The 57,671-nt window shown below is 54.1% G+C and carries 54 protein-coding genes, 5 tRNA genes, 5 other RNA genes and 1 pseudogene (2 of these 65 cut by a window edge); 49 read left to right on the top strand and 16 right to left on the bottom strand.

Features of this window, described 5'->3' with window-relative positions; genetic code table 11:
• On the top strand, positions 1-304 hold the final stretch of the coding sequence (gene pgm, locus ACX1CU_RS16995) for a phosphoglucomutase (alpha-D-glucose-1,6-bisphosphate-dependent) (protein ID WP_459399436.1). 1,340 nt of this gene lie to the left of the window's left edge; only the last 304 of its 1,644 coding nucleotides appear in the window; its start codon lies off the left edge, out of view; it ends in the stop codon at positions 302-304.
• A gap of 539 nt (positions 305-843) precedes the next feature.
• Here pgm and kdpE read toward each other — a convergent pair.
• From kdpE to ACX1CU_RS16965, 6 genes are read right to left on the bottom strand one after another with little or no spacing between them, the layout of a single operon-like run.
• A complete protein-coding gene (gene kdpE / locus ACX1CU_RS16990) occupies positions 844-1,533 on the bottom strand; it encodes a two-component system response regulator KdpE (protein WP_459399435.1) in 690 nt (229 codons plus the stop codon).
• Between the two features lie 21 nt (positions 1,534-1,554).
• On the bottom strand, positions 1,555-4,248 hold the full coding sequence (gene kdpD, locus ACX1CU_RS16985; RefSeq protein WP_459399434.1) for a two-component system sensor histidine kinase KdpD: 2,694 nt from the start codon (positions 4,246-4,248) through the stop codon (positions 1,555-1,557).
• A gap of 30 nt (positions 4,249-4,278) precedes the next feature.
• Positions 4,279-4,848: a potassium-transporting ATPase subunit KdpC gene (gene kdpC / locus ACX1CU_RS16980; protein ID WP_459402843.1), complete on the bottom strand. Its 570-nt coding sequence runs from the start codon at positions 4,846-4,848 to the stop codon at positions 4,279-4,281.
• Positions 4,849-4,866: 18 nt separating this feature from the next.
• On the bottom strand, positions 4,867-6,936 hold the full coding sequence (kdpB, locus tag ACX1CU_RS16975) for a potassium-transporting ATPase subunit KdpB (RefSeq protein WP_459399433.1): 2,070 nt from the start codon (positions 6,934-6,936) through the stop codon (positions 4,867-4,869).
• Between the two features lie 22 nt (positions 6,937-6,958).
• Positions 6,959-8,647 carry a potassium-transporting ATPase subunit KdpA gene (gene kdpA, locus ACX1CU_RS16970; protein WP_459399432.1) on the bottom strand — a complete coding sequence of 563 codons (1,689 nt, stop codon included), beginning with the start codon at positions 8,645-8,647 and terminating at the stop codon, positions 6,959-6,961.
• A complete protein-coding gene (locus tag ACX1CU_RS16965; protein ID WP_459399431.1) occupies positions 8,647-8,736 on the bottom strand; it encodes a K(+)-transporting ATPase subunit F in 90 nt (29 codons plus the stop codon). The genes kdpA and ACX1CU_RS16965 overlap by 1 nt, the downstream gene beginning before the upstream one ends.
• A gap of 430 nt (positions 8,737-9,166) precedes the next feature.
• Between ACX1CU_RS16965 and ACX1CU_RS16960 the strand changes: the two genes are divergently transcribed.
• From ACX1CU_RS16960 to nei, 12 genes are all read left to right on the top strand, one after another.
• Positions 9,167-9,373, top strand: coding sequence for a YbfA family protein (locus ACX1CU_RS16960; RefSeq protein WP_459399430.1), 207 nt, complete (start codon positions 9,167-9,169; stop codon positions 9,371-9,373).
• Positions 9,374-9,505: 132 nt separating this feature from the next.
• Complete coding sequence (locus ACX1CU_RS16955) at positions 9,506-10,459, top strand: YbgA family protein (protein ID WP_459399429.1); 954 nt, start codon at positions 9,506-9,508, stop codon at positions 10,457-10,459.
• Positions 10,460-10,474: 15 nt separating this feature from the next.
• Positions 10,475-11,899 (top strand): deoxyribodipyrimidine photo-lyase, encoded by a 1,425-nt coding sequence (gene phrB, locus ACX1CU_RS16950; RefSeq protein WP_459399428.1) that lies wholly within the window; start codon positions 10,475-10,477, stop codon positions 11,897-11,899.
• A 22-nt stretch (positions 11,900-11,921) separates the two neighbouring features.
• Complete coding sequence (locus ACX1CU_RS16945; protein WP_459399427.1) at positions 11,922-12,902, top strand: MBL fold metallo-hydrolase; 981 nt, start codon at positions 11,922-11,924, stop codon at positions 12,900-12,902.
• Positions 12,903-12,919: 17 nt separating this feature from the next.
• Positions 12,920-13,663 (top strand): type 2 GTP cyclohydrolase I, encoded by a 744-nt coding sequence (locus ACX1CU_RS16940; RefSeq protein WP_459402842.1) that lies wholly within the window; start codon positions 12,920-12,922, stop codon positions 13,661-13,663.
• 133 nt (positions 13,664-13,796) lie between these two features.
• Positions 13,797-14,453 (top strand): 5-oxoprolinase subunit PxpB, encoded by a 657-nt coding sequence (pxpB, locus tag ACX1CU_RS16935; protein WP_459399426.1) that lies wholly within the window; start codon positions 13,797-13,799, stop codon positions 14,451-14,453.
• Entirely contained in the window at positions 14,447-15,379 is a 933-nt protein-coding gene (gene pxpC, locus ACX1CU_RS16930; protein WP_459399425.1) for a 5-oxoprolinase subunit PxpC, read from the top strand. The genes pxpB and pxpC overlap by 7 nt, the downstream gene beginning before the upstream one ends.
• Positions 15,369-16,106, top strand: a complete 738-nt coding sequence (gene pxpA, locus ACX1CU_RS16925; protein WP_459399424.1) for a 5-oxoprolinase subunit PxpA — start codon at positions 15,369-15,371, stop codon at positions 16,104-16,106. The genes pxpC and pxpA overlap by 11 nt, the downstream gene beginning before the upstream one ends.
• 53 nt (positions 16,107-16,159) lie before the next feature.
• On the top strand, positions 16,160-16,891 hold the full coding sequence (locus ACX1CU_RS16920; protein ID WP_459399423.1) for a DUF969 domain-containing protein: 732 nt from the start codon (positions 16,160-16,162) through the stop codon (positions 16,889-16,891).
• Positions 16,888-17,895: a DUF979 domain-containing protein gene (locus ACX1CU_RS16915; RefSeq protein WP_459399422.1), complete on the top strand. Its 1,008-nt coding sequence runs from the start codon at positions 16,888-16,890 to the stop codon at positions 17,893-17,895. The genes ACX1CU_RS16920 and ACX1CU_RS16915 overlap by 4 nt, the downstream gene beginning before the upstream one ends.
• 9 nt (positions 17,896-17,904) lie before the next feature.
• Positions 17,905-18,549 (top strand): pyroglutamyl-peptidase I, encoded by a 645-nt coding sequence (gene pcp, locus ACX1CU_RS16910; protein WP_459399421.1) that lies wholly within the window; start codon positions 17,905-17,907, stop codon positions 18,547-18,549.
• A 67-nt stretch (positions 18,550-18,616) separates the two neighbouring features.
• Positions 18,617-19,408 (top strand): endonuclease VIII, encoded by a 792-nt coding sequence (nei, locus tag ACX1CU_RS16905; protein ID WP_459399420.1) that lies wholly within the window; start codon positions 18,617-18,619, stop codon positions 19,406-19,408.
• A gap of 59 nt (positions 19,409-19,467) precedes the next feature.
• On the opposite strand, the gene ACX1CU_RS16900 is transcribed toward nei, so the two are convergent.
• A complete protein-coding gene (locus tag ACX1CU_RS16900; RefSeq protein ID WP_459399419.1) occupies positions 19,468-20,757 on the bottom strand; it encodes a citrate synthase in 1,290 nt (429 codons plus the stop codon).
• 635 nt (positions 20,758-21,392) lie between these two features.
• Between ACX1CU_RS16900 and sdhC the strand changes: the two genes are divergently transcribed.
• From sdhC to aroG, 32 genes are all read left to right on the top strand, one after another.
• On the top strand, positions 21,393-21,782 hold the full coding sequence (sdhC, locus tag ACX1CU_RS16895) for a succinate dehydrogenase cytochrome b556 subunit (protein ID WP_459399418.1): 390 nt from the start codon (positions 21,393-21,395) through the stop codon (positions 21,780-21,782).
• On the top strand, positions 21,776-22,123 hold the full coding sequence (gene sdhD / locus ACX1CU_RS16890) for a succinate dehydrogenase membrane anchor subunit (protein ID WP_459399417.1): 348 nt from the start codon (positions 21,776-21,778) through the stop codon (positions 22,121-22,123). The genes sdhC and sdhD overlap by 7 nt, the downstream gene beginning before the upstream one ends.
• Positions 22,124-23,890, top strand: coding sequence for a succinate dehydrogenase flavoprotein subunit (gene sdhA, locus ACX1CU_RS16885; RefSeq protein ID WP_459399416.1), 1,767 nt, complete (start codon positions 22,124-22,126; stop codon positions 23,888-23,890).
• Between the two features lie 16 nt (positions 23,891-23,906).
• Positions 23,907-24,623 (top strand): succinate dehydrogenase iron-sulfur subunit, encoded by a 717-nt coding sequence (locus ACX1CU_RS16880; RefSeq protein WP_459399415.1) that lies wholly within the window; start codon positions 23,907-23,909, stop codon positions 24,621-24,623.
• Between the two features lie 278 nt (positions 24,624-24,901).
• Positions 24,902-27,709: a 2-oxoglutarate dehydrogenase E1 component gene (gene sucA, locus ACX1CU_RS16875; protein WP_459399414.1), complete on the top strand. Its 2,808-nt coding sequence runs from the start codon at positions 24,902-24,904 to the stop codon at positions 27,707-27,709.
• A gap of 139 nt (positions 27,710-27,848) precedes the next feature.
• Positions 27,849-29,072, top strand: coding sequence for a 2-oxoglutarate dehydrogenase complex dihydrolipoyllysine-residue succinyltransferase (odhB, locus tag ACX1CU_RS16870; protein WP_459399413.1), 1,224 nt, complete (start codon positions 27,849-27,851; stop codon positions 29,070-29,072).
• Between the two features lie 113 nt (positions 29,073-29,185).
• Positions 29,186-30,352, top strand: a complete 1,167-nt coding sequence (gene sucC / locus ACX1CU_RS16865; RefSeq protein WP_459399412.1) for an ADP-forming succinate--CoA ligase subunit beta — start codon at positions 29,186-29,188, stop codon at positions 30,350-30,352.
• Positions 30,352-31,224, top strand: coding sequence for a succinate--CoA ligase subunit alpha (sucD, locus tag ACX1CU_RS16860; protein WP_459399411.1), 873 nt, complete (start codon positions 30,352-30,354; stop codon positions 31,222-31,224). The genes sucC and sucD overlap by 1 nt, the downstream gene beginning before the upstream one ends.
• 778 nt (positions 31,225-32,002) lie before the next feature.
• Positions 32,003-33,571, top strand: coding sequence for a cytochrome ubiquinol oxidase subunit I (gene cydA, locus ACX1CU_RS16855; protein WP_459399410.1), 1,569 nt, complete (start codon positions 32,003-32,005; stop codon positions 33,569-33,571).
• 14 nt (positions 33,572-33,585) lie between these two features.
• Complete coding sequence (gene cydB / locus ACX1CU_RS16850; RefSeq protein WP_459399409.1) at positions 33,586-34,725, top strand: cytochrome d ubiquinol oxidase subunit II; 1,140 nt, start codon at positions 33,586-33,588, stop codon at positions 34,723-34,725.
• A gap of 17 nt (positions 34,726-34,742) precedes the next feature.
• Positions 34,743-34,856, top strand: coding sequence for a cytochrome bd-I oxidase subunit CydX (gene cydX, locus ACX1CU_RS16845; protein WP_459399408.1), 114 nt, complete (start codon positions 34,743-34,745; stop codon positions 34,854-34,856).
• The gene (ybgE, locus tag ACX1CU_RS16840; protein WP_459399407.1) at positions 34,856-35,152 is read left to right on the top strand and encodes a cyd operon protein YbgE; all 297 of its coding nucleotides are present in this window, start codon (positions 34,856-34,858) and stop codon (positions 35,150-35,152) included. The genes cydX and ybgE overlap by 1 nt, the downstream gene beginning before the upstream one ends.
• 131 nt (positions 35,153-35,283) lie before the next feature.
• Entirely contained in the window at positions 35,284-35,688 is a 405-nt protein-coding gene (gene ybgC / locus ACX1CU_RS16835; protein ID WP_076940895.1) for a tol-pal system-associated acyl-CoA thioesterase, read from the top strand.
• Positions 35,685-36,368 (top strand): Tol-Pal system protein TolQ, encoded by a 684-nt coding sequence (gene tolQ / locus ACX1CU_RS16830; RefSeq protein WP_459399406.1) that lies wholly within the window; start codon positions 35,685-35,687, stop codon positions 36,366-36,368. The genes ybgC and tolQ overlap by 4 nt, the downstream gene beginning before the upstream one ends.
• 12 nt (positions 36,369-36,380) lie before the next feature.
• Positions 36,381-36,809, top strand: a complete 429-nt coding sequence (gene tolR, locus ACX1CU_RS16825) for a colicin uptake protein TolR (protein WP_459399405.1) — start codon at positions 36,381-36,383, stop codon at positions 36,807-36,809.
• 77 nt (positions 36,810-36,886) lie between these two features.
• Positions 36,887-38,092 carry a cell envelope integrity protein TolA gene (gene tolA / locus ACX1CU_RS16820; protein ID WP_459399404.1) on the top strand — a complete coding sequence of 402 codons (1,206 nt, stop codon included), beginning with the start codon at positions 36,887-36,889 and terminating at the stop codon, positions 38,090-38,092.
• Between the two features lie 193 nt (positions 38,093-38,285).
• Positions 38,286-39,578 (top strand): Tol-Pal system beta propeller repeat protein TolB, encoded by a 1,293-nt coding sequence (gene tolB / locus ACX1CU_RS16815; protein WP_459399403.1) that lies wholly within the window; start codon positions 38,286-38,288, stop codon positions 39,576-39,578.
• A 44-nt stretch (positions 39,579-39,622) separates the two neighbouring features.
• Positions 39,623-40,135 (top strand): peptidoglycan-associated lipoprotein Pal, encoded by a 513-nt coding sequence (gene pal, locus ACX1CU_RS16810; protein ID WP_459399402.1) that lies wholly within the window; start codon positions 39,623-39,625, stop codon positions 40,133-40,135.
• Positions 40,136-40,144: 9 nt separating this feature from the next.
• On the top strand, positions 40,145-40,933 hold the full coding sequence (gene cpoB, locus ACX1CU_RS16805; protein WP_459399401.1) for a cell division protein CpoB: 789 nt from the start codon (positions 40,145-40,147) through the stop codon (positions 40,931-40,933).
• 370 nt (positions 40,934-41,303) lie between these two features.
• Positions 41,304-41,379, top strand: a tRNA-Lys gene (locus ACX1CU_RS16800).
• Positions 41,380-41,395: 16 nt separating this feature from the next.
• Positions 41,396-41,517: non-coding RNA, RtT sRNA (locus ACX1CU_RS16795), on the top strand.
• Positions 41,518-41,576: 59 nt separating this feature from the next.
• A tRNA-Lys gene (locus ACX1CU_RS16790) sits at positions 41,577-41,652 on the top strand.
• A gap of 16 nt (positions 41,653-41,668) precedes the next feature.
• Positions 41,669-41,790, top strand: a non-coding RNA gene (locus ACX1CU_RS16785) — RtT sRNA.
• A 59-nt stretch (positions 41,791-41,849) separates the two neighbouring features.
• A tRNA-Lys gene (locus ACX1CU_RS16780) sits at positions 41,850-41,925 on the top strand.
• A 16-nt stretch (positions 41,926-41,941) separates the two neighbouring features.
• Positions 41,942-42,063, top strand: a non-coding RNA gene (locus ACX1CU_RS16775) — RtT sRNA.
• Between the two features lie 66 nt (positions 42,064-42,129).
• Positions 42,130-42,205: transfer RNA gene (locus ACX1CU_RS16770), tRNA-Val, on the top strand.
• A gap of 7 nt (positions 42,206-42,212) precedes the next feature.
• Positions 42,213-42,288, top strand: a tRNA-Lys gene (locus tag ACX1CU_RS16765).
• A gap of 16 nt (positions 42,289-42,304) precedes the next feature.
• A non-coding RNA gene (locus tag ACX1CU_RS16760) (RtT sRNA) lies at positions 42,305-42,426 on the top strand.
• 73 nt (positions 42,427-42,499) lie between these two features.
• A non-coding RNA gene (locus ACX1CU_RS16755) (RtT sRNA) lies at positions 42,500-42,624 on the top strand.
• 307 nt (positions 42,625-42,931) lie between these two features.
• Complete coding sequence (nadA, locus tag ACX1CU_RS16750; RefSeq protein WP_459399400.1) at positions 42,932-43,993, top strand: quinolinate synthase NadA; 1,062 nt, start codon at positions 42,932-42,934, stop codon at positions 43,991-43,993.
• 32 nt (positions 43,994-44,025) lie between these two features.
• A complete protein-coding gene (pnuC, locus tag ACX1CU_RS16745; RefSeq protein ID WP_459399399.1) occupies positions 44,026-44,751 on the top strand; it encodes a nicotinamide riboside transporter PnuC in 726 nt (241 codons plus the stop codon).
• A gap of 321 nt (positions 44,752-45,072) precedes the next feature.
• A complete protein-coding gene (gene aroG, locus ACX1CU_RS16740) occupies positions 45,073-46,125 on the top strand; it encodes a 3-deoxy-7-phosphoheptulonate synthase AroG (RefSeq protein ID WP_459399398.1) in 1,053 nt (350 codons plus the stop codon).
• A gap of 68 nt (positions 46,126-46,193) precedes the next feature.
• Here aroG and gpmA read toward each other — a convergent pair whose 3' ends face one another.
• The 9 genes from gpmA to modE form a co-directional block, all read right to left on the bottom strand.
• Complete coding sequence (gpmA, locus tag ACX1CU_RS16735) at positions 46,194-46,946, bottom strand: 2,3-diphosphoglycerate-dependent phosphoglycerate mutase (protein ID WP_459399397.1); 753 nt, start codon at positions 46,944-46,946, stop codon at positions 46,194-46,196.
• Between the two features lie 222 nt (positions 46,947-47,168).
• Positions 47,169-47,507 (bottom strand): PsiF family protein, encoded by a 339-nt coding sequence (locus ACX1CU_RS16730; RefSeq protein ID WP_459399396.1) that lies wholly within the window; start codon positions 47,505-47,507, stop codon positions 47,169-47,171.
• Between the two features lie 187 nt (positions 47,508-47,694).
• Complete coding sequence (galM, locus tag ACX1CU_RS16725; RefSeq protein WP_459399395.1) at positions 47,695-48,738, bottom strand: galactose-1-epimerase; 1,044 nt, start codon at positions 48,736-48,738, stop codon at positions 47,695-47,697.
• Positions 48,732-49,883, bottom strand: coding sequence for a galactokinase (galK, locus tag ACX1CU_RS16720; RefSeq protein ID WP_459399394.1), 1,152 nt, complete (start codon positions 49,881-49,883; stop codon positions 48,732-48,734). Before galK ends, galM begins: the two co-directional genes overlap by 7 nt.
• The gene (galT, locus tag ACX1CU_RS16715; RefSeq protein WP_459399393.1) at positions 49,883-50,932 is read right to left on the bottom strand and encodes a galactose-1-phosphate uridylyltransferase; all 1,050 of its coding nucleotides are present in this window, start codon (positions 50,930-50,932) and stop codon (positions 49,883-49,885) included. Before galT ends, galK begins: the two co-directional genes overlap by 1 nt.
• Before the next feature lie 276 nt (positions 50,933-51,208).
• Positions 51,209-52,030, bottom strand: coding sequence for a CPBP family intramembrane glutamic endopeptidase (locus ACX1CU_RS16710; protein WP_459399392.1), 822 nt, complete (start codon positions 52,028-52,030; stop codon positions 51,209-51,211).
• Between the two features lie 193 nt (positions 52,031-52,223).
• Positions 52,224-52,796: a cysteine hydrolase family protein gene (locus tag ACX1CU_RS16705; protein ID WP_459399391.1), complete on the bottom strand. Its 573-nt coding sequence runs from the start codon at positions 52,794-52,796 to the stop codon at positions 52,224-52,226.
• Between the two features lie 119 nt (positions 52,797-52,915).
• The gene (gene modF / locus ACX1CU_RS16700) at positions 52,916-54,388 is read right to left on the bottom strand and encodes a molybdate ABC transporter ATP-binding protein ModF (protein WP_459402841.1); all 1,473 of its coding nucleotides are present in this window, start codon (positions 54,386-54,388) and stop codon (positions 52,916-52,918) included.
• Between the two features lie 90 nt (positions 54,389-54,478).
• Complete coding sequence (gene modE, locus ACX1CU_RS16695; RefSeq protein WP_459399390.1) at positions 54,479-55,270, bottom strand: molybdenum-dependent transcriptional regulator; 792 nt, start codon at positions 55,268-55,270, stop codon at positions 54,479-54,481.
• Positions 55,271-55,449: 179 nt separating this feature from the next.
• On the opposite strand from modE, the gene ACX1CU_RS16690 reads away from it, so the two are divergent.
• The 4 genes and pseudogenes from ACX1CU_RS16690 to modC form a co-directional block, all read left to right on the top strand.
• Entirely contained in the window at positions 55,450-55,593 is a 144-nt protein-coding gene (locus ACX1CU_RS16690) for an AcrZ family multidrug efflux pump-associated protein (protein WP_459399389.1), read from the top strand.
• 149 nt (positions 55,594-55,742) lie between these two features.
• A pseudogene (gene modA, locus ACX1CU_RS16685) lies at positions 55,743-56,510 on the top strand (molybdate ABC transporter substrate-binding protein); the annotation flags it as partial.
• A 127-nt stretch (positions 56,511-56,637) separates the two neighbouring features.
• The gene (gene modB, locus ACX1CU_RS16680; RefSeq protein WP_459399388.1) at positions 56,638-57,327 is read left to right on the top strand and encodes a molybdate ABC transporter permease subunit; all 690 of its coding nucleotides are present in this window, start codon (positions 56,638-56,640) and stop codon (positions 57,325-57,327) included.
• Positions 57,328-57,671, top strand: partial view of a molybdenum ABC transporter ATP-binding protein ModC gene (gene modC / locus ACX1CU_RS16675; RefSeq protein ID WP_459399387.1) — the start only. The gene runs 724 nt beyond the window's last position; 344 of the gene's 1,068 nt are visible here — the first part of the coding sequence; the start codon lies at positions 57,328-57,330; its stop codon lies off the right edge, out of view.

The following is a 57,671-nucleotide window of genomic DNA, read 5'->3' as shown; positions in this document are numbered from 1 at the left end:
CTTGCAGGCACCGGCCACTTCGGCGCAGAAAGCGGCGCTGTCCAAGCTGTCACCAGAGATGGTCAAGGCAAGCACGTTGGCTGGCGATCCTATTACCGCTCGCCTGACGGCTGCGCCGGGTAACGGTGCTTCGATTGGCGGGCTGAAAGTGATGACCGACAACGGCTGGTTTGCCGCGCGTCCTTCAGGTACTGAAGAAGCTTATAAGATCTATTGCGAAAGCTTCCTGGGTGCTAAGCACCGCGAGAAGATCGAGCATGAAGCGGTTGAGATCGTCAGCGCTGTGTTAGCTTCGGCCAAATAATCTCTGCTTCCACGTTGAAAAGGCGCTGTTTTTACAGCGCTGAGCTTGATGACAAAGTGGTATTAAGCCCGAGATACCCGGGCCTAGCGCACCATAGGTATCTACACAAGTTGCCAATAGACAGCCCCATCATCTCCGACGGACAGAGTATCACGGCTTGCTGCGGTTTTGGTGCTTGAAATGTGCACTGAACGGTCCCCTCTCCCCGCGGGAGAGGGCTAGGGTGAGGGGCTATTTACGGCGAACTTTCATTGATTAAATATCAATTAATTCAATGGTTTTTGTTGTCCATGACAATGAGTTTCCAACGGAGTCGCTGGCAATAGATCGTGATAAAAAGGCCCCTCACCCCCGCCCTCTCCCCGAGGGAGAGGGAGTCCCACCTTCTGTGCAAAGATGTGTCGATACCTATGCCTAGCGCACCGAGGGGCGCTCCGGCGGCTTACGCCGCTACGACCCCTTCGGCACGCTCTCCCTAATAACGGGCTTTGTCAGCAGTCTGAGCGCTGTTTTTACAGCGCTTTTTTATACCTGTAGTTTCAGGGCATAAAGCGATAGCCGACGCCGGTCTCCGTCAGTAAATGTTTGGGGCGTGCTGGATCGGCCTCCAGCTTTTGCCGCAGATGGCCCATATAGATACGCAGATAGTGGTTGTGCTCAACATAATTCGGCCCCCAAACGTGGCTCAACAACTGGCGTTGGGTGATCACCTTGCCGGAATTGGCCAGCAGTTCGGCCAGTAAGCGGAATTCGATGGGGGTCAGATGCAGATCTTCGTCATTGCGCAACACGCGGCGGTTGATCAGATCAACGGTAATTTCAGAAAAGGTCACCAACGGGCTTTCCTGCTGACTATTTGAGTGGCGGCGCAGGGCCACCCGCACGCGGGCCAACAGCTCACCGATCCCAAAAGGCTTGCTGAGATAGTCATCGGCACCGGCATCCAGCGCGGCGATCTTGTCTTCTTCAGCAAGGCGGGCTGAAAGCACGATCACCGGAATAGCGCTCCATTGCCGCAGATCGCGGATATAGTTCAGCCCGTCGCCGTCCGGCAACCCCAAATCGAGGATAATCAGATCCGGCTTGCGCGTGCCGGCTTCGATCAGCCCTCGCTGCAAGGTTTCGCTTTCAAATACCCGTAACCCTTCGCTTTCCAGCGCGGTACGCACGAAACGACGGATCTCTTTCTCATCTTCAACGATCAGAATGTTGGTTGGCGTTGTGGTCACTGTGCCTCTATCTCTCTTTACTTATAGGTCAAAGCCTTCACCTTCCAGCTCGGGCGGGGTTTCCAGCGGCAGCATAAAGTGGAAACTGGCACCGCCATTCTCGCCGTTTTCTGCCCAAATGCGGCCGCCGTGTACTTCAATAATGGCACGGCAAATCGCTAACCCCAAACCGACGCCCGGAATAGCGGATTCTTTATTACCACGAGAGAACTTATCAAAAATAAGCTGCTTCTGCTCTGGCGGGATGCCTGGGCCGTTGTCCCACACTTCCACTTCCAGCCATTCAGGCAGTATACGGGCGCGGATGCCAATAACTGCCTCGGCACCGGCGTATTTGTTGGCGTTTTCCAACAGGTTAGTGAATACCCGCTCCAGCAGGCTGCCATCGCAGTTGATCAGCACCATCTCGGGGGGCAGCTCAACCTTGATCTCGTGTAGGGTCAGCAGCGGTTCCAGCATATGCAGCGATGCCCCGACGATCTCCTCCAACGACTGCCACTCTTTGCGCAGGTTAAAACCACCGGACTGAATGCGCGCCATATCCAGTAGGTTATTCACCAGCCGGGTAGTGCTTAACACCTGTTGGCGGATCTGGCTGGCCTGCGGTGCGTGGCTAGAGCCTTCGGCAGCTAGATCCAGCGTCAGGATTTCCGCCTGGCCGAACAGCACGGTGAGCGGCGTGCGCAGATCGTGCGAGAGGGCAGCCAGCAGGGAGTTTCGCAGTTGCTCGCGTTCGGTATCCAGCTTGGCCGCTTCGGCGCTGCGTGCCAGATGCAGGCGTTCCAATGCGCTGGCGATCAGCACGGCAAAGGTTTGCAGTAAGCGCTGCTGCTCTGGCACCATCAGTTGGCGCAGGTTGGTGGGTTCGATCGCCAGCAGACCGAAGGTTTGCTTTGAGGTTTTAAGCGGTAACAACTGGTAAGGAACGCCGGGCAGCGTATCGGTACCGGCACCTGCTGGCATGCCTTTGTCATAACTCCAACGGGCAATAGCTTCGTCCACCGACAGCAACCCACCTTCTTCCCCCACCATTTGTTTCAAAGAACCGTCTTCTTGTGGCAACAGCAACAGGGTTTTTGCCTGAAAGCTGCTGGAAAGGAAATGGCGGCTGGTTTTGGCGATATCCTCGCTGTTCAGCGCCTGGCTAAGTCCGCGGGACATTTCATACAGATGCCGAGCCCGCTGTTCCCGGTAGCGCGCTACCCGCGCCTGATAGCGTACTCCGGCGGTCAAGTTACCGATGGTGATGCCGACGGTCAGCATCACGGCGAACGTCAGCAGATATTGCACATCGCTGACGGCAAACGACCACTCCGGTTGCACAAAGAACAGATCGAAACTGGCGACGTTGATGACTGCCGCAAACACCGACGGCCAACGGCCAAAGAACAGGGCGACGATGGCGACACCCAATAAATAGACCATCACCAGGTTGGCGGAATCAAAGCCCGGCAAGAGCCATTGCGAGAGCAGCGTAATGATGGCGCAAAGCGCCACGGCAACCCCACAGCCGCGTAGCTGGAAACGCCATTTCTCGCTAAAGGTACGGTTGTCGTGCTCCTTACTTTGCGGTAAGGGGGCATCGTTTTCCAACGCGACGATCACCAGATCGAGATCCGGGCCGAGATGGCCTAGACGATCGGCAAAGCTGCCGCGCATTTTCCAACGCTGTTCGCCCCGACGGCCGATAATGATTTTGCCCAGGTTATGTTCACGGGCGTAGCGCAGCACGGCGCGTTCTTCGGAAGGATCGGACAGGGTCGCGGTTTCTGCTCCGAGTTCCTGCGCCAACCGTAACGCACGCAAAATCGCCCGGCGTTGGTTCTCCGGTAAGCGATGTAACTTGGGGGTTTCCACATAGACCGCGTGCCAGTGGCACCCGAGCCGGGCCGCCAGGCGAGCGGCGATGCGCACCAGCTTTTCGCTGCCGCTGTTGTGGCCGACGCACAGCAGGATGCTGTCGCGGGTATGCCAGACTTTTTCCCGCCCCTGGCTGTCGCGAAAAGCCCGCATCTGATCGTCAACGCGATCGGCGGTGCGGCGCAGCGCCAGCTCGCGCAGGGCGATCAGGTTACCTTTACGGAAAAAGTGCTCAATGGCCCGTTCGGCCTGGCCGGGAATATAGACTTTGCCTTCGTTCAGCCGCTGGCGCAGATCGTCCGGCGGCAAGTCCACCAGCACCACTTCGGTGGCCTCATCAAAGACGTGATCGGGCACCGTTTCTCTGACCCGCACGCCGGTCACGCCACCCACGATGTCATTGAGGCTTTCCAGATGCTGCACGTTAACGGTGGTCAGTACGTCAATCCCGGCATCCAGCAGTTCTTCCACATCCTGCCAGCGTTTCGGGTGGCGCGAACCGTAAGCATTGCTGTGCGCCAGTTCGTCCATCAGGATCAGGGCCGGGTGGCGCGCCAAAGCGGCATCGAGATCGAACTCATGCACTAAGCGCCCCCGGTGCTGGATGCGCTTTTGGGGCAGGACCGACAGCCCTTCCAGCAACGCGGCCGTTTCGCTGCGGCCATGGGTTTCCACCACCCCAATCAGCACATCAAGCCCCTGGGCACGTTGGCGCTGCGCCTCTTGCAGCATCGCATAGGTTTTACCCACCCCGGCACAGGCACCGAAAAAGACTTTCAGCTTGCCGCGCGGTTTTTCATTGGCTAACGCCAGCAGGCTGTCAGGATCGGGGCGTTGCTGTTCTTCATCCACCATCAAGAGTTCCTTTTATACCCAGGCTAACTTTTATTTCAGCGCATCCAGCGCCAGATTCAGCTTCAGCACGTTGACCACCGATTCCCCGATAAAGTTGGGCGTGGCACGCTCGGTGTTTTGCTCAATCAGCTTGGCGATCTGTTCCGTTGGTAACTGACGGGCATTGGCTACCCGCGCCAACTGATACTGCGCTGCCGCCACCGAAATCTGTGGATCCAGCCCGCTGCCGGAGGCGGTCAGCAGATCGGCCGGAATAGGCCCGCTCATCGCTGGGTTGGCCTGGCGCAGCTGTTTCACCCGTTCGGCGATGGCTTTATCCAGCGCCGGGTTGGTGGTGGCCAAATTGCTGCCACCGGATGCCATGGCATTATAGGCCGAATCGGCAGTGGCAGAAGGGCGGCCCCAGAAATACTCTGGTTTGGCGAAGTTCTGGCCGATCAACGCCGAACCGACCGCTTTATCCCCTTGATACAGCAGCGAGCCGTTGGCGGTATTGCTGAACACCAACTGCGACAGCCCGGTGGTCAGCAGCGGATAGGCGATGCCGGTGATCAGCGTCAGCAGGAGCAGCATCACCAGTGAAGGGCGTAAGTAAGACATCATCATTTCCTCATTATCTTAACCGGCCATATTCAGCGCGGTTAGCAGCAGATCGATCAGCTTGATACCGACAAACGGCACCAACAGGCCACCCAAACCGTACAGCCACAGATTGCGCCGCAGCAGTGCCGCCGCGCTCATCGCTTTATAACTCACCCCGCGCAGCGCCAGCGGGATCAGGAACACGATCACCAGCGCGTTGAAGATCACCGCCGACATAATGGCGGATGACGGTGAATGCAAATTCATGATGTTCAGCGCATTCAGTTGCGGGTAGGTGGCGGCAAATGCCGCCGGAATAATGGCAAAGTATTTCGCCACATCGTTGGCAATGCTGAAGGTGGTCAGCGAACCGCGCGTCATCAGCATCTGTTTACCGATATGCACCACTTCGATCAGCTTGGTGGGGTTGGAGTCCAAATCCACCATATTGCCTGCTTCTTTGGCAGCCTGGGTACCGGAGTTCATGGCAACCGCCACGTCGGCCTGTGCCAGAGCTGGGGCATCGTTGGTGCCGTCACCGGTCATCGCAACCAGGCGACCTTCGGCCTGATATTGGCGGATCAGCGCCAGTTTGGCTTCGGGTGTGGCTTCTGACAGAAAATCATCCACCCCGGCTTCGGCAGCGATGGCGGCGGCGGTCAGGCGGTTATCCCCGGTGATCATCACCGTTTTGATGCCCATTTTGCGCAGTTCGGCAAAGCGCTCTTTAATCCCACCTTTCACGATATCTTTCAGCGCCACAACGCCCAGCACGCGCGGCCCTTCGGCCACCACCAGCGGTGTACCGCCGGTGCGTGCCACGCTTTCCACCAGATCGTCGACGGCACGCGGGAAATGGCCGTTATTCGATTCCACGTGGCGGCGAATCGCATCCACGGCCCCTTTACGGATCATCCGATCCTGCACATTAACCCCGCTCATGCGGGTTTGCGCAGAGAAGGGCACAAAGGTGGCATTCAGGGCCTGCAAATCACGTTCACGCAGGTTGAAGTGCTGCTTCGCCAGCACTACAATACTGCGACCTTCTGGGGTTTCATCCGCCAGTGAGGAAAGCTGCGCCGCATCGGCCAGTTCCTGCTCTTTGACGCCCGGAGCAGGCAGAAACTCAGAGGCTTGGCGGTTACCCAGCGTGATGGTGCCGGTTTTATCCAGCAGCAGCACATCAACGTCACCAGCCGCTTCCACCGCTCGGCCGCTGGTAGCGATCACGTTGGCCCCCAGCATGCGGCTCATCCCGGCCACGCCGATGGCAGATAGCAATCCGCCGATGGTGGTGGGGATCAGGCATACCAGCAAGGCTACCAGCACGGTGATGGAGACCACGGTGCCGCTGCCTGCGGCTTCCACGCTGTATTGCGAGTAAGGGAACAGGGTGGCGGTTGCCAGTACGAAGACGATGGTTAAGGCGATCAGCAGAATGGTCAGCGCCACCTCATTGGGCGTTTTACGGCGTTTAGCGCCTTCCACCATGGCGATCATGCGATCGAGGAAGGTTTCACCTGGGTTCACGCTGCACTGCACCACCAGCCAGTCAGACAGCACGCGCGTCCCGCCGGTCACAGACGAAAAGTCGCCGCCGGATTCGCGGATCACCGGTGCGGATTCACCGGTAATAGCGCTTTCATCCACCGAGGCTCCACCTTCCAGCACTTCACCGTCGCACGGGATAGTGTCACCGGCTTCCACCAGTACGATATCCCCTTTGCGCAGGCTTTCGGCCGAGACTCTTTCGCTGGCCGCATCGCGTTTTGCGCTGGCAAGCTTCTTCGCCCAACTGGTTTTTTTGGTACCTTTCAGGCTTTCGGCCTGGGCTTTACTGCGCCCTTCTGCCAAGGCTTCGGCAAAGTTGGCAAACAGCACGGTAAACCACAGCCACAGCGAGATACTGCCAGTGAAAGCGGCGTTACCGTCAGTTTTGCCTGCCAGAATAGCTAACCAGATGGCGCTGGTCAGAATGCTGCCGATGTACACCACGAACATCACCGGGTTGCGCCACTGCACACGCGGATCCAGCTTTTTCGCCGCATCAATCAGCGCGGTACGGAGTAATGCTGGCTCAAACAGCGCACGTTGTTTACGAGTCATCGTTTTGTTCTCTCTATGACTGTTAGTTTGCCAACCAAAGCTGTAAATGCTCGGCTACCGGGCCCAGCGCCAGCGCTGGAACAAAGGTCAATGCGCCTACCAGCAGGATGGTGCCGATCAGCAGGCCGATAAACAGCGGCCCGTAAGTCGGCAACGTACCGTTACCCGCCGGTTGGCGTTTTTTGACGCACAGCGAACCGGCAATCGCCAGCACCGGCAGGATCACCCCAAAGCGGCCGACGAACATGGCGAAGGCCAGCAGTAGGTTATAGAACGGCGTATTGACGCTTAAACCGGCGAAGGCGCTGCCGTTGTTGTTGGCAGCAGAGGACAGGGCATACAGCACTTCGCTGAAACCATGCGCGCCGGGGTTGAGAATACCGGCACGGCCTGCGTCGGTGGCAATCGCCAGCGCGGTTCCCAGCAGTACCAGCGTCGGGGTAACCAGGATCGCCAGCGCGGTCATTTTCATGTCATAAACATCAATTTTCTTACCCAGATATTCCGGGGTGCGGCCAATCATCAGCCCGGCAATAAACACCGTCAGCAGCACGAACAGCAGCATGCCATACAGGCCGGAACCAACGCCGCCGAAGACCACTTCACCAATCTGCATCAACCACATTGGCACCAGGCCGCCCAGCGGGGTAAAGGAGTCATGCATGGCGTTGACGGCACCGCAGGAGGCCGCCGTGGTGACCACCGAGAACATGCTGGAGGCGAGAATACCGAAGCGGGATTCTTTACCTTCCATGTTGATATTGCTGGCGCTGCCCAGCGTGCTCAGATGCGGATTACCCGCCAGTTCGGCGTTCATCACCACGATCACCGCAATCACGAAGATCAGCGCCATCGCCCAGACCAGCGCATGGCCCTGGCGGTTTTCACCGGCGACCTGACCAAAAGCGAAGCACAGTGCGCAAGGGATCAGGAAGATCGCCAGCATCTGCACAAAGTTGGTCAATACCGTTGGGTTCTCGAACGGGTGCGCGGAGTTGGCTCCGAAGAAACCACCGCCGTTGGTGCCGAGCATTTTGATCGCTTCCTGCGAGGCCACTGGCCCCATCGGCAGCGTTTGTTGCGCACCTTCCAACGTGTTCAGATGCAGGTAAGGCAGCAGGTTCTGCAGTGAGCCCTGGCTAACAAAGAACAGCGCGATGATCAGCGACAGCGGCAACAGCACATACAGGGTAATGCGCAGGATATCGATCCAGGCATTACCGATGGTGGCACTGGAGCGGCGGGCAAACGCGCGGATCAGAGCAAAGGCCACGGCAATACCGGTGGCGGCAGACAGGAAGTTCTGTACCGTCAGCCCAACCATCTGGCTGAGATAGCTGAGGGTGTTTTCACCGCTGTAAGCCTGCCAGTTGGTATTGGTGACAAAACTGACGGCGGTATTGAAGGCCAGATCCCAAGACAACCCGGCGAATCCTTGCGGGTTAAGCGGCAATGAACCTTGGGCCATCAGCAGTACAAACAGCAGCACTAGCCCGAGGATATTGAACCACATGATCGCCAAGGCATACTGCCACCAGTTCATTTCTGCGGTGTCACTACCGCAACAGCGCCAGACGGCGCTTTCAAAATGACGCAGCACTGGCAGCGGTTCGCCTTCGATCAGCCGGGCGATAAAGCCACCCAGTGGACGGGCCAGCAACAGAAGCACCAGCATAAAGCTGGCAATCAGTAAGAAGGCTGAAGCTGCCATCAGAAGTCCTCCGCATTAAACAGGGCATAAATCAAATAGCCCAACAGCAGCAGAACCAACAGCGCACCACCAATAACGCTGAAATTCACGGGACACCTCCAGAGGTGTTGTTTTGGATACGCTGAGTGTAGGGAGCAGGGTAGAAAGAAAATGAAAAAATAGCGCTGAGAGGTGTAAAGAAAGTATAAAAATGGCTGAAATTAAAGCAGAAAAGTTCATTTTGTAGCCGTGAAAGTCGACGTGATCGGTGCTGTTACTGTTATTTAAGGGAGAAAAAGCCTGTCATCGGCAAGCAACCATCATGCAACCTGAATTAGGTTTGTTATTAACCTTGGTGTAACAAAATTACGTGATTGCGCTTTTTTTGCGATTTTTTAACCAGTTTGGTGGTCGGATGAGTAGTAAAATTACAACAACTGCGGTAAAATTTTGCTCAGTTTTCAAATCATCTTAATTTTAATTCTTACGCCCGTACGGTTTCCTGATAGTTCCGCCGCAGGTGTTTTCAAGGAGGTTCGCATGTCTAACTATCACGCCTATCCATTGCATCGGATCTTCCTGCGCCGTAGCGCAGTGCTTCTGGCGCTGCTGCTGACTTTACCGGTGATGCTGTTCCGTTCAGATCGCGCGCGTTTTTACAGCTATTTGCACCGTGTCTGGTCAAAAACCAGTGATAAACCGGTCTGGTTGCAGCAGGCAGAGGCCGCGTCTGGCGATTTTTATTGATTGCCGCGAGCGTACCATACTGAAACCCTCGTCAATTTTGGCGGGGGTTTTTTGTTTCTGCTTTACAAGGTCGTACTAACGCGCGAATTCCTCTACACTTTTCCCATCGTCTAACATTGTGGATCGTGAAATATGAATGACAAAATTCCGGTAGGGATTAGCGCTTGCCTGTTGGGCGGGACAGTACGTTTCGATGGTGGTCACAAGCGGTTCGCGTTTGCCGTTGAGCAATTGGCCCCTTATGTGCGCTTCGAACCCATTTGCCCGGAAATGGCGATTGGCTTGCCCGCGCCACGGCCGGCGCTGCGGCTGGTGAAAAAACAGCAAGAGACGGTGCTGTGCAACAGTAACGACAGCACGGTAGATGTCACCGACAAGATGCAGCAGTTCTCTGAGCAGCGTGTTGCCGGTCTACAGGATTTATGCGGTTATATCGTCTGCGCCAAATCGCCCAGTTGTGGTATGGAGCGGGTTAAGGTGTACGGTGAGAATGGCGAAGGGGCGCGCAAAAGCGGCGTTGGGCTGTTCACCGCCGAATTGATGCGCCAGATGCCGTGGCTGCCGGTGGAGGAAGATGGCCGCCTGAACGATCCGGTGCTGCGTGAGAACTTTGTTGAGCGGGTGTTTGCGCTCTATGAACTGAACATGCTGTGGCGTAAAGGCCTGACGCGCGGCGGGCTGATCGCTTTCCACAGCCGTTATAAACTTTCACTGCTGGCACATTCACAACCCGAATACCGCGAACTGGGGCGTTTTGTGGCGGGCATTGAAAAGTGGGCATCGCTGGAGGAGTTTACCGTGGAGTACCGCAGCCGCCTGATGGCGTTGTTGCAGCACAAAGCGACTCGTCGTAACCACACCAACGTGCTGATGCATGTGCAGGGCTACTTCCGCCGCCAGCTCAGTTCCGCTCAGCGTCAGGAACTGGCGCAATTAATCGATCGTTATCGCCAGGGGATGCAACCTTTGCTGGCTCCTATCACCCTGTTGAAACATTACATGGCTGAATATCCTGATAGCTATCTGGCGCAGCAGCGCTATTTCGAACCCTACCCAGAGGCGCTGCGTTTGCGCTATGGCCATTAATCAGCAAGGAATGCTATGACTACCCATCTGGTCTGGTTGCGTAACGATCTGCGCATGATTGACAACAAAGCGCTACATGCTGCCTGTAGCGATCCTGATGCCAAGGTATTGGTGGTGTTCGTTGCTACGCCTGGGCAGTGGCAACAGCATGAGATGGCACCGCGCCAGGCGGCCTTTATCTACGCCAACCTGTTACAGGTTCAGCAGGCGTTGGCGGAGCGCGGTATTGAGCTGGTTTACCATCAATGCCACGATTTTGCTGATTCAGCGCGCTGGCTGGTGGATTTCTGCCAGCAGCGGCAGGTCACCGCGCTGTTTTACAACCGCCAGTATGAAATCAATGAGCGCCAGCGTGATGCGCTGCTTGAACAACAGCTGGCGGGCAAGGTGATTTGCCACAGCTTTGACGATAGCCTGCTGTTACCTCCGGGCAGCGTGCAAACCGGCAGTGGCGAGATGTACAAGGTGTATACGCCGTTTCGACGGGCGTTTATCCAACGCCTGACCGAATCCGATGTCAGTTCATTGCCAGCCCCGCGTTCACGCGGCGAAGTGGTGAAAGTTACCGTGCCGGAGGCCTTCGATTATCCCTTAGCGGATGTAGGGAGTGCTTACCCGGCCGGTGAAGAGGCGGCATTGCAACGCTTGCGGACTTTCTGCCGTGAACAGGTGCAGGATTATGCGAAGCAGCGCGATCTGCCGGCGATTGCCGGTACTAGCAGTTTATCGCCATATCTGGCCATCGGCGTGCTGTCGCCACGTCAGTGCTTTAACCGGCTACGCGCCGAATGCCCGGAAGTGTTGGAAAACCCGGAAAGTGGTGCTTTCTGCTGGCTGAATGAACTGATCTGGCGTGAGTTTTATCGTCACCTGATGGTGGCGCATCCTGCGTTATGCAAGCACCGTCCCTTTATCGAGTGGACCGATAGGGTATGCTGGAAGGCTGATGATCGGGCATTACTGGCCTGGCAACAGGGCTTGACCGGTTACCCGATCGTCGATGCCGCTATGCGTCAGCTCAATCAAACCGGTTGGATGCACAACCGCTTACGCATGATCAGCGCCAGCTTTCTGGTGAAAGATTTGTTGATCGACTGGCGTGCCGGTGAACGTTATTTCATGTCTCAACTGCTGGATGGCGATCTGGCGGCCAATAACGGTGGCTGGCAGTGGGCTGCTTCTACCGGTACCGATGCCGCACCTTATTTCCGTATTTTTAATCCAACCACACAGGGCGAACGTTTTGATCCGCAAGGCACTTTTATCCGTAAATGGTTGCCTGAACTGACTGATGTACCGGACAATGATATTCACCAACCCCATCGCTGGGCAGAAAAACAGCGACGCGTGCTGGATTACCCGCTACCGATTGTCGATCACAAGCAGGCCCGGCTGGATACGCTGGCGGCCTTCGAAGCGGCCAAGCGAGGGGGATCTTAAGGCAACACCAAGGAGCTTCCTGATGATGAAAAAAATGCTGGCTTTGTGCCTGAGCGGGTATTCCGCACTGGCGATGGCCGGCTTTGACGTAGTGGCGCTGGGCGTCGACGGCGGCGTCAGCGATGGCAATCTGACCTCTTACCTGATCCGCAGCGACAAGCAAACGCAATATCTGGCATTGGATGCCGGTTCGCTGCTGCCGGGCATTGCCAAGGGGCTGCAAAAGGGCAGCTTCCCGCAGGTGACGCCTGAACTGGCGGCCCCTTATACTCCGCAGGGCTATGTGTTCCGCCAACTGATCGACAGTTATTTTATCAGCCACGCGCACTTGGACCATGTCGCCGGGTTGATCATTGGCTCACCGCAAGATAACAAGAAAACCATTTATGCGCAGGCGGACACCGTTCTGACACTGCGTAACCACTATTTCAACTGGAAAGCCTGGCCCAACTTTACCGATGCGGGCAATGGCGCGCGGCTGGGGACCTACCGTTTGCAAACGGTACGCCCGCAACAGCGAGTGACCCTGGGGCTGACCGGCTTGAGCGGCGTGATGTATCCGCTCAGCCACGATCGCTACTCTTCTTCAATGCTGCTGATTAGCGACCGCGAAGGCTCATTTGCCTATTTTGGTGATACTGGCCCGGATAAGCTGGAGCAGTCACGCAATCTGGATGCCATCTGGCGTGTGTTAGGGCCGCTGATTGAGCAGAAGAAGCTGAAAGGCATGATTATCGAAACCTCTTACCCTAACGGCGTGGAAGATAAATCGCTCTATGGTCATCTGACCCCAGCCTGGTTGCTGAAAGAGCTGAAAAACTTGCAGCAATACATTGGAGAAGAAGGTTCGCTGAAAGATCTGCCAATCGTGATCAGCCATATCAAACCCAGCCTGAAACAGGGGGAGGATGTGCGAGCCACCATCAAGCAGCAGCTAGAGCAGGGTAATAAGCTGGGGGTGAAGTTTATTTTGATGGAGCAGGGCGACCTGCAACAATTTTGAATAAGAGTGAGATGAGTATGCATAACCTCGATCTGGAAAATCTGATTAACACCGAGCTGAACTGCTCCGCTTTTCAGGACTATGGGCCAAACGGCCTACAGGTGGAAGGGCGCGCTCAGGTGCAGCGTATTGTCACTGGCGTGACGGCGTGCCAGGCGCTGCTTGATGCCGCCGTGGCGCATCAGGCCGATGCCATTGTGGTGCATCACGGTTATTTCTGGAAAAACGAAGCGCCGTCGGTGCGCGGCATGAAGCGTAACCGGCTGAAAACGCTGTTAAGCAATGATATCAATCTGTACGGCTATCACCTGCCGCTGGACGCGCATCCGGTGTTGGGCAATAACGCCCAACTGGCCAAGATGCTAGGGATCCGCGTGCTGGGTGAGGTTGAATCTTTGCTACCGCACGGTGAGTTTGAGCAACCGCTAAGCGGCAGTGAGCTGCAACGGCGTATCGAAAATTGCTTGGGCCGCGCAGTGTTGCACTGTGGTGATAATGCGCCGGAACAGATCCGCAAAGTAGCCTGGTGCACCGGCGGTGGTCAGAGCTTTATCGACAGCGCCGCACGGTTTGGTGTCGATGCCTTTATCAGCGGCGAGGTTTCGGAACAAACTATCCATACGGCGCGGGAAATGGGCCTGCACTTCTTTGCCGCTGGCCACCATGCCACCGAACGTGGTGGGATCAAGGCGCTCGGAGAGTGGTTGGCGCAGCAGCATGGCTTTGATGTGACCTTTATCGATATCCCGAATCCTGCCTGATTTTCCCTTACGGGTTCGCTTGGCCGAACCCGTAACCCATTCTAAGCCCTTACTTTAGCAAAGGTTGTTCTATTGACAGCCGGGCCGCCGTCACGCATAACTGATGCGTTTTGCAATAAATAAGGAGAACAAGGTGCAGCGAGCACAATATTACCTGTTAGGGGAAAGAGCAGTCGTGCTTGAATTGGCACCACCGGTTACGTTGCAGAGTCAGCAACGTATTTGGGCATTGGCGGAAAAGCTCAACCACCATACTGACGTGCGCGAAGTGGTGCCGGGCATGAATAACCTGACGCTGTTGCTGTATACGCCGCAGGCGGATGCCGAAGCCATGTTGGAGCTGCTGCGGCAGGGTTGGGAGGATAATGAAAGCCTGGTACCGGAATCCCGCGATGTGGATATTCCGGTGATCTACGGCGGGGAGGATGGCCCCGATCTGAACGAGGTAGCACAGTACACCGGCATGACGCCGCAGCAGGTGGTGGAATGCCATTCTTCGGTGGCCTATGTGGTGTACTTCCTCGGTTTTCAGCCGGGGTTCACCTATCTGGGTGGCATGCCGGAACGGTTGGCGATGCCGCGTCGGGCAGAGCCGCGCCTGTCGGTTGCTGCCGGTTCGGTGGGTATCGGCGGCGGCCAGACGGGGATCTATCCGTTAGTCACTCCCGGTGGCTGGCAACTGATTGGCCGTACGCCGCTTGCCCTGTTTAATCCCAATGAAATGCCGCCGACGCTGTTACGCCCTGGCGACAACGTGCGCTTTGTGCCGCAGAAGGAGGGGGTATGTTGAAGATCCTGCGTGCGGGTATTTACACCACGGTTCAGGACCTGGGGCGCAACGGTTTTCGCCGCTTGGGTATCAGCCAGGGCGGGGCGTTGGATGTACCTGCGCTGAAAATCGCTAATCTGCTGGTGGGCAACTCAGTGGAGGCCGCCGGGTTGGAGATTACGCTGGGGCAGTTCAGCGCTGAATTTACCCAAAGTGGTTGGATCGCCCTGACCGGAGCCGGTTGCGATGCCCAGTTGGATGGCAACTCGCTGTGGACGGGGTGGCGTTACCCGGTCAAAAAAGGCCAAAAGCTGACGTTGAAAACGCCTAAACGCGGAATGCGCAGTTATCTGGCAGTGTCGGGCGGAATTGCGGTGCCAGAGATGCTGGGGTCGCGCAGTACCGATCTAAAAGCCGGTTTCGGTGGGTTTAGTGGGCGACAGCTGAAAGATGGCGACGTTTTACCCTTGGGTAAAAGCCAGAAATTACCGGTTAATAGCCTAGGCGTGAAGCAGTTGCTGTTCAACAACCGGATCCGGGCTTTGCCGGGGCCGGAATATGAAGAGTTCAGCAAACAAGCGCAGGATGCCTTTTGGCGCACGGCTTGGCAGCTCAGCCCGCAAAGTAACCGGATGGGATATCGTCTGCACGGCAGCACTGCGCTGGCAAGAATCACCGATCGCGAAATGCTCTCTCATGGGCTGTTGCCGGGCGTGGTGCAGGTGCCGCATAACGGCCAACCAATCGTACTGATGGCCGATGCACAGACCACCGGTGGCTATCCGCGTATTGCCTGCGTGATTGAAGCCGATCTCTACCATTTGGCGCAGATTCGGCTAGGTGAGGCGATTCACTTTATCCCCTGCACCTTGGCCGACGCGCAGCGTGCCAAAGCTGAGCAGGATCACTTTATTCAACAGATTGCCTGGGGGTTAAATGATCGTTGATTTGAACGCCGATCTCGGCGAAGGCTGTGCCAATGATGAGGCGTTGCTGCAACTGGTCAGTTCCGCCAACATCGCCTGCGGCTTTCATGCCGGTGATGCGCAAACCATGCGCCAGTCGGTGCGTTGGGCGCTGCAATATGGCGTAGCCATCGGCGCACACCCGAGTTTCCCTGACCGGGAAAACTTTGGCCGTACCCGTATGCAGTTGCCTGCGGAAACGGTTTACGCGCAGGTGGTTTATCAGCTTGGCGCACTGGCGGCAATCGCCCGTGCCGAGGGCGGCGTAATGGTGCATGTGAAACCTCATGGCATGTTATATAACCAGGCCGCCGTGGAGCCCGAGTTGGCGGAAGCTATTGCCCGCGCCGTGCTGGCGGTGGATCCGGCATTACGTTTGGTCGGCTTGGCAGGCAGTGAGTTGATTCGTGCCGGAGAGAAACTGGGGCTGGCGACGCGGCAGGAAGTGTTTGCCGATCGCGGTTATCAGGCCGATGGCACTTTGGTACCGCGCGGTCAGCAGGGCGCGTTGATCGCCAGTGATGAGTTGGCGCTGGAACAAACGCTGGAGATGGTGCGTCACCACCGAGTACGTACGGTGGCAGGAACCTGGGCCGCCGTTCAGGCCGAAACGGTTTGCCTGCATGGCGATGGTGAACATGCGTTGGCCTATGCCCGTAAACTGCGTGAGAGCTTTGCCGCACAGCAGATCCGCGTCAGTGCGGATTAACCTGGTCGTATCGTTATAAAAATAAGAAACACAATCTATGAGGGATGAAAACTATGGAACAAGCAGTAAACCTCTGGCCACTGATCGGCATTGCCGCCATCGTGGTTGGATTCGTTCTACGCTTTAACCCGGTGCTGGTGGTGATCGCCGCCGGGATTATCACCGGGCTGGCGGCACTGATGCCGCTAGACGTGATTCTGGAAAAACTGGGTGAGGGCTTTATCAATACCCGTAACCTGCCGTTGATTCTGCTGTTACCGTTGGCGGTTATCGGTCTGTTGGAACGTCACGGGCTGAAAGAACGCGCGCAAGCGTGGATCGCCAAAATCAAAAGTGCCACCGCCGGGCGTTTGTTGATCGTCTATCTGTTTGTGCGTGAAGCCACCGCAGCGATGGGGTTGACCAGCCTGGGCGGCCATCCACAGATGGTGCGCCCGCTGTTGGCACCGATGGCCGAAGGTGCAACGGAAAACCGCTACGGTGATCTGCCTGAGCATGTGCGCCATCGGCTGCGTGCGATGTCTGCGGCGACCGATAACGTCGGTTTGTTCTTTGGTGAAGATATTTTCGTGGCTTTTGGCGCGATCATCTTTATGCATAACTTTATGCTGGAATCCGGCGGTATTCAGACTGAGCCGCTGCATATTGCGCTATGGGGGATCCCAACGGCGATCTTTGCCTTCCTGATCCACGCGTTCCGTTTGTATCGTATGGACAAGCAGCTGACCGCAGAGCTGAGCAAGCTCAATCAAGCCGCGCTGCAAGCGAAAGGAGCTGGCAAATGAATTTCCAGCAACAATATCTCTACTGGTTGGCCGGTGCGGTATTACTGATCGTCGCGGTGATGTCGTTCCGCGATCGCGCTAACCCACGTCGTGTGACTACGGGCCTATTCTGGATGCTGTACGGCTTGATCTTCCTGGTGGGGGACTGGACCTACGGGCTGTTCGGCAGCGGTGCCGAAGCCAAACGCCAATTGCACATTATCGTGGGGGTGCTGGTGGTGGTGATGGCATTGATCGCCGGTTTCGGTGGCGTTCGTCTGGGCAGTTACCATCAGCGTAGTCCGCAGGAGCGCGAAGCCAGCGCTCAGCGGCTGGGGAACCGCCTGTTTATTCCTGCTCTGGCCATTCCGGTGGTGACGGTGATCGGCGTGCTGCTGTTCAACAACATTCCGGCATTGCAAAATGCGGTGTTTGGCAGCGGCAATCATGCCACGCTGATTACGTTATTCTCGATGACTGTCGGCTGCGCGCTGGGTCTACTGATCGCCGTGAAGATGACCCATGAAAAAGCCCTGCAGCCGGTGCAAGAAGCGCGCCGCCTGCTGGATTCCATCGGTTGGGCGTTTATTCTGCCGCAGATCCTGGCTACGTTGGGCTTGTTGTTCACCACGGCTGGTGTTGGCACTGCGATTTCTCATCTGACGCAGGAATACCTGGCGGTCGATAACCGTTTCATTGCCGTGGCGGTATACGCTATTGGTATGGCAGTGTTAACCATGGTGATGGGTAACGCATTTGCTGCGTTCCCGATTGTTACTGCCGGTATCGGTATCCCCATTCTGGTGCTGCAACACGGCGGTAATCCGGCGGTGATGGCGGCCATCGGCATGTTCTCCGGCTATTGCGGCACCTTGATGACGCCAATGGCGGCTAACTTCAACATTGTGCCAGCAGCATTACTGGAACTGCCAGACAAGAACGCAGTGATCAAGGCGCAGATCCCAACCGGGGTCACTTTGCTGATAGTGAACGTCTTCTTGCTGTATTTCCTGATGTTCCTGTAGGAGAGCCTTATGCAAAAAGTATTAATCACGGGGTTTGAGCCGTTTGGTGGCGAACAGGTGAATCCTTCCTGGGAAGTGGTGAAGCAGCTCGACGAACGGGAAGTTGCTGGTACGCGTATCGTTGCGCGCCAGTTACCCTGCGTGTTTGGTGAAGCGTTAACGGTGCTGAACGCGGCCATTGATGAATTGCAACCGGTGTTGGTGCTGGCGGTGGGGCAGGCAGGTGGGCGCGTCGATATTACCCTGGAACGGGTGGCGATTAACGTTGATGATGCGCGCATTCCCGATAACCAAGGGCAACAGCCGCTCGATCAGGCGATTGTTGAACAAGGGCCAGCGGCTTATTTCAGCACCTTGCCCATCAAAGCGATGGTGAATGGGCTGCGCGAAGCCGGGATCCCTGCTTCGGTTTCGCAGACTGCCGGAACCTATGTGTGCAACCACGTGATGTACGGTTTGCTGCATCGTTTACGTGGGCAACAGGCGGTGAAAGGCGGTTTTATCCATATCCCGTATCTGCCGGAACAGGCCGCGTTCCACCCTGGTGCACCGAGTATGGCGGGCCAGACCGTGTTGCTTGCATTGGAATTGGCTATTTTGCTTGCGTTGCAGGTTGAGCATGATTTGAAAGTGGTGGGTGGAGCAACGCATTAAGGCGTGTTCCATGGGTTAAAATCTGAGGGCTCTGTACGCAGGGCCCTTTTCAGTTAAGGAGTGTGGTATGCCAGAAGGACCGGAGATTCGCCGGGCGGCAGATAAACTGGCGGCGGTGATGATTGGCCAACCGCTGACTGAAGTCTGGTTTGCCTTTCCCCAACTGAAACACTATCAAGCTGATTTGCTTGGAGAATGTATTACCGCTATCGAACCGCGGGGAAAAGCCTTGTTAACCGATTTCTCCAACGGGTTAACGATGTACAGCCATAACCAGCTTTACGGCGTGTGGAAAGTGGTGAAAGCCGGAGAAGTACCGGAAACCAAGCGCGATCTGCGCGTTCGGCTGGAAACGGCCGACTGGGCGATTTTGTTGTATAGCGCTTCCGATATCACTCTCGCACTGCGTGGCGAAATTGAGCAACATCCGTTTTTAAAACGCATCGGCCCTGACGTGCTGGATATGGCATTAACGGCAGGGCAGGTTGAACAGCGGCTGTTGTCTGCTAAGTTCTGCAAGCGGCAATTGGGTGGCATGCTGCTTGATCAAACCTTTTTGGCGGGGTTGGGAAATTACCTGCGAGCTGAAATTTTGTGGCAGGCGCAATTGGCACCCAAACATAAACCGCAGGACTTAACGCCTGAAGAGTTACACCGATTGGCACAGGCGTTGCTGGAAATTCCCCGCTTGTCTTATCAAACTCGAGGTCAGGTGGACGATAATCGCCACCATGGCACTTTGTTCCGCTTTAATGTGTTTCATCGCAGTGGCGAACCTTGCCTACGATGCGGGGCGATGATCGAGAAAACGGTTCTGTCATCACGGCCGTTTTATTGGTGCCCGGAGTGCCAGCAATAGCCGAAAAAAAACCGCCCAGGTTAACGTGGGCGGCCTTGTATCAGCAGAGGCAAATCAGCTTATTTATTGTTCTGCGATTTGAAATCACGTTCGGCATAACCGGTATACAACTGACGTGGGCGGGCAATCTTGATGCCTTCGTCGTGCATTTCGTTCCAGTGTGCGATCCAGCCGATGGTACGGGCAATAGCGAAGATAACGGTGAACATGGAAGACGGAATACCCATGGCTTTCAGGATGATACCAGAGTAGAAGTCGACGTTCGGATACAGTTTCTTCTCAATAAAGTACGGGTCGTTCAGCGCGATGTGTTCCAGCTCCATCGCCACTTCCAGCAGGTTGTCGTCTTTCTTGTTCAGTTCTTTCAGCACTTCATGACAGGTTTCACGCATCACGGTAGCGCGCGGATCGTAGTTTTTATACACGCGGTGACCAAAGCCCATCAGACGGAACGAATCGTTCTTGTCTTTGGCGCGCTTGATAAACTCTGGAATGTGCTCAACCGTTTTGATCTCTTCCAGCATCTTCAGTGCGGCTTCGTTAGCGCCGCCGTGCGCTGGCCCCCACAGGGAGGCGATACCGGCCGCGATGCAGGCAAACGGGTTAGCGCCGGAAGAACCGGCGGTACGCACGGTAGAGGTTGACGCGTTCTGCTCGTGGTCAGCATGCAGGATCAGAATACGATCCATCGCGCGTTCCAGCACCGGGTTCACCACGTACTCTTCGCACGGCGTGGCAAACATCATGCGCAGGAAGTTACCGGCGTAAGAGAGATCGTTACGCGGATAAACGAAAGGTTGGCCGATAGAGTATTTGTAACACATGGCCGCTACGGTCGGCATTTTGGACAGCAGGCGGAAGGCGGTAATTTCACGGTGACGCTCGTTGTTAACGTCCAGCGCATCGTGATAGAACGCCGCCAGTGCGCCAGTTACGCCGCATAATACCGCCATTGGGTGTGAATCACGGCGGAAACCGCGGAACAGATGGGTAATCTGATCGTGGATCATGGTGTGGCGGGTAACGGTGGTTTTGAAGGTCTCAAACTCTTCTTTGGTTGGGGCTTCGCCGTACAGCAGGATGTAGCACACTTCCAGATAAGAAGACTCTTTTGCCAACTGCTCGATTGGGAAGCCGCGGTGCAACAGAATGCCTTTATCACCATCGATAAAGGTGATCTTGGATTCGCAGGATGCGGTAGAAGTAAAGCCGGGATCAAATGTGAAATAACCCTTGGAACCCAAGGTGCGCACGTCAAGGACATCGGGGCCTAGTGTTGGGGTGAGTACGCCCAGTTCGATCGTAGCTTCGCCATTGTTGATACTTAGCGTCGCTTTCTTATCAGTCATTTACAGTCTCCTTAGCGCCTTATTTTAAAAACCTCTAACAACTGAAATACCTTAAATCTCGGCAGGTTGCCCGCAATAAAATGGTGCGAACGCTAACTCTGTGAGCGACTGCGCAAATGCGCGGGTTGGGTACAGAGTGCTAACCCGGCGAGCGAGATGGCTTACCAGTTATTAACGATTCTTCGGGATTCGTTATTTTCTATTAATCATTACCTACGACATGTTTGGAATGCTAGCCAGACACACTGTTGCATAACTTAAGCATAGGGGGAAGTGTATCTGTTGAGCGGTAGCCCATCATAGGGTTGATTGCTACCCTATTTGTAATGGAAATGTTGATCTCTTGTCAAATCAGATAATTAATTTAGTATGAAATGTGAAAATCGTGATCTGAATCACTGTTCGAGGGAAATGTCCCCAAAGGGATTGTATGGGAATTGTAATAAGAATGTGATCCTCCTATACTGCCGCCAGGTCTCCGGATTACCCTGAAGTAGGAGCACCCAGCGTTATAACTACGCGCCGTTTAAGCACAGTGGAAGTCGATGTTTGAGCGCGTGACGTGTAAGGGTTTTGGCTCTTAACGCTGTCTGATCCCCACCCAGGCCCGGAGGAAGGAAAATAATAAGAGCTGTGTGGGCAAAACCGTGAAAAAACAAAGACCTGTCAACCTGGATCTGCAAACGATCCGGTTTCCCGTAACTGCGATAGCGTCCATCTTACACCGAGTCTCTGGCGTAATTACCTTCGTTGCCGTGGGCATTCTTCTCTGGCTGTTGGGCTTGTCTCTCTCTTCTCAAGAGGGCTTCCTGCACGCCGCCTCCATCATGAATAGCTTCTTCGTGAAATTTATCTTCTGGGGGATCCTCACTGCGCTGGCCTATCACATTTGCGGTGGCATTCGTCACTTGTTAATGGATTTTGGCTATATCGAAGAGAGTTTAGCCGCAGGTACCCGTTCTGCCCAAGTGGCGTTCGGTCTGACCGCCGTGCTGTCAATTCTGGCTGGAGTCCTCGTATGGTAAGCAACGTTTCTGCATTAGGGCGTAACGGCGTGCACGATTGGTTGTTGCTGCGTGCTTCCGCGATCATCATTACCCTGTACGTTCTGTATATCTTGGGCTTTGTCGTCACCGCTCCGGATATCACCTATGAAATATGGCGCGGTTTCTTCGCCTCCTCTATTACGAAAGTATTCACCTTGCTGACGTTGCTGTCGATCCTGGTTCACGCCTGGGTTGGGATGTGGCAGGTGCTGACGGACTATATCAAGCCACTGGCGTTGCGCCTGGTGCTGCAACTGGCGATCGTCGTCGCGTTGCTGGTCTATTTACTGTACGGAACAATCGTAGTGTGGGGTGCTTAAATGAAACTGCCGATCAGAGAGTTTGATGCAGTTGTTATCGGTGCTGGTGGCGCAGGCATGCGTGCCGCATTGCAGATTTCCCAAGCGGGCTCAACTTGTGCCCTGCTGTCTAAAGTATTCCCGACCCGTTCCCATACCGTGTCCGCACAAGGTGGCATCACCGTAGCCTTGGGCAACAATCACGAAGATAACTGGGAATGGCACATGTACGATACGGTGAAAGGTTCCGACTACATCGGTGACCAAGATGCCATCGAGTATATGTGTAAAACTGGCCCGGAAGCGATTCTGGAACTGGAACACATGGGCCTGCCGTTTTCCCGTCTGGACGATGGCCGTATTTATCAGCGCCCATTCGGCGGCCAGTCACTGAATTTTGGTGGTGAACAGGCAGCACGTACCGCAGCTGCTGCGGACCGTACCGGCCACGCCTTGCTGCATACCCTGTATCAGCAGAACCTGAAGAACCACACCACCATCTTCTCTGAGTGGTATGCGCTGGATCTGGTGAAAAACCAGGATGGTGCGGTGGTTGGTACTACCGCTATCTGCATCGAAACCGGTGAGGTGGTGTACTTCAAGGCCAAAGCGACCATATTGGCTACCGGCGGCGCGGGCCGTATTTATCAGTCAACCACCAATGCGCACATCAACACCGGTGACGGTGTCGGTATGGCATTGCGTGCTGGCGTGCCTGTACAGGATATGGAAATGTGGCAGTTCCATCCGACCGGTATCGCCGGTGCGGGTGTCCTAGTGACGGAAGGTTGTCGCGGCGAAGGCGGCTATCTGCTGAACAAGCATGGCGAGCGTTTCATGGAGCGCTATGCGCCTAACGCCAAAGACCTGGCTGGCCGCGATGTGGTTGCCCGTTCGATCATGATTGAGATCCGCGAAGGCCGTGGCTGCGATGGTCCATGGGGCCCACATGCCAAACTGAAGCTGGATCACTTGGGCAAAGAGGTGCTGGAATCCCGTCTGCCGGGTATTTTGGAACTGTCTCGTACCTTTGCTCACGTCGATCCGGTGAAAGAGCCGATCCCGGTTATCCCAACCTGTCACTATATGATGGGCGGTATCCCGACCAAAGTGACCGGCCAGGCATTAACCGTGAACGAAAAAGGCGAAGACGTAGTCATTCCAGGGTTGTTCGCCGTCGGTGAAATTGCCTGCGTATCGGTACATGGGGCTAACCGTCTGGGCGGCAACTCGCTGCTGGATCTGGTGGTGTTTGGCCGTGCTGCTGGCATGCATTTGCAGGAGTCACTGATAGAGCAGGGTGAAAGCCGTGACGCCAGCGATTCTGACGTAGAAGCTTCGTTGGAACGCCTAAACCGCTGGAATAACACCCGTTCAGGTGAAGACCCGGTTGAAATCCGTAAAGCACTGCAATCCTGCATGCAGAACAACTTCTCGGTGTTCCGTGAAGGCGATGCAATGGCCAAAGGGTTGGAAGAGCTGAAGGTAATCCGTGAACGTTTGAAGAATGCACGCTTGGATGATACCTCCAGCGAATTCAACACCCAGCGTATCGAATGCCTGGAGTTGGATAACCTGATGGAGACTGCGTATTCCACCGCCGTGTCGGCCAACTTCCGCACTGAGAGCCGTGGCGCACACAGCCGCTTCGACTTCCCGGATCGTGATGATGCCAACTGGCTGTGCCATTCGCTGTATCTGCCGCAATCGGAAAGCATGACGCGTCGTGAAGTGAATATGCAGCCGAAACTGCGCGCGGCATTCCCGCCGAAAGTGCGTTCTTACTAATTGCGGAGCCTGATTGATGAAACTCGAATTTTCTATCTATCGCTATAATCCGGATGTCGACGACGCCCCGCATATGCAGGATTACACCCTGGAAGCGGAAGAAGGCCGAGACATGATGCTGTTGGATGCGTTAATCCAACTAAAGGAAAAAGATCCGACCCTGTCGTTCCGCCGCTCCTGTCGTGAAGGGGTATGCGGTTCAGACGGTATCAACATGAACGGTAAAAATGGCCTGGCCTGCATCACGCCGATCTCGTCGCTGCGCAAAGGCAACAACAAGATTGTGATCCGCCCATTGCCAGGGTTACCGGTAGTGCGCGATCTGGTGGTGGATATGGGGCAGTTCTATGCCCAATATGAAAAAATTAAGCCGTTCTTGTTGAACGACGGTAAGAATCCGCCGGCGCGCGAGCACCTGCAGTCGCCAGATCAGCGGGCTAAGCTGGATGGTTTGTACGAATGTATCCTGTGCGCCTGTTGCTCAACCTCTTGCCCATCGTTCTGGTGGAATCCTGACAAGTTTGTTGGCCCGGCAGGTCTGTTGGCAGCGTACCGCTTCCTGATCGACAGCCGTGATACGGAAACTGAAGCACGTTTGGATGATCTGAACGATGCTTTCAGTGTTTTCCGCTGCCATAGCATTATGAATTGTGTCAGTGTATGTCCTAAGAGCTTGAATCCGACGCGTGCTATCGGTCATATCAAGTCTATGTTGCTGCAACGCGGCGCATAAACGGAATGAGATGCTGCGCCGGGCACTTTTCCGGCGCACATTCTAAGAGAGGGAGCCTCTAAAAACTGATGGGTGATTGTCGTTTTAGGCAGTCAGGCTAGTCCCGCCGGTTTTTAGAGGTTCCTTGTAAGGGGCCGCAAGGTCCAAAACAGAACGTGCATTTAAGCTGTATCAGGTTATAAGCACGTCGAGTGAACCGTTTTTACGGCAAACCGTACCATCACGGTAATTATGTTAACCACGGCGAAAACTGAAGCTTTAAAGCTTAAGGGATCATAATGCAGAACGGCGCAATGAAGGCCTGGCTGGATTCCTCCTATCTGGCGGGCGCGAACCAGTCCTACATAGAGCAGCTCTATGAAGACTTTTTAACCGATCCGAGTTCCGTTGAAGATAGCTGGCGTTCCATTTTTCAACAGCTACCAACCACGGGTGTTAAACCCGATCAGCTCCACTCCCAAACGCGAGATTACTTCCGCCGCCTGGCGAAAGATTCTGCGCGTTACAACACCACCATTAACGATCCTGAAACCGATGCCAAACAGGTCAAGGTATTGCAACTGATCAACGCCTTCCGTTTCCGCGGGCATCAGCATGCAAACCTCGATCCACTCGGCCTGTGGAAACAGGAACGTGTTCCCGATCTTGGTCTTGCCTATCACAACCTGAGTGAAGCCGACTTCCAGGAAACCTTCAACGTGGGTTCTTTTGCCATTGGTAAAGAAACCATGAAGTTAGGCGATCTGTATAGCGCGCTGAAGCAGACTTATTGTGGTTCTATCGGTGCAGAGTATATGCACATTACCAATACCGAAGAAAAACGCTGGATCCAACAGCGCATTGAATCGGTAGTGGGGCAGGCCAGTTTCACCGTAGACGAGAAGCGCTGCTTCTTGAGCGAACTGACGGCAGCCGAAGGGCTGGAACGTTATCTCGGTGCTAAATTCCCAGGGGCGAAACGCTTCTCGCTGGAAGGTGGCGATGCATTGGTGCCAATGCTGAAAGAGATGATTCGTCATGCAGGTAAAAACGGTACCCGTGAAGTGGTGCTGGGCATGGCCCACCGTGGCCGTCTGAACGTGCTGATCAACGTGCTGGGTAAAAAACCCGCCGATCTGTTCGACGAGTTTGCCGGTAAGCATAAAGAACATCTGGGCACCGGTGACGTGAAATATCACCAAGGCTTCTCTTCTGATGTTGAAACGGAAGGCGGCATGGTTCACTTGGCGCTGGCATTCAACCCATCACATCTGGAGATAGTCAGCCCGGTAGTGATGGGCTCTGTGCGTGCCCGTCGCGATCGTCTGGACGAAGCGCGCAGCAATATGGTGCTGCCAATCACCATTCACGGTGATGCCGCCATTACCGGCCAGGGTGTAGTTCAGGAAACCCTGAACATGTCTCAGGCACGTGGCTATGAAGTCGGTGGTACGGTACGTATCGTCATTAACAACCAGGTTGGTTTCACTACTTCCAATCCGTTGGATGCACGTTCTACCCAATACTGTACCGATATTGCCAAGATGGTACAGGCACCGATCTTCCATGTGAATGCTGACGATCCAGAAGCCGTGGCGTTTGTTACCCGCCTGGCGTTGGATTTCCGTAACACCTTCAAACGTGACGTTATGATCGATCTGGTCTGTTACCGTCGCCATGGGCATAACGAGGCCGATGAGCCAAGTGCAACCCAGCCAGTGATGTACCAGAAGATCAAAAAACACCCTACGCCACGCAAGATTTACGCTGACGTTCTGACTGGTCAGAACATTGCCAGCCTGGAAGATGCCACGGAAATGGTCAACCTGTATCGCGATGCACTCGATCGTGGTGATTGTGTGGTTGAAGAATGGCGTCCGATGAACCTGCACTCCTTTACCTGGTCACCGTATCTGAACCATGAGTGGGACGAAGAGTACCCAAGCAAGGTTGATATGAAGCGCCTGCAGGAACTGGCACGGCGTATCAGTACCGTACCTGAAGCGATTGAGATGCAGTCACGCGTAGCGAAAATCTACGGTGATCGTGCCGAGATGGCTGCGGGTAATAAAGCATTCGACTGGGGCGCGGCTGAAACGCTGGCTTATGCTACGATGGCAGACGAAGGCATCCCAATCCGTATCTCTGGTGAAGATGCGGGGCGTGGCACCTTCTTCCATCGCCATGCTGTGGTGCACAACCAGAAAAATGGTTCAGTTTATGTTCCATTGGCTAACATTCACAGCGGGCAGGGTGAGTTCAAAGTTTGGGACTCCGTACTGTCTGAAGAAGCTGTTTTGGCGTTCGAATACGGCTATGCCACTGCTGAGCCACGTACCCTGACCATCTGGGAAGCACAATTCGGCGACTTCGCCAACGGTGCGCAGGTGGTAATCGACCAGTTCATCAGTTCTGGTGAGCAGAAATGGGGCCGGATGTGTGGCCTGGTGATGCTGCTACCACACGGTTACGAAGGCCAAGGGCCAGAGCACTCCTCTGCGCGCCTGGAGCGTTATTTGCAACTGTGTGCCGAGCAGAATATGCAGGTATGCATCCCGTCCACGCCTGCACAGGTCTACCATATGCTGCGCCGTCAGGCGTTGCGTGGTATGCGCCGTCCGTTGGTAGTGATGTCGCCTAAGTCTCTGCTGCGTCATCCGCTGGCGACTTCTTCTCTGGAAGAACTGGCGAACGGCACTTTCCAACCGGCTATCGGTGAAATCGACGAACTGGATCCGCAGGCGGTGAAACGCGTAGTGCTGTGTTCCGGTAAGGTTTATTACGATCTGCTGGAACAGCGCCGCAAGAATGACCAGAAAGACGTCGCGATCGTACGTATTGAGCAGCTGTATCCATTCCCGCATCAGGCAGTTCAGGCGGTGCTGGAGCAGTATGCCCATGTGCATGATTTCGTCTGGTGTCAGGAAGAGCCGCTGAACCAGGGCGCTTGGTATTGCAGCCAGCATAACTTCCGTGAAGTGATCCCATTTGGGGCTTCTTTGCGTTACGCCGGACGCCCGGCCTCCGCCTCTCCGGCGGTTGGCTATCTGTCCGTACACCAGAAGCAGCAGCAGGCTCTGGTGAATGACGCGTTGAATATTGATTAGTATCCCTAGATTTCAGGGTGTAGCAAGGCGGTAACTGAATGACTCCCCAGGCGCTTCGAACATAAGTGGCTGGGGAGAGAGAACAGCCAACCCCGCGACAGCTTGAAAGATGAAGGGTAAAAACTTAAGGGAAAGCTTAATGAGTAGCGTAGATATTCTGGTTCCTGACCTTCCTGAATCGGTTGCTGATGCGGCCGTGGCCACTTGGCATAAAAAACCAGGTGATGTGGTAAACCGTGATGAAGTTCTGGTTGAGATCGAAACCGACAAAGTGGTGTTGGAAGTACCAGCCAGCGAAGCGGGGATCCTCGATGCGATTCTGGAAGATGAGGGCGCAACCGTAACCTCCCGCCAGATAATCGGCCGTATCCGCCCAGGCGATAGCTCTGGTAAACCGACCGAAGAGAAAACGCAGAGCAAAGAAGCTACCCCGGCACAGCGCGCCACCGCTAGCCTGGAAGAAGAAAACAACGACACACTCAGCCCGGCGATCCGCCGCCTGATTGCTGAGCATGAGCTTGATGCGGCGGCGATCAAAGGCAGTGGTGTGGGTGGCCGTATCACTCGTGAAGACGTGGAAGCACACCTGGCTGGCAGTAAGAAGGCAGATAAACCTGCTGCCGTTTCTGCGCCAGAAGCGGCACCGCAGCCTGCTCTGAGCAGCCGCAGTGAGAAACGTGTGCCGATGACTCGCCTGCGTAAACGTGTGGCCGAGCGCCTGTTGGAAGCGAAGAACAGCACCGCAATGCTGACCACCTTCAACGAAATCAACATGCAGCCGATCATGGATCTGCGTAAGCAATACGGCGAAGCTTTCGAAAAACGCCATGGTGTACGCTTGGGCTTTATGTCCTTCTACATCAAAGCGGTAGTCGAGGCTCTGAAACGCTTCCCTGAGGTGAATGCTTCTATCGATGGTACCGATGTGGTTTACCACAACTACTTCGACATCAGCATTGCGGTATCTACCCCACGTGGTCTGGTGACTCCAGTGCTGCGCGATGTTGACACCATGAGCATGGCGGACATCGAGAAGAGAATCAAAGAGCTGGCGCTTAAAGGCCGTGACGGTAAATTGACCGTGGAAGAGCTGACCGGCGGTAACTTTACCATTACCAACGGTGGCGTATTCGGTTCACTGATGTCTACCCCGATCATCAACCCACCGCAGAGCGCCATCCTGGGCATGCACGCCATCAAAGATCGCCCGATGGCGGTTAATGGTCAGGTTGTGATTCAGCCGATGATGTATCTGGCACTGTCTTACGATCACCGCTTGATTGATGGCCGCGAGTCCGTGGGTTATCTGGTGACGGTCAAAGAGATGCTGGAAGATCCCGCTCGCCTGCTGTTAGACGTTTAATTCCTGCCAGGGTGCGGTAATTACCGCACCCACACTCTGTGCTATGTGGCCTGCGCTTAGATCGCTTGAAGATGACAGGCTAAAACTTTTCAGACCTGAATGGATAGAACATCATGAATTTACACGAATATCAGGCAAAACAACTGTTTGCTCGGTATGGCATGCCGGCACCAACCGGTTACGCCTGTACCACACCGCGTGAAGCAGAAGAAGCCGCATCTAAAATCGGCTCCGGCCCGTGGGTGGTGAAATGTCAGGTTCATGCTGGCGGCCGCGGTAAAGCTGGCGGCGTTAAAGTTGTTAACAGCAAAGAAGACATTCGTGCATTTGCTGAAGCCTGGTTGGGCAAGCGTCTGGTGACTTACCAGACGGATGCGCTGGGTCAGCCGGTTCACCAGATCTTGGTGGAAGCGGCAACTGATATCGACAAAGAATTGTATCTGGGTGCCGTGGTTGATCGCGCAAGCCGTCGCGTGGTGTTTATGGCTTCTACAGAAGGTGGCGTTGAGATTGAGAAAGTTGCGGAAGAAACGCCGGAACTGATCCACAAAATGACCATCGATCCACTGGCAGGGCCACAGCCTTACCAGGGCCGTGAACTGGCGTTCAAACTCGGTCTGACCGGTAAGCAAGTCAGCCAGTTCGCCAAGATCTTCATGGGATTGGCAACACTGTTCCTGGAGCGCGATCTAGCGATGGTTGAGATCAACCCGCTGGTGATCACCAAGCAGGGTGATTTGATCTGCCTGGATGGCAAACTGGGTGCTGATGGTAACGCGTTATTCCGCCAGCCTGAATTGCGTGAAATGCGCGATCCCTCTCAGGAAGATGAGCGTGAATCCCGTGCGGCTCAGTGGGAGCTTAACTATGTTGCCCTCGACGGTAACATCGGTTGCATGGTGAACGGTGCCGGTTTGGCCATGGGTACCATGGACATCGTAAAACTGCACGGTGGTGAACCTGCCAACTTCCTGGACGTGGGCGGTGGTGCGACTAAAGAGCGCGTAACCGAAGCGTTTAAAATCATTCTGTCTGACGACAAAGTGAAAGCGGTTCTGGTTAATATTTTCGGTGGTATCGTGCGTTGCGACCTGATCGCCGACGGTATCATTGGCGCCGTTGCTGAAGTTGGGGTTAACGTCCCGGTAGTGGTGCGTCTGGAAGGGAACAATGCCGAACTGGGCGCCAAGAAACTGGCGGACAGCGGCCTGAATATCATTGCTGCGACCAGCCTGACTGATGCGGCTCAGCAAGTTGTTGCGGCAGTGGAGGGTAAATAATGTCCATTTTAATTGATAAGAACACCAAAGTCATTTGCCAGGGTTTCACTGGTAGCCAAGGGTCCTTCCACTCCGAACAGGCTATCGCCTACGGCACTAAAATGGTCGGCGGTGTGACGCCGGGTAAAGGCGGTACCGTGCATCTGGGTTTGCCGGTGTTCAACACCGTGCGTGAAGCGGTTGAAGCGACCGGTGCAACGGCCTCGGTGATCTATGTTCCAGCCCCGTTCTGCAAAGACTCTATTCTGGAAGCGATCGATGCAGGCATTAAGCTGATCATCACCATTACTGAAGGTATCCCAACGCTGGATATGCTGACGGTGAAAGTGAAGCTGGATGAAGCCGGTGTACGCATGATCGGCCCTAACTGCCCAGGCGTGATCACCCCGGGTGCATGCAAAATCGGTATCATGCCGGGCCATATCCATCTGCCAGGCAAAGTGGGTATCGTTTCCCGCTCAGGTACACTGACCTATGAAGCGGTGAAGCAAACTACTGATGCGGGTCTGGGCCAATCAACCTGCGTAGGTATTGGTGGTGACCCGATCCCAGGTTCCAACTTTATCGACATTCTGAAGATGTTCCAGCAAGATCCGCAGACTGAAGCGATTGTGATGATCGGCGAGATCGGCGGTAGCGCTGAAGAAGAAGCGGCTGCTTATATCAAAGATCACGTGACCAAGCCGGTTGTCGGTTACATCGCCGGTGTTACCGCGCCTAAAGGCAAGCGTATGGGCCATGCGGGTGCCATCATTGCTGGCGGTAAAGGCACTGCGGATGAGAAGTTCGCGGCGCTGGAAGCGGCAGGGGTCAAAACCGTGCGCAGCCTGGCTGACATCGGTGACGCAGTGAAAGCCGTATTGAATCGCTGATATTTCACGATAAGAATAGTATCTCGACATGTTTGGCCACCCTTTGGGTGGCCTTTTTCATCCCTTGAGTTATCGCTCATGACGTACTCAAAAATGAGGTTCTTGACGTTAATCGGGACCTTTTCTGTCGCTAAAACTATGTATTTGTGGGATTTGCGATCCACCTCTCAACACAGTCTCAGACTAATTAACCTGAAGCTGATTTGTGAGTTAACTCACTGCAATTATTTATTGAAAATAAAAAGTTAATATATTTCGAATGAAAATCTTCACTCAATACAATCGTGGTTATTTTAAATTACATTTATTTAACACAAAAATATCAATAAAAAACAATTAAACTATAATGCAACATGCCTCCAGGAAAATTACGCGAAAACATGTAATAGAACCTGGAAATAATATGCGGATAGGCTTAAATTGTTCTAGATCAAAATAAGCTGGAATACCTCTTTTGGCTTCTTTTTGACCTGTCGCCAAAAGTCTAAGCCATGTCACGTAAAAACCTATTTATTGTATGGGATTTGGCGAGTATCATGCCATTGTGTAATTAGGGATGGTTGATCTTGTTGCATTTGTTACCTGCTGTCGGTTTTCATAGGTGCGTTTTGCTCCCGGCCACTGTGGTCAGGCTGTGAATGTGCGATTGAAAGCAGAGAGGCTGGATCAAATTTGTTGTTTTTAAGGGCATTCACTGCGGGGCGTTACCGGTTACTCTTTACGGAGTCGTACCGATAGCCGCAAGTCGGAGTCTTCCTGCCAGGAGCAAGGAGTCAAGATGTTTGATATTGTCGAACTGTCGCGCTTACAGTTTGCCTTAACGGCGATGTACCATTTTCTATTTGTTCCATTAACGCTAGGTATGGCGTTTTTGTTAGCAATTATGGAAACGGTATATGTGCTGTCTGGCAAACAAATTTATAAAGATATGACCAAATTCTGGGGCAAGTTATTTGCAATTAACTTTGCTCTGGGTGTGGCCACTGGTTTGACCATGGAGTTCCAGTTCGGGACTAACTGGTCATACTTCTCTCACTACGTCGGTGATATCTTCGGGGCCCCTCTGGCCATCGAAGGTCTGATGGCGTTCTTCCTGGAATCAACGCTGGTCGGCCTGTTCTTCTTCGGCTGGGATCGTCTGAGCAAAGTACAGCACCTGACGGTAACCTGGTTTGTGGCTCTTGGTTCAAACCTGTCCGCTCTGTGGATCCTGGTTGCCAACGGCTGGATGCAGAACCCGATCGCTTCTGATTTCAACTTCGAAACCATGCGTATGGAGATGGTCAGCTTCTCCCAACTGGTACTCAACCCGGTTGCACAGGTGAAGTTTGTTCACACCGTGGCTTCAGGTTACACCACGGGTGCCATGTTCATTCTGGGGATCAGCTCTTACTATCTGCTGAAAGGTCGCGATATTGCGTTTGCTAAACGCTCCTTTGCCATTGCTGCCAGCTTTGGTATGGCTGCGATCCTTTCCGTTATCGTACTGGGTGATGAATCTGGCTACGAAATGGGTGACGTGCAGAGAACCAAACTGGCTGCTATTGAAGCCGAATGGGATACTCAACCGGCACCGGCGGCATTTACTCTGTTCGGTATTCCGAATCAGGAGCGAATGGAAAACTCCTTTGCTATTCAGATCCCATGGGCGCTCGGCCTGATTGCTACCCGTTCCATTGATACCCCGGTTATCGGCTTGCGGGATTTGATGGTTCAGCACCAGGTTCGTATCCGTAACGGTATGAAAGCATACCAGTTGCTGGAAAGCCTGCGTGGCGGCAATACCGATCCGGCAGTACGTGCTGAATTCAATAACATCAAGCAGGATTTGGGCTATGGTCTGTTGCTGAAACGTTATACCGAAAACGTTACCGACGCGACAGAAGCGCAGATTCAGCAGGCAACCAACGATTCGATTCCACGCGTTGCTCCGCTGTATTTCGCCTTCCGTATCATGGTGGCCTGTGGCGTGATCATGCTGTTCATTATCGGCATGTCATTCTGGAGCGTATTGCGTGGCCGTATCGGTGAGAAGAAATGGCTGCATCGCGCAGCGCTGTACGGCATTCCATTACCTTGGATTGCAGTAGAAGCAGGCTGGTTCGTGGCAGAGTATGGTCGTCAGCCGTGGGCGATAGGTGAGGTACTGCCAACCGCAGTCGCCACCTCTTCGTTGACCGTAGGCGATATACTGTTCTCGATGGGGCTGATTTGCGGCTTGTACACCCTGTTCCTGGTGGCTGAAATGTACCTGATGTTCAAGTTTGCGCGTCTGGGTCCAAGTAGCCTGAAAACTGGCCGCTATCATTTTGAACAACCGACTGCCACCGTGCAGGAAGCGCGCTAAACAGGAGTCCACTTATGTTTGATTATGAAGTACTACGGTTTATCTGGTGGGTTCTGGTTGGCGTATTGCTGATCGGCTTCGCAGTCACGGATGGTTTTGACATGGGCGTCGGTATCCTGATGCCTGTCATCACCAAAAACGATACTGAACGCCGGATAATGATCAACTCCATTGCCCCGCACTGGGATGGTAACCAGGTGTGGCTGATCACCGCCGGGGGCGCGCTGTTTGCCGCTTGGCCGATGGTTTACGCCGCTGCGTTCTCGGGCTTTTATATAGCCATGATCCTGGTGTTGGCAGCGTTGTTCTTCCGCCCGGTCGGTTTTGACTACCGTTCGAAGCTGGAAAACAGCCGCTGGCGTAACATGTGGGACTGGGGCATCTTTATCGGCAGTTTCGTGCCTGCCGTGGTATTCGGTGTGGCGTTCGGTAACCTGCTGCAAGGGGTTCCGTTCCACGTTAACGAATATCTGCGCCTGTTCTACACTGGCAACTTCTTCCAACTGCTTAACCCGTTCGCGCTGTTGGCTGGGATTGTCAGCCTGACGATGCTGGTAAGCCAGGGTGCAACCTATCTGCAGATGCGTACCACGGGTGAGCTCCACCTGCGTTCACGTGCTGCGGCACAGATTGCAACTCTGGTGATGGCCGTCTGCTTCTTGCTGGCCGGTGTATGGCTGGTGAAAGGTATCGATGGCTTTGTGGTGACCTCAGTTCTGGATACTGCGGCGGAATCCAACCCGTTGCGTAAAGAAGTGGCTCATCAGGCAGGTGCCTGGCTGATCAACTACAACAAGTATCCGATTCTGTGGGCGTTACCGGCGCTTGGCGTGATCTTGCCATTGTTCACCATCCTGTTCTCCCGTTTGGAGAAAGGGGCTATGGCATTCCTGACTTCATCGCTGACAATTGCTTGTGTGATCTTGACGGCCGGGGTAACCATGTTCCCGTTCGTTATGCCTTCGAGCACTATGCCTAACGTCAGCCTGACCATGTGGGATGCGACTTCCAGTCTGCTGACGTTGAAAGTGATGACTATTGTGGCGATTATCTTCGTGCCAATTGTTCTGGCGTACACCTGCTGGTCGTACTACAAAATGTTTGGGCGCTTGGATAAGAATTTCATCGAAAACAACAAGCATTCACTGTACTAAGCAAAAGGAGCTAACCCATGTGGTATTTTGCCTGGATCCTCGGAACGCTTCTTGCCTGTGCCTTCGGTATTATTACGGCCCTGGCGCTTGAGCACATTGAAGATTCGCAAGCACAGCAAGACAGTAAGTAATGAGTTTATCGCTTACTGATAGGCTGTACGCTATCACTGACAAGGGCCCGATTCGGGCCCTTTCATTGGCGCTGGCGTTGATTTTAGCGGGATGTATATTCTGGGATCCCAGCCGTTTTGCGGCGCGCACCAGTTCGCTGGAGATTTGGCAGGGCATCCTGCTGATATGGGCGGTGTGTGCGGGCATGGTTCACGGTGTCGGTTTCCGGCCTCAGAAGATGTTCTGGCGTGCATTTTTTGCGCCATTACCTGCAATTGTGATCCTGGCCGCAGGATTACTTTACGTTTCTTTATAATCTGCAGCATATCCGCTTGTTATGGGCCATTCAGGCCCATAATTATTTTCATTCCCATCCTGTAACCCATTCCCAACCCGATCCGTCTTGCGTATAGTAGCAACGTTAAATTGCATTGGCTTGGAAGTATCGTGAGTAATACGTTGTTTCGATGGCCGGTTCGTGTCTATTACGAAGACACCGATGCCGGCGGTGTGGTTTACCATGCCCGCTACGTCGCCTTTTACGAAAGAGCGCGCACAGAGATGCTGCGTCAGCATAACTTTCATCAACAGCAGCTGCTCAGTGAACATGTCGCTTTTGCTGTCCGGCGCATGACGGTGGATTATCTGTTACCAGCTCGTCTCGATGATCTGCTGGAAGTACAGAGTGAAATCACCTCAATGCGTGGGGCCTCTCTCACGTTTGCTCAACGCATTGTCAATTCTGACGGTACTCTTTTGAGTCAGGCCGATGTGTTGATTGCATGCATTGATCCACACCAAATGAAGCCGATAGCGCTTCCTAAGTCTATTGTCGCGGAGTTTAAGCAGTGACTGACATGAACATCCTAGATTTATTCTTGAAGGCAAGCCTGCTGGTTAAGCTTATCATGTTGATTCTGATAGGCTTTTCAGTTGCCTCTTGGGCGATTATCATCCAGCGCACCCGCATTTTGAATGCGGCCACGCGGGATGCCGAAGCCTTCGAAGACAAGTTCTGGTCCGGTATTGAGCTTTCCCGTTTGTATCAGGAAAGCCAGGCGCGCCGCGATAGCCTGATGGGCTCGGAACAAATTTTCCATTCTGGTTTTAAAGAGTTTGCCCGTTTGCACCGTGCTAATAGTCATGCACCGGAGTCGGTGATCGAAGGAGCGTCACGTGCGATGCGTATTTCGATGAATCGTGAACTGGAAACTCTGGAAACTCACATTCCTTTCCTCGGCACCGTCGGTTCCATCAGCCCGTATATCGGCCTGTTTGGTACCGTGTGGGGGATTATGCATGCCTTTATTGCCTTGGGCGCAGTCAAACAAGCCACGTTGCAGATGGTGGCGCCGGGTATCGCTGAAGCGTTGATCGCCACCGCGATTGGCCTGTTTGCCGCGATCCCTGCCGTTATGGCCTACAACCGCCTCAACCAGCGTGTTAACAAGCTTGAGCAGAATTACGACAACTTTATGGAAGAGTTCACCGCTATTCTGCATCGTCAGGCCTTCTCCAGCGACAGCAAATAAGTAGGAGGTAGCATGGCGAAAGTTCGTGGTCGTAACCGTCGTGAGCTGAAGTCGGAAATCAATATTGTTCCGCTGTTGGACGTGCTTTTGGTGTTGTTACTGATTTTTATGGCAACCGCACCGATTATCACCCAAAGCGTTGAGGTTGATTTGCCTGACGCCACGGACTCCAAAACGGTGTCCAGCGACGACAATCCGCCGGTGATTCTAGAAGTCTCCGGCGTGGGCCAGTACACCTTGGTGGTGGATCATAATCGCATGGAGCTGTTGCCGCCTGAACAGGTTGCGGCTGAAGCGCGGTCGCGTTTGGCGGCTAATCCGAAGACGGTCTTCTTGATCGGTGGGGCAAAGGAAGTACCCTATGATGAGATTATCAAGGCATTGAATATTCTCCATCAGGCGGGCGTAGCTTCCGTGGGGCTGATGACCCAGCCAATCTGACCGTAAGGTGAGAGGCAACCCGGTTTCTGCCGATGGTGCAGAAACCCCGTTTAAGCACCAGTTTTTGGGACTCTATTTTGGTAAAGGCAACTGAGCAAAACGATAAGCTGAACCGCGCCGTTATTGTTTCGGTGGTTCTGCACATCATATTGATTGCCCTGTTGATTTGGGGATCGCTGCAAGAGAACGCCGAAATGAGTGCCGGCGGTGGCGGCGACGGTTCCGTCGTCGGTGCAGTGATGGTCGATCCTGGGGCGGTGGTGGAGCAGTACAATCGCCAGCAGCAGCAGAGCAGCGATGCACAACGTGCCGAAAAGCAACGTCAGAAGAAGGCGGAGCAGCAGGCAGAAGAACTGCAGCAGAAACAGGCTGCGGAACAACAGCGCTTGAAAGAGCTTGAACAGGCACGCTTGGCTGCGCAGGAAAAAGCGGCGCAGGATGCCAAAGCACAGTCAGAACAGCAGAAGAAAGCAGCAGAACAGCAACAACAGGCGGCTGAGCAGCAGAAAGCGGCTGAAGTTGCAGCGGCTAAGGCTAAAGAACAACAGAAAGCGGCTGAACAAGCAGCGGCAAAAGCCAAAGCCGAGGCAGATAAAATAGCCAAGGCCCAGGCAGACGCACAGAAAAAAGCAGAAGCGGAAGCCAAGAAAGAAGCTGCTGCCGCCGCTGCCGCCAAGAAGCAGGCGGAAGAGGCGAAGAAAGAGGCCGCCGCCGCAGCTGAACAGAAAGCGGCTGAAGCCGCCGAGAAAAAAGCTGCTGCTGATGCCGAGAAGAAAGCGGCAGCAGAAGAAGCGAAAAAAGCCGCCGCGGCTGAGAAGGCTGCTGAAGCCAAGAAAGCAGCGGATGCCAAGAAGAAGGCGGCTGCAGAGGCGGCTAAGCAGGCTGCCGATGTAGACAACTTGTTTGGTGATTTGGCGGATGGTAAAAACGCGCCGAAAGGTGGCGGTGCTGCCAAAACTAAAGGTGACGCAGCCAAGGCAAAAGGTGAGGGTGATGCCAAGAATGCGGGGGAACGCGGCGTAGATTCCTCGGGTTATGAAAGTCAGATTAGGGCGGCCATCCAAAGTAAGTTCTACTCTTCAGGTTTTGAAGGTAAGACATGTGATTTGCGTATCAAGCTTCAACCGGATGGTTTCTTGAGTTTCGTGGAACCAGCTGGGGGCGATCCGGCCTTGTGTCAGGCTGCTGTTGCAGCAGCAAAGCAGGCGCGTATTCCTAAGCCGCCAAGTGATGCCGTTTATCAGAAAGTTAAGAATGCGACTATAGAATTTAAACCGCAGTAATGGTTGTTATAACTGAGTAAAACGCAAGGATGTACTAAGGTAACCAACAGGGATTTTTACCCATTGTTTCTCAGTTTGCAGCGTTGTTGGCTGAAAGTTCTGGATTCTTTGGGTAAACGTAGTTTTGTTTGCGTTGGTTTGTTAAAATTCTGCTAATTTATCGCGGGCATCCCGCCTGGATAAGGGAGATGAGATGAAGCAGGCATTTCGAGTAATGTTAGGTTTGTTAGTCCTGTGGGCATCCGTGCTGCACGCGGAAGTTCGCATTGAAATCACCCAAGGGGTCGACTCTGCTCGCCCGATTGGTGTGGTGCCATTTAAATGGGCGGGTCCAGGCACGCCTCCAGAAGATATTGGCCAGATTGTTGGCGCAGATTTACGCAACAGTGGCAAATTCAACCCTATTGATGTGGCACGTATGCCGCAGCAACCGAGCACTGCGTCTGAAGTGACGCCAGAGGCTTGGACTGCGCTGGGCATTGATGCCGTCGTTGTCGGCCAGGTGCAACCTGGTGCTGATGGCAGCTATCTGATCTCTTACCAACTGGTGGATACCTCAGGTTCTCCGGGCACCGTTCTGGCACAAAACCAGTATAAAGTGACCAAGCAATGGTTACGTTATTCTGCCCATACCGCCAGTGATGAAGTGTTTGAAAAGCTGACCGGTATCAAAGGTGCGTTCCGTACCCGTATCGCTTATGTGGTGCAGACCAACGGTGGGCAATTCCCGTATGAGGTGCGTGTATCAGACTATGATGGTTTTAATACGTTCGTAGTGCACCGCTCACCAGAGCCATTAATGTCACCAGCCTGGTCACCAGATGGTAGCAAACTGGCTTATGTAACCTTTGAAAGTGGCCGTTCAGCGCTGGTTATCCAGACTCTGGCTAACGGTGCTATCCAACAGGTAGCTTCTTTCCCACGCCATAACGGTGCTCCTGCATTCTCACCAGACGGCAGTCGCCTGGCATTTGCTCTCTCCAAGAGCGGTAGCCTGCATCTGTATGTGATGAACCTGGGTTCTGGCCAGATCAGCCAGATCACCGATGGCCGCAGCAACAACACCGAACCTAGCTGGTTCCCTGATGGTCAATCTCTGGCGTATACCTCCGATCAGGGCGGGCGTCCTCAGATTTATAAAATCAGCGCAAGCGGCGGTGCTCCACAACGCCTGACTTGGGAAGGTGCTCAGAATCAGAACTCTGATGTGAGCCCGGATGGCAAGTTCCTGGTGATGGTGAGTTCCAATAGTGGTGCTCAGCATATCGCCAAACAAGATCTTACTTCGGGAGCGGTTCAAGTATTAACGAACACACAACTGGATGAAACACCAAGTATCGCACCAAACGGTACCATGGTGATCTATAGCTCCACGCAAGGTATGGGCTCCGTCCTGCAGTTGGTATCGACTGATGGGCGTTTCAAAGCGCGTCTTCCGGCAACCGATGGACAGGTCAAATCACCTGCCTGGTCGCCGTATCTGTGATGCATGTGTAAATATGTATAGCAAACTATAAAAGGATCAAAGAAATGCAACTGAACAAAGTGCTGAAAGCTTTACTGCTGGCACTGCCAGTTCTGGCTGTGGCGGCCTGTAGTTCTAACAAAAGCGCAAACAACGACCAATCTGGTATGCTCGGCGCTGGCACGGGTACAGAAAATGGCAGCAGCAACCTGTCTTCTGAAGAACAAGCTCGTTTGCAGATGCAAGAACTGCAGAGGAACAACATTGTTTACTTCGGTCTGGACAAATACGACATCAGCTCTGAGTTCTCTCAGATGCTGGATGCGCATGCTGCATTCCTGCGTAGCAACCCGTCCTATAAAGTGACCGTTGAAGGCCACGCGGATGAGCGCGGCACGCCAGAGTACAACATCGCTCTGGGTGAGCGTCGTGCTAACGCAGTTAAAATGTACCTGCAAGGTAAAGGCGTTTCTGCTGACCAGATCTCTATCGTTTCTTACGGTAAAGAAAAACCAGCAGTACTGGGCCACGACGAAGCGGCTTGGGCTAAAAACCGTCGTGCCGTTCTGGTTTACTAAGAGAATCGCATGAACAGTAACTTCAGACGTCATCTGTTGGGTCTGTCGTTACTGGTTGGCGTAGCGGTCCCATGGGCCGCTACTGCCCAAGCGCCAATCAGTAATGTCGGCTCTGGCTCGGTCGAGGACCGTGTCACTTCTCTTGAGCGTATCAGTAATGCTCAGGGCCAGCTTTTAAATCAACTCCAACAACAACTCTCTGACAATCAACGTGATATTGATACTCTTCGTGGGCAGATCCAGGAAAGCCAATACCAGTTGAATCAGGTGGTTGAACGCCAGAAACAGATCTATCAGCAGATGGATAGTCTCAGCCAGGGTGGCGCACAGAATTCCACGGATGCAGCAGCAGGTGGTGCCACAGCAGCTGCGCCTGCTGACAGTGCTACTACTGCACCTGCGGCTGCCACACCGGCGAGTACCGGTGATGAAAACAGCGACTACAATGCTGCTGTTTCATTAGCGCTGGAAAAAAAACAGTACGATCAGGCGATCTCCGCTTTCCAAGCTTTCATAAAGCAGTACCCAAAGTCTACTTACCAACCTAATGCCAACTATTGGCTCGGTCAGTTGTTCTACAACAAGGGTAAGAAGGAAGATGCGGCTTACTATTATGCGGTGGTGGTGAAGAGTTTTCCAAAGTCACCCAAATCACCGGACGCTATGTTTAAAGTTGGGGTGATCATGCAGGAAAAAGGCCAGGTTGATAAAGCCAAAGCCGTTTACCAGCAGGTGATCAAATCCTACCCAACCAGCGATGCGGCCAAGCAGGCAAAGAAACGCGCAGCCAGCCTGTAAATAAAAACTGAGCCCAGAACTTAGTCGTTTTGACCGATTTCTGGGCTCATTCGCGTGAAGAACAAGCAGTTGAACCTATTGCGCCAAAATTTAGGTTGCGCTGCCAAGATAAATTAGTAATATATGCCGCCGTTGCCAAGACATCTTGCAAGATGTTAAAGCAGCAAGGAAATTGGGTCGTTAGCTCCGTTAAGTAGAGCAGTTGACTTCAAATCAATTGGCCGCAGGTGCAAGCCGAGCATTAGCAAAAAAGCATCGCGTAAGCGATAGTAAGTAAAGCGATGTGAAGCTGAGTAATCCTGTTTGCCACTCCAGTTTTCTTCGATACGGATTTTCCATTCTGTATTAATCAGCAGTAAACCACGACAGTGGGTCGTTAGCTCAGTTGGTAGAGCAGTTGACTTTTAATCAATTGGTCGCAGGTTCGAATCCTGCACGACCCACCAATTCTTAATGAGTTGGTAAAAAGTGGAATCGTAAAGGATGAGAACCGTAAAGGTTCGAGTAGAGCGAAGCGAGACAACATCGCGCAAGCGATGGCCCGAAGGGCGAGGCGAAGCCGAGTAATCCTGCACGACCCACCAATTCTTGATGGATTGGAAGAAAAAGTTCTTCACGCGGTTCAGTAGTAAACCACGGCAGTGGGTCGTTAGCTCAGTTGGTAGAGCAGTTGACTTTTAATCAATTGGTCGCAGGTTCGAATCCTGCACGACCCACCAATTCTTAATGAGTTGGTAAAAAGTGGAATCGTAAAGGATGAGAACCGTAAAGGTTCGAGTCGAGCGAAGCGAGACAACATCGCGCAAGCGATGGCCCGAAGGGCGAGGCGAAGCCGAGTAATCCTGCACGACCCACCAATTCTTAATGGATTGGAAGAAAAAGTTCTTCACGCGGTTCAGTAGTAAACCACGGCAATGGGTCGTTAGCTCAGTTGGTAGAGCAGTTGACTTTTAATCAATTGGTCGCAGGTTCGAATCCTGCACGACCCACCAATTCTTAATGGGTTGGTAAAAAGTGGAATCGTAAAGGATAAGAACCGTAAAGGTTCGAGTCGAGCGAAGCGAGACAACATCGCGCAAGCGATGGCCCGAAGGGCGAGGCGAAGCCGAGTAATCCTGCACGACCCACCAATTCTTAATGAGTTGGTAAAAAGTGGAATCAGGCGAAAAAGAAATTCAGTAGTAAACCACAGCAGTGGGTGATTAGCTCAGTTGGTAGAGCATCTCCTTTACACGGAGGGGGTCGGCGGTTCGAGCCCGTCATCACCCACCACTTCTGCGGGTCGTTAGCTCAGTTGGTAGAGCAGTTGACTTTTAATCAATTGGTCGCAGGTTCGAATCCTGCACGACCCACCAATTCTTAATGGATTGGTAAAAAGTAGAATCGTAAAGGATGAGAACCGTAAAGGTTCGAGTCGAGCGAAGCGAGACAACATCGCGCAAGCGATGGCCCGAAGGGCGAGGCGAAGCCGAGTAATCCTGCACGACCCACCAAATACAGAAAAAAGCGCCTTTAGGCGCTTTTTTCGCATATGTATCCGACCTAATCTCAAGCGCTGATCTTACATAACGCACGATGTCGTGCGGGTGAGAACCTGCGTTCAGGTTCGAGCCGAGCGAAGCGAGACGACAACGCGCAGCGTTGCCCGTAGGGCGAGGCCGAAGGCCGAGTCAATCCTGCATGAACTCTACGGTGCTCAAACAAGTCTTCCTAACCATCAAGCCTAATGCTGGTCAGGTAAGCAAAAAGTCACATAATCATGTAACCAATGCAAAAGGTGAGGCCCCTTCCTCCTAACTGCCGTTTTATCGACTTAAATATTGTGTTTTACTCTCGAAAAATTTCAATCCATTAAACAAAAATCGCTTTTAATTAAAAACATCAGCGACTTTTCACTCAATTTTAGGTATTTTGTTTAGTATACAAAACGAGGGCGTTTGTGGAAGGCAAAATCTTGCCTGATAAGCAGACGAACAGCCTAGCATAGAGACGACAGCGATGAGTGAAATGTTTGATGTCAACGCGGCGGTGTATCCCTTCCCGCCGAAGCCGGTGCCGTTGGACGTAGCCGAGAAGGCTTTCTATCGGCAGAAAATCAAAACCTTGCTCAAACAGCGTGATGCGGTAATGGTAGCTCACTACTATACCGATCCAGAGATCCAGGCATTGGCCGAAGAGACCGGTGGCTGTGTGGCTGATTCACTTGAGATGGCGCGTTTTGGCAGCAACCATCCGGCTTCAACCCTGTTGGTCGCCGGGGTGCGTTTTATGGGGGAAACCGCCAAGATCCTCAGCCCGGAAAAACAGGTGCTGATGCCGACGCTGAATGCCGAATGCTCGCTCGATCTCGGTTGCCCAGAGGCGGAGTTCAACGCGTTTTGCGATAGCCATCCGGATCGTACCGTCGTAGTTTACGCCAATACCTCGGCAGCAGTAAAAGCGCGTGCTGATTGGGTGGTAACCTCCAGTATTGCGGTTGAGCTGATAGAGCATCTCGACAGTTTGGGTGAGAAAATCATCTGGGCACCTGACCGCCATCTTGGCCACTATGTGCAGAAGCAGACCGGCGCAGATATGCTGTGCTGGCAGGGCGCCTGTATCGTCCATGACGAGTTTAAAACCCAGGCGCTGATACGTATGAAGGCGCTGTACCCGGATGCGGCGATATTGGTGCACCCAGAGTCGCCGCAAGCAGTTGTCGATCTGGCCGATGCCGTGGGTTCTACCAGCCAACTGATTCAGGCGGCGACAACGCTGCCAAATCAGCAACTGATTGTCGCTACCGATCGCGGTATTTTCTACAAGATGCAGCAGGCTTGCCCAGGCAAAGAACTGTTTGAGGCTCCGACGGCTGGCGAAGGGGCAACCTGCCGCAGCTGTGCTCATTGCCCGTGGATGGCGATGAACGGCCTGAAAGCGATCGCCGAAGGATTGGAACAGGGTGGTGCCCTGCATGAAATTTTTGTTGATAGCGCAGTACGTGAAAAAGCGCTGATCCCGCTCAACCGTATGCTGGCGTTTGCCGCACAGTTGAAAATGCCGGTGAAAGGGAATGCCTGATTGCCGATTAACCGTTTGATAAGGATAGCGAGATGAGTTTTTTCAGTACCAGCAATATTTTGGTTCATATTCCGCTTGGTGCCGGGGGTTACGATCTGTCATGGATTGAAGCCATTGGTACGCTGTTTGGCTTGCTGTGCATCTGGTATGCCAGCAAAGAGAAAATCATCAACTACCTGTTTGGTCTGATTAACGTGACGCTGTTTGCCGTCATCTTTTTCCAGATCCAGCTTTATGCCAGCCTGCTGTTGCAACTGTTTTTCTTCGTGGCCAATATTTACGGCTGGTATGCCTGGAGCCGCCAGACGCAGGACAACCAGGCCGAACTGAAGATCCGCTGGCTGTCGTTACCTAAGGCGCTGATGTGGGGCGCGTTATGCATTGTTGGCATTGCCTTGATGACCTTTAATATCGATCGCGTGTTTGCTTATCTGACGCAGATCGCGGTAACGGTGATGCAGGCACTTGGCCTTAGCGTGCAGATGCCAGAACTGCAGCCGGACGCCTTCCCGTTCTGGGATTCAACGATGATGGTGCTGTCGATTGCGGCAATGATACTGATGACGCGTAAATACGTTGAAAACTGGTTACTGTGGGTGGTTATTGATGTGATCAGCGTGGCAATCTTTGCCTACCAAGGGGTTTACGCGATGGCGCTGGAATACGTCATTCTGACGCTGATTGCGCTCAACGGCTCCTGGTTGTGGATCCGCAGTGCTTCCCGGAATCATTCGCGGCCATTATCTTCCGCAGCATAATGCAGCAATGAGAACTCAGGGGCTGGCCCTCTGAGTTCAAAATACCTGGTAATCACACAGACTGGAGCGATACAGCCGCCACAAGCCAAGCAGGTTGAGCAGCAAGCCTGCTATGGCGATTAACGGCATTCAGGCATCCACCACTGGCTGCATTTAGCAGAAACGCCATACCGCTTCACACAGGAAGAATACGGCGATCGCCCCCATTTGCCGCATTTGCCACGCCAAAGGTGATTTACAGCGCCAGTTTCACAGGCTAGATTGTTGGGATCTCATGCTGAATGCTGCGAAATACACCTCCCGATACCGAATGGAAAAGTTATGAATTACCAAAACGACGATTTACGCATTAAAGAAATTAAGGAACTCCTGCCCCCTGTGGCCCTGCTGGAGAAGTTTCCGGCTAGCGAGCAGGCAGCGGAGACGGTGTCACAGGCGCGCAATGCGATTCACAAAATCCTTCGTGGTAATGACGATCGCCTGCTGGTGGTGATTGGCCCCTGTTCGATTCACGATACCAAAGCGGCAAAAGAGTACGCGGCACGCCTGCTGAAATTGCGGCAGGAACTGAGCGGTGAATTGGAAGTGGTGATGCGTGTTTATTTCGAAAAACCACGTACCACCATTGGCTGGAAAGGGCTGATCAACGATCCGCAGATGGACAACAGCTTCCAGATCAACGATGGCCTGCGTTTGGCACGTAAACTGCTGCTGGATATCAACGATAGTGGCTTGCCTGCGGCGGGTGAATTCCTTGACATGATCACCCCGCAATACCTGGCGGATCTGATGAGCTGGGGCGCTATCGGCGCGCGTACCACAGAATCCCAGGTGCACCGCGAACTGGCTTCCGGCCTGTCTTGCCCGGTAGGGTTCAAGAATGGCACCGACGGCACCATCAAAGTGGCAATTGACGCGATCAACGCCGCTGGTGCGCCACACTGCTTCCTGTCTGTCACCAAATGGGGCCATTCGGCGATTGTGAATACCGGTGGTAACGGCGATTGCCATATCATCCTGCGCGGTGGCAAAGAGCCAAACTACAGCGCTGCACATGTCAAAGAAGTGAAAGAAGGGCTGGCGAAAGCGGGCCTGCCAGCGCTGGTGATGATCGATTTCAGCCACGCCAACAGCAGTAAACAGTTTAAGAAACAGATGGATGTCAATGCAGACGTTTGCAAACAGCTCCGTGGCGGTGAAAAAGCCATTATCGGCGTGATGATCGAAAGCCATTTGGTGGAAGGGAATCAGAACCTGGAAAGCGGCGAACCGCTGGTTTACGGCAAGAGCGTTACCGATGCTTGCATTGGTTGGGAAGATACCGAAACCGTCCTGCGTGAACTAGCCGCAGCGGTGAAGGCACGTCGGGCTTAACTCCTGGCAGCAGCTAGAAAAAGCCCTCGGCGATAAAACCGAGGGCTTTTGCTTTCAGCAGCGAACCATTATTTCGCTTTGCCCTGGTTGGCTACCGCCGCCGCTTTGGCGGCGATCTCGTCAGCATTGCCCAGATAGTAACGTTTAACCGGTTTGAAATTTTCGTCGAACTCATACACCAGCGGCACGCCGGTTGGGATGTTCAGCTCAAGGATTTCATCTTCGCTCAGGTTATCCAGGTATTTCACCAGAGCACGCAGCGAGTTGCCGTGTGCCGCCACGATCACACGCTCACCGCTTTTGATGCGCGGCAGGATTTCTGCGTCCCAGTAAGGGATCACGCGATCGATAGTCAGCGCCAGGCTCTCGGTGGTTGGCAGCTCTTTATCGGTCAGTTGCGCATAGCGCGGATCGTGGCCAGGGTAGCGCTCATCATCTTTGCTCAACTCTGGCGGCGTCACGGCAAAACCACGACGCCATTGTTTCACCTGCTCATCGCCATATTTTTCAGCGGTTTCAGATTTATTCAGGCCTTGCAAAGCGCCGTAATGGCGTTCGTTCAGCTTCCAGGATTTTTCGGTCGGCAGCCAAGCCTGGTCGAGTTCATCCAGAATGTTCCACAGAGTATGGATAGCGCGCTTGAGCACGGAGGTGTAAGCGAAATCGAAAGCGAAACCTTCATCTTTCAGCAGTTTACCTGCTGCTTTCGCCTCGCTGCGGCCTTTGTCGGACAGATCAACATCATACCAACCGGTGAAGCGGTTTTCATTGTTCCACTGGCTTTCGCCGTGACGCACCAGAACCAGCTTAGTTACAGCCATAGCTTAACTCCTCAATAATCTGATATTTGAATGATAACGAGAATCATTATATTACTGCGGCCGGTGGCTCGGCAATCGATATACCCGGCTATTGCGCTATTGGGTATCTGGTTTAACCATAGTCAATTTCTTGCCACAAGGCATAGGAGGAAAGCAGGGAAAGTGGGAAAGAGGCAACGGCGTGAGTGCGTTCAATGCAAACACGCCGAAGAGTTAATGCTGTTAGGCTGATTTTTTCAGGCAGTTGCTCATAAAGGCTTTACGCTCATCGCTTTTCAGGCTCTTTTGCGAGGCTTCAGCGTTGCAGTTTTTCATTTTCTGCTGCTGCGGGGTGAGGGCTTTTTCTGTTTTATGCCCTTCGGACTTCAGGCAACTGCTCATAAAGGTGGTACGGTCAGAACCTTTCAGCGATTGGTTGGAGGCCTGTTGATTACAATCGGTCATGCGTTTCTGCTGGGCAGCCTGCGCCGGAGAAGGCGTTTTTGCTGCGGTATCGGCAGCCATCAGATTGGTGCTCAGCATTAAACCTGCCAGTAATGGAAGTGCAGTAATCAGACGCATAGGTGTTCCTTCAGCTATTGACCGGCCTGGATGGCCGAAAATTGTGACTAAGCACAATATGTTGTGCTTATCACCGCTGTCTGATTCTAGTCCTGGCTTTGGAATAAGGAAAGGGCACTACCGACGGGATAGAAGGGCGATACGATAACGATAGCGCCCCTTGCCGCGTGGCGAGGGGCGTGGCGGGTCAAATAGGATTAAACTGATAATGCGTGGCGCTCTGATAACGCTGGCCTGGTTGCAGCCAACAGCTCGGCTGCGGCCATTCTGGGTGATTTGGGCTATCGGGCAAGAACTCGCTTTCCAAGGCCACACCGGCATAGCTGGCGTAAGTGCCGCCATCACGCGCTGGCGTGCCAGCCAGATAATTGCCGCTGTACAGTTGCAGCGCTGGTGCACTGGTAAACACCGTCAGCTCGACTTTGCCGTCGGCCGACCACAGACGTGCCGCCGGGTTTTCCAGCGCGCTACAGGTGCGGTACAGCAAGTAGGCATGGTCATAGCCTTTGACCCGCTGCTGATCGCGATCGCGCAGAAAATCCTGCAATAGCGTTTTCGGCTGGCGAAAATCCATCCCGGTGCCTGCAACCTCGGTCAAATCGGCACTGGGGATACCTTCGCTGTCTACCGGCAGATAGCGATCGGCAAACAATTGTAACCGCTGCTGGCGCGCATCGTGGCCCGCTCCGTCCAGATTTAAGTAGGCATGATTGGTCAAGTTGACCGGGCAGGCGCGGTCAACCTGAGCCTGATAGCCAATCTCCAGCCGGTTATCGGCGGTCAGCCGGTAGGTCAGCGTAACGTACAGATTGCCAGGGAAGCCCTGATCGCCATCTGCGGAATGCAACTGATACACCACCTGTTGCTCATTTTGTGCAGCGATCTGCCAGCGGCGGGCGTGGAAACCTTCCGGTCCACCGTGCAACTGGTGCTCCCCTTGATTAGCCGCCAGCGGATGCGGCTTGCCGTCGATCAGCAAGCTGGCATCAGCGATGCGGTTGGCATAGCGCCCGACGGTTGCACCCAGATAGGCACGTTGATGCAGATAATCCGCCGGTGTTTTGCAGCCCAGCAGCAACTCACGTTTTTCGCCCGATTTGAGCGGCAGTACGGCGGAAAGCCAGGTTGCGCCCCAGTCCATCAGCGTGACCGTCATTCCCCCGGCATTACGCAGGGTGGTGAGAATAAACGGCTGGCCGTCGGGGGCGATTGAGGATGAATCTGTCAGCATGGGCCCGCTCCTTGCGATGCTTTACAGACGTAGAAAGCTTCCTGCAAGCCATTGGTCTGCAACGGATATTCCCGAGCTACCGCTGCGCGTACCGGCTCCACCAAATCCAGCGGCATCAGCGCCACGATACAGCCGCCGAAACCGCCGCCGGTCATGCGTACGCCACCGCGATCGCCAATGGTTTTTTTAACGATCTCAACCAACGTATCGATCGGGGGAACGGTAATTTCGAAGTCATCACGCATGGAAGCGTGTGATTCTGCCATCAGTTTCCCCATCAGTTTGAGATCCCCTGCTGCCAGCGCATCGGCAGCGGCCAGTGTGCGTTCATTCTCGCTGATCACATGGCGCGCCCGCTTGGCTACGGTAGGGTCCAGTTCGTGCTGGATTGGGAAGAACAGCTCCGGGCTGACATCACGCAGTGCTTTAACGCCAAAGAAGCGTGCCGCTTCTTCACATTGCTTGCGGCGGGTATTGTATTCGCTGTCGACCAATCCCCGTTTCACATTGGAGTTGATGATCACCACCGCCACGTTTTTTGGCATCGGCACCGCACGCGTTTCCAGCGACCGGCAATCGATCAGCAGCGCATGATCCTGTTTACCCAGCGCCGATATCAGTTGATCCATAATGCCGCAGTTACAGCCGACAAACTGGTTCTCGGCTTCCTGGCCATTCAACGCCAGGGCCACGCCGTCGAACGGCAATTGATAAAGGGCTTGTATTGCCTGGCCAACGGCCACTTCTAATGAGGCCGAAGAACTGAGCCCGGCCCCTTGCGGCACATTCCCGCTGATCACCAGATCGGCACCGCCAAAATTGGCATTGCGCAGTTGCAGATGCTTTACCACCCCGCGCACGTAGTCGGCCCAGCGTAGCTCTGGGTGGCTGACGATAGGCGCATCGAGCGAAAACAGATCCTGCTGATTGTCGTAGTCGACGGCCAACACGCGGATCTGGCGATCGTTACGTGTGGCACAGCTAATTACCGTTTGGTAATCAATGGCACAGGGCAGCACAAAACCGTCGTTGTAATCGGTGTGCTCGCCAATCAGGTTGACCCGGCCCGGAGCCTGAATGGTAAGGGTCGGTGCATAGCCAAAGTGTTGAGTAAAGAGGGCTTGGGTATGGTTTTTGAGGCTCATTATTTCACTCCGGCTTCACAGTAATGGACATCACTGACGGCACGCAGGCGTTCTGCGGCCTGTTCTGCGGTGAGATCGCGCTGGGTTTCCGCCAGCATTTCGTAGCCCACCATAAATTTACGTACCGAGGCGGAACGCAGCAGCGGTGGATAGAAATGGGCATGCAGTTGCCAATGGCGATTATCGGCGGCGTTGAATGGCGCACCGTGCCAGCCCATCGAATAGGGGAAAGAGCACTGGAACAGATTGTCGTAACGGCTGGTGAGCTTCTTCAGGGCGATTGCCAAATCGCTGCTCTGCGCTGGCGTGAGATCGGTGAGGCGTTGCACCGCTGCTTTCGGTAACAGCAGAGTTTCGAACGGCCACGCCGCCCAGTAAGGCACCACCGCCAGCCAGTGCTCAGTCTCCACCACGGTTCGGCTGCCATCTGCCAGCTCACGCTGTGCGTAATCCACCAACAAGGGGGAATGGTGCTGGAGGAAATAGTCCTGCTGCAGGCGATCTTCCCGTTCGGCCTCGTTGGGCAGGAAGCTGTTGGCCCATACCTGACCGTGCGGATGGGGGTTCGAGCAACCCATCGCCGCCCCTTTATTTTCAAACACCTGTATCCAGGGATAAGTGCGGCCGAGATCGGCAGTCTGCGCCTGCCAGGTGGCGATCACCTGTTCCAGCGCCGGTAATGAGAGCTGCGGCAGCGTTTTACTGTGATCGGGCGAGAAACAGATCACCCGGCTGACGCCGCGTGCGCTTTGGCAGCGCATCAGCGGATCGGGGTTTTCTGGTGCCAGCGGTGTATCGGGCATCAGCGCGGCAAAATCATTGGTGAAAACGTAGGTACCGGGATAGTCAGGGTTTTTATCGCCGGTAACGCGTTGATTACTGGGGCACAGAAAGCAGTCGGGATCGTGCGCGGGCAGCGTTTCCTGCGCGTGGGCTTCTTGCTGCCCCTGCCATGGGCGCTTTGCCCGGTGCGGAGAAACCAATACCCACTGGCCCGTGAGCGGGTTAAAACGGCGATGTGGGTGATCGATGGGGTTAAAATCGGGCATAGCGCTTCCTTCATCTACCTGTACGGTGTTGTGTAATCGCTTTCACTGTTTGCGTGACCGATCGCGACTCAACGCATTGCGGAAAATAATGGGGGAAAAGATAGCATGCTCGTGGAGAGAAAAAGGTGATCCATCGCCAATAATGGAATCGTTTACATTGAGCGATAATCTCAATAGTAAGGGGCCTACCCGCAGATTGAAGTCAAAGAAGACAAAGTGAGTGGTAACGCTTTCATGCTCTTGTTCGGCAGGGAGAGCCTGCCGAACAAGAGAGGGCTATGGATGCTGATACAAAGGATAGGTGAAGAACAGCAGATGGGTCAGATTAAGGCCAAAGTGGAAAATAATCGGCACCCACAGGCGGCCGCTCCACATCCAGGCCAGGCCATAAATCACCCCGGCCAATGTGGCAAATGCCACCATTAGCATCCCACCGGCAAAGTGCGCGGCACCAAACAGCAGGGCAGTGATAATTAGCGCCGGATAAGCGCCGATCCACTGGCGTATGCGTTGCTGCAAATAACCACGGAATAGCGCTTCTTCCGCCAGAGAAACAAAGAACAGATTGGCCATCATGAATGCCAGGATCCACGGCGGCATATGCAGCTCAATCCTCAGGCCGCCGAGCGCTACCGCCAGCAGCAACAGTGCTGGAACCGCCAGCACCAACAGCACCCAGGCGCTGGCACCGACTTTTTTGTCGGCCTTGCCTGCATTAAACAGCGTCGGCAGGCAGGCAAACAGCAGGAAGGGCACTAACGCTTTGTCGAAGTTGTAATACAGGGAATAGGGCGCACTCAGTGGCCCGACTTTTTCCTGCACGACCATTAACGGGTTGTTGAAGCCCGGTATCAGGTGAGAAAACAGCGCCAGAGAACAGGCAACCAGAAAGATTTCCAGAATGAGTGCGACAGCGCGCTGCTCGCGGTATTGGTGACGCAGCCAGACCGCAAGGGCGATCGGTGCCAGGCAAGCCAGGCTAAGCGGCGTGAGAATGTGATGGTAGATCCCCATCCCAACAGCGGCGGCCAAAACGGCCCAGGCAAACAGCCGATTAAACGGTAAAAAAAACAATGAAGCCGATAGTACGCCCCACATAGTTGCTATCCCTTTATCTAGAAACACCACACCCAATGCCGAAGGTTCGGCGTGTTAGTGACTTGTGAAATGAGTGCTAACTGGGATAGTAGCACAGGGAAATTAATGTAATGGTTAGGACAGCGATGAAAACTGCTATTAAATCGAGGCGTTACCCTCTTGTTCGCCAATGGTAGCAGGAGTAAACCGGCACTCAGCCCTGCATCCAGGCTTGCGAACGTATGACTCTGCCGAGGTTTTGCAACGTCTCCAGGCTCTGCTGGTGAATATCTTCCGTTGGTGCCGTGCAGAGATCTTGTAATACCGTGACCTGGAAACCGGCATCGTGGGCCTGCCGCGCGGTGCTTTCGATCGCCAGTGAGGTACTGATGCCGCCCAGCAACAAATGATGGCAGCGGTGTTGCTGTAACCACGCTAACAAATTGTTACCGGCAAAGGCAGAAGTTGCTTTTTTTTCGAACTGCAAATCCTCTGGTTTTACCTCCAGCCCTTTCAGCCAGTGGCAACCCCCGTTGCTTAAACGCAGCGCGCCGAGGTGTTTCAGGTGGTTGAACAACGGTGAATGGGGCGGAATATCGTGATAGTCATCGGCAAAACCGACCCGCACCCAGATGACCGGAATTTTGCGCACCCGCGCGTAAGCGGCAGCCGCATTGGTGTGGGTAATTATATCCTGCGTTACCAACTGTTCACGGCAGTGATTGGCCCGCCCTTTCGGGCCAGCCAAGTCTTCAATCAGGTCAATAATAATCAGTGCGGCGGACATATCCTCTCCAGAAAATAACTCTGCATACTTTTATGATAAAAGGCTGAGTGTGATGTGCTGCGGGGAAGTGTTGCCGAATATGTCATCGGATGAGGGGCTAGCCCCCATCCGTAGGAAGTTTATGCCAGTGTGTCGTACTGATAGCGATAACCGTCACCTTCAGCAACAAACGTCAGGCGGTGGGTGATGCATTGCGGCGCATCTTCGGCGTGGTGCGAAACAAACAGCAGTTGGGTAGCGCCTTGCTGAATCAGGACATCGATAAAGCGCCGCACCAGTTGGCGGTTCAGCGGATCCAGCCCCTGCAAGGGCTCATCAAGGATCAGCAGCGCCGGGTGCTTAACCAGCGCGCGGGCGATCAGCGCCAGCCGCTGTTGGCCCCAGGAAAGGCTATGGAATGGCGCATCACCTTGCGCCCCGCCAAGCCCGAGCAGACTCAGCCATTGGGTGGTCAGCTTTTGCTGGCGATCGGAAACCGCCTGATAGATACCGATCGAATCGAAAAAGCCAGACAGGATCACGTTACGCACGCTGGAACTGATGCGGTAATCCAGATGCAGGCTGCTGCTGACGTAACCGATATGGCGCTTGATGTCCCAGATGGTTTCACCGCTGCCGCGTCGGCGGCTGAACAGCGTCAGATCGTTGCTGTAGCCCTGTGGATGATCGCCGGTAATCAGGCTGAGCAGCGTGGATTTACCCGCACCGTTCGGGCCGACGATCTGCCAGTGCTCGCCGGGATTCACCTGCCAACTGAGCTGGTTGAGGATCGGGCGATCGTTATAGCTCACCACGCCATCGCGCAGCACGATCAACGGCTGATCGGCTGGCAGCGTGGTTTTCTGCGTCGGATCCTCGGTTTCTGGCAGCGTCAGGCCGCTGAGATTCTCGCTGTGTGCCAACTGAGCGACCAGCGCGTCGGCCATTACCTGTTTACGCGGCCCCTGGCTGGTAAGAGTACAGTCTGCCAACACGCCGACCTGCTGAATAAAATCCGGGATCTCATCAAAACGGTTGAGCACCAACACTAGCGTATAGCCTTGCTGTGAAAGTGTTCCCAACAGCGTAGCAAGCTGAGCCCGCGAGTTGACGTCCAGACCATCGAAGGGTTCATCGAGGATCAACAAGTCCGGTTGCGGCATCAGGGCTTGGCACAGCAGAGTCTTACGCGTTTCGCCGGTGGAAAGATATTTGAAGCGGCGCGAAAGCAGGGGAGTAATACCAAACTGCGCAGCCAATTGCTGGCAACGTGCCGGGTCCTGCACCTCTTCCTGAATGATTTCTGCGGTGGTACGGCCGGTGTCGTCTTCGTCGGGGCTGAGCAGGTCGGTATTGTTGCGTTGCCATTCATCGCTGACCAGCTTTTGCAATTGCTCGAACGAAATCCGTATCACGCGGTGAAAATCGCTGTGACGTTCGCCTTGCAGTAATATCAATTCATCCGCCAGCGCGCGCGCCAGAGCCGATTTACCACTGCCATTGGCACCGACAAATGCCCAACTGTCGCCGGATTTGATCTCCAGTTGATCGAGCTGCAACGTGCGGGTATCGCTTAAACGAAATGAACCTTGCGAAATGTGCAACAACGACATCATTTATTCCCTGTTCTGCAATTATTTGCTTTAGAAATAGGCGCATGGGGAAAAGATGTCAATCGACAATACTGCAACATCACGTTGCGTTTAACACAACGTGGCAACAATCACCCGATCGGCATTGAACAGGGCAAACACCGCCGAGTCTGCACTCAGCTTCAGCTGTGCCAATTCTTGATTAGCGACGGTAGCGCACAGGGTTTCGCCTCCTTTCAGCGTGACCAGTACCTCGCTGTGTTCGCTGCCAGGCTGAATGCTGGCCACCGTGCCTTCCAGCGCATTGTCGGCCAGCCCGTTCAGCGCTGGATCGGTGTTGAGTTTGACCCAAGGGGCTTTAATCAGCGCCAGCACCTCTTTCCCAGGGGCCAGAAGCAGCCGCTCGGCACTTTGCTGGGTGACGGCGGCCGTCAGGCGGGTGTGGCCATCGGCCAGCAGTAGGCTGACATGCTGCTGCACCTGCTGATGATCGCGCTCAATCACGGTACCGAAGAACTGATTGCGGGCGCTGGTTTGCAATGAGAAACGGGCGATCGCCGCCAGCAGACTGTCGAGCGGCAGGTTGTCCTGTTGCAGCACGTCGAAAGCTTTTTGCTGGATCTGGCCCAGCAGATCGTAAAGCTGGATCAGCCGCTGGCCGTAGTGCGTGACCTGCGCACCGCCGCCGCCTTTACCGCCGGTCGCACGTTCCACCACCGTCTGTTCCGCTAACTGATTCATTTCATTGATGGCATCCCAAGCGCTTTTATAGCTGATGCCCGCCAGTTTGGCCCCTTGGCTGATCGAACCGGTATGCTCAACCTGTTTAAGCAGCGCAATGCGGCGCGGATCGGCGAACAGTTTCTGCTGGAGTTTTAAGGTGAGGAGGATCTCGGCCTGCATGATAGGTTCCATCGGCGGCTAAAAGGTTATTGTCGCCGATTTGGCCAAAAGCACCAAATGAGCACGTTTCGCAGGTGCTAAATTTCTCTCAGTCTTTAAAATAACGGGGTTTTTGCATGCTTTTTGGTTTACAGTGAAACCTGCGCAGCCGTTTAAATAAGCAGTACAGTGAGGCTACTATGTTGGAATTATTGAAAAGTCTGTTGTTTGCCGTGGTCATGGTACCCATCGTGATGGCCGTTATCCTTGGCCTGATCTATGCTCTGGCAGAAGTGTTTAACGTCTTCTCCAAAATCGGCCATTCAAAAGAAAAACGCAGCTAATCCCCATCTCAAGCGCCCGCTGATGAGTTTCGGTGGGTGTTTCTCAAGCTACCTCTCGCTTTGCCGATAAACCCCATGACAAGGTTCCGTATTGCGTTATATTATTTTTTATATAACGAAATCTCAACGAGTCATTCCCGGAGAAAATAATGAAACAACAATGGTCCAAGTGGATTGGCGGTATGGCATTGGCTTCTGGTTTAGTGGCACAGGCAACGGCGGCAGAAAAAATCACCGTTTTTGCCGCCGCTTCGCTGACTAACGCGGTGCAGGAGATCGCTACCCAATATCAGCAAAGCAAAGGTGTGCAGGTCGTCTCCTCTTTTGCTTCTTCATCCACCTTGGCACGCCAGATTGAGCAGGGAGCTCCGGCGGATCTGTTTATCTCTGCCGATCAGCAGTGGATGGATTACGTTATCGATAAACAGCTGATGGTGAAAGATACCCGCTATACCCTGTTGGGCAACGAGCTGGTGCTGATCGCGGCCAAATCGGCCAAACAGAGCAAAATCGATATCAGCAAAACCACCGATTGGGCCAGGTTACTCAACGGTGGCCGTTTAGCGGTGGGCGATCCGGATCACGTCCCGGCCGGGCTTTACGCCAAGGAAGCGTTGCAGAACCTGGGGGCTTGGGCCGTGCTGGAGCCAAAACTGGCGCGTGCCAACAACGTGCGCAGCGCAATGGCGCTGGTGGAACGTGAAGAAGCGCCATTAGGGATTGTTTATGGTTCCGACGCCGTTGCCAGTGATAAAGTGAAAGTGGTTGGCCTATTCCCGGCAAGCAGCCATAAGCCGGTTGAATACCCGATGGCGATTGTCAACGATCGCCAAAACCCAAGCGTCAGCGCCTTCTACACTTATCTGCAAGGCCCGGAAGCGGCTGTTATTTTCCAACGTTATGGATTTACCACGCGTATACCCCAAGTACTTGGAGTTGCAGGTAGGCGGCAACTGAGTGAAGCCCCAGGAGCTTACTCAAGTAAGTGACTGGGGTGAGGGAAGGCGGCCAACACCCCTGCAATTTCAAGTAATAAGGGTATAAATGATCTTGAGCGAGTATGAGTGGCAGGCCGTTGCGCTAAGCCTGAAAGTCTCCAGCCTGGCGGTGATCTGCAGTTTGCCGCTGGGCATTCTGATGGCCTGGATCCTGGTGCGTTGCCATTTCCCCGGTAAATCCTTGCTGGACAGCATCATTCACCTGCCGCTGGTCCTGCCGCCGGTGGTGGTGGGCTATCTGTTGCTGATTGCCATGGGCCGACGCGGTTTTATCGGCGAATGGCTGTATGACTGGTTTGGTTTCAGCTTCAGTTTTAGCTGGCGTGGTGCGGCGCTGGCTTCGGCGGTGGTGGCTTTTCCGCTGATGGTGCGCGCCATTCGGCTAGCGCTGGAGGCGGTGGATACTCGCCTGGAACAGGCAGCCCGTACGTTGGGTGCGAATCCGTGGCGGGTGTTTTTCACCATTACGTTGCCGCTTTCGCTGCCCGGTATTATCGTTGGCGTGGTGTTGGCGTTCGCCCGTTCTTTGGGCGAATTTGGCGCAACCATCACCTTTGTTTCCAATATTCCCGGTGAAACCCGCACTATCCCATTGGCGATGTATACCCTGATAGAAACGCCTGGCGCAGAGGCTGCCGCTGCGCGCCTGTGCGTGATTGCTATCGTGCTCGCCTTGGCTGCCCTGATGGTTTCCGAATGGCTGGCCCGCTGGGGCCGCAAGCGTATGGGGCTATAGATGTTAGAACTGGATTTCTCCCAGCGGCTTGGCGATCTTAACCTCAATGTGCAGGCTAACCTGCCCGCGCAGGGGATTACCGCGATCTTCGGCCTTTCCGGTGCGGGTAAAACCTCCCTGATCAATGCCATCGGCGGCCTGACGCGTCTGCAACAGGGGCGCATTGTGCTCAACGGCCGCACGCTGGTGGATACCGACAGCGCTATCTTTCTGCCACCGGAAAAGCGCCGCGTTGGCTACGTTTTTCAGGATGCGCGCCTGTTCCCGCACTATCGCGTGCGCGGCAATCTGCAATACGGTATGGCGGCCAGTATGCGCAGCCAATTCGACAGCATTGTTGAGCT

It is taken from the genome of Serratia sp. D1N4, assembly GCF_054552755.1.
Note: the sequence above shows the minus strand (reverse complement) of the source record. Positions and strands in the feature narration are given on the sequence as shown.

Bases quoted from the DNA above. Each gene is read 5' to 3' on its own strand.
- ybgE (WP_459399407.1), top strand. From the start codon at position 34,856: ATGAGTTTATCGCTTACTGATAGGCTGTACGCTATCACTGACAAGGGC.
- sucC (WP_459399412.1), top strand. From the start codon at position 29,186: ATGAATTTACACGAATATCAGGCAAAACAACTGTTTGCTCGGTATGGC.
- pcp (WP_459399421.1), top strand. From the start codon at position 17,905: ATGCAAAAAGTATTAATCACGGGGTTTGAGCCGTTTGGTGGCGAACAG.
- kdpB (WP_459399433.1), bottom strand. From the start codon at position 6,936: ATGACTCGTAAACAACGTGCGCTGTTTGAGCCAGCATTACTCCGTACC.
- kdpC (WP_459402843.1), bottom strand. From the start codon at position 4,848: ATGTCTTACTTACGCCCTTCACTGGTGATGCTGCTCCTGCTGACGCTG.
- ACX1CU_RS16710 (WP_459399392.1), bottom strand. From the start codon at position 52,030: ATGTGGGGCGTACTATCGGCTTCATTGTTTTTTTTACCGTTTAATCGG.
- ACX1CU_RS16730 (WP_459399396.1), bottom strand. From the start codon at position 47,507: ATGCGTCTGATTACTGCACTTCCATTACTGGCAGGTTTAATGCTGAGC.
- galK (WP_459399394.1), bottom strand. From the start codon at position 49,883: ATGAGCCTCAAAAACCATACCCAAGCCCTCTTTACTCAACACTTTGGC.
- ACX1CU_RS16690 (WP_459399389.1), top strand. From the start codon at position 55,450: ATGTTGGAATTATTGAAAAGTCTGTTGTTTGCCGTGGTCATGGTACCC.
- gpmA (WP_459399397.1), bottom strand. From the start codon at position 46,946: ATGGCTGTAACTAAGCTGGTTCTGGTGCGTCACGGCGAAAGCCAGTGG.
- sdhD (WP_459399417.1), top strand. From the start codon at position 21,776: ATGGTAAGCAACGTTTCTGCATTAGGGCGTAACGGCGTGCACGATTGG.
- cydB (WP_459399409.1), top strand. From the start codon at position 33,586: ATGTTTGATTATGAAGTACTACGGTTTATCTGGTGGGTTCTGGTTGGC.
- ACX1CU_RS16900 (WP_459399419.1), bottom strand. From the start codon at position 20,757: ATGACTGATAAGAAAGCGACGCTAAGTATCAACAATGGCGAAGCTACG.
- modF (WP_459402841.1), bottom strand. From the start codon at position 54,388: ATGTCGTTGTTGCACATTTCGCAAGGTTCATTTCGTTTAAGCGATACC.
- ACX1CU_RS16920 (WP_459399423.1), top strand. From the start codon at position 16,160: ATGGAACAAGCAGTAAACCTCTGGCCACTGATCGGCATTGCCGCCATC.
- galT (WP_459399393.1), bottom strand. From the start codon at position 50,932: ATGCCCGATTTTAACCCCATCGATCACCCACATCGCCGTTTTAACCCG.
- ACX1CU_RS16940 (WP_459402842.1), top strand. From the start codon at position 12,920: ATGCATAACCTCGATCTGGAAAATCTGATTAACACCGAGCTGAACTGC.
- pxpC (WP_459399425.1), top strand. From the start codon at position 14,447: ATGTTGAAGATCCTGCGTGCGGGTATTTACACCACGGTTCAGGACCTG.
- nei (WP_459399420.1), top strand. From the start codon at position 18,617: ATGCCAGAAGGACCGGAGATTCGCCGGGCGGCAGATAAACTGGCGGCG.
- cpoB (WP_459399401.1), top strand. From the start codon at position 40,145: ATGAACAGTAACTTCAGACGTCATCTGTTGGGTCTGTCGTTACTGGTT.
- tolR (WP_459399405.1), top strand. From the start codon at position 36,381: ATGGCGAAAGTTCGTGGTCGTAACCGTCGTGAGCTGAAGTCGGAAATC.
- cydA (WP_459399410.1), top strand. From the start codon at position 32,003: ATGTTTGATATTGTCGAACTGTCGCGCTTACAGTTTGCCTTAACGGCG.
- ACX1CU_RS16955 (WP_459399429.1), top strand. From the start codon at position 9,506: ATGAATGACAAAATTCCGGTAGGGATTAGCGCTTGCCTGTTGGGCGGG.
- ACX1CU_RS16960 (WP_459399430.1), top strand. From the start codon at position 9,167: ATGTCTAACTATCACGCCTATCCATTGCATCGGATCTTCCTGCGCCGT.
- nadA (WP_459399400.1), top strand. From the start codon at position 42,932: ATGAGTGAAATGTTTGATGTCAACGCGGCGGTGTATCCCTTCCCGCCG.
- pxpA (WP_459399424.1), top strand. From the start codon at position 15,369: ATGATCGTTGATTTGAACGCCGATCTCGGCGAAGGCTGTGCCAATGAT.
- galM (WP_459399395.1), bottom strand. From the start codon at position 48,738: ATGCTGACAGATTCATCCTCAATCGCCCCCGACGGCCAGCCGTTTATT.
- modE (WP_459399390.1), bottom strand. From the start codon at position 55,270: ATGCAGGCCGAGATCCTCCTCACCTTAAAACTCCAGCAGAAACTGTTC.
- sdhA (WP_459399416.1), top strand. From the start codon at position 22,124: ATGAAACTGCCGATCAGAGAGTTTGATGCAGTTGTTATCGGTGCTGGT.
- odhB (WP_459399413.1), top strand. From the start codon at position 27,849: ATGAGTAGCGTAGATATTCTGGTTCCTGACCTTCCTGAATCGGTTGCT.
- aroG (WP_459399398.1), top strand. From the start codon at position 45,073: ATGAATTACCAAAACGACGATTTACGCATTAAAGAAATTAAGGAACTC.
- kdpA (WP_459399432.1), bottom strand. From the start codon at position 8,647: ATGGCAGCTTCAGCCTTCTTACTGATTGCCAGCTTTATGCTGGTGCTT.
- ACX1CU_RS16915 (WP_459399422.1), top strand. From the start codon at position 16,888: ATGAATTTCCAGCAACAATATCTCTACTGGTTGGCCGGTGCGGTATTA.
- ACX1CU_RS16880 (WP_459399415.1), top strand. From the start codon at position 23,907: ATGAAACTCGAATTTTCTATCTATCGCTATAATCCGGATGTCGACGAC.
- sucA (WP_459399414.1), top strand. From the start codon at position 24,902: ATGCAGAACGGCGCAATGAAGGCCTGGCTGGATTCCTCCTATCTGGCG.
- phrB (WP_459399428.1), top strand. From the start codon at position 10,475: ATGACTACCCATCTGGTCTGGTTGCGTAACGATCTGCGCATGATTGAC.
- cydX (WP_459399408.1), top strand. From the start codon at position 34,743: ATGTGGTATTTTGCCTGGATCCTCGGAACGCTTCTTGCCTGTGCCTTC.
- sucD (WP_459399411.1), top strand. From the start codon at position 30,352: ATGTCCATTTTAATTGATAAGAACACCAAAGTCATTTGCCAGGGTTTC.
- modB (WP_459399388.1), top strand. From the start codon at position 56,638: ATGATCTTGAGCGAGTATGAGTGGCAGGCCGTTGCGCTAAGCCTGAAA.
- tolB (WP_459399403.1), top strand. From the start codon at position 38,286: ATGAAGCAGGCATTTCGAGTAATGTTAGGTTTGTTAGTCCTGTGGGCA.
- ACX1CU_RS16705 (WP_459399391.1), bottom strand. From the start codon at position 52,796: ATGTCCGCCGCACTGATTATTATTGACCTGATTGAAGACTTGGCTGGC.
- ACX1CU_RS16945 (WP_459399427.1), top strand. From the start codon at position 11,922: ATGATGAAAAAAATGCTGGCTTTGTGCCTGAGCGGGTATTCCGCACTG.
- pnuC (WP_459399399.1), top strand. From the start codon at position 44,026: ATGAGTTTTTTCAGTACCAGCAATATTTTGGTTCATATTCCGCTTGGT.
- pal (WP_459399402.1), top strand. From the start codon at position 39,623: ATGCAACTGAACAAAGTGCTGAAAGCTTTACTGCTGGCACTGCCAGTT.
- kdpD (WP_459399434.1), bottom strand. From the start codon at position 4,248: ATGGTGGATGAAGAACAGCAACGCCCCGATCCTGACAGCCTGCTGGCG.